This is a genomic window from Mesorhizobium montanum (assembly GCF_033977145.1).
GTDB classification, from domain to species: domain Bacteria; phylum Pseudomonadota; class Alphaproteobacteria; order Rhizobiales; family Rhizobiaceae; genus Mesorhizobium; species Mesorhizobium montanum.
The window spans coordinates 167,997-222,996 of the sequence record NZ_JAVIJF010000008.1 but is presented as its reverse complement, the minus strand read 5'-3'; the positions used below and the strand labels follow the sequence as shown (position 1 = coordinate 222,996).

55 protein-coding genes (1 of these 55 running past the window's edge) are annotated in these 55,000 nt (G+C 63.9%); 25 read left to right on the top strand and 30 right to left on the bottom strand.

Annotated elements, in window-relative coordinates; translation table 11 throughout:
* Positions 1-109: 109 nt before the first annotated feature.
* Positions 110-1,087, top strand: a complete 978-nt coding sequence (locus tag RFM68_RS13485; protein WP_320233466.1) for a threonine/serine dehydratase family protein — start codon at positions 110-112, stop codon at positions 1,085-1,087.
* Between the two features lie 248 nt (positions 1,088-1,335).
* A complete protein-coding gene (locus tag RFM68_RS13480; RefSeq protein WP_320233465.1) occupies positions 1,336-1,626 on the top strand; it encodes a hypothetical protein in 291 nt (96 codons plus the stop codon).
* Here RFM68_RS13480 and RFM68_RS13475 read toward each other — a convergent pair.
* From RFM68_RS13475 to RFM68_RS13460, 4 genes are read right to left on the bottom strand one after another with little or no spacing between them, the layout of a single operon-like run.
* Positions 1,623-2,759 (bottom strand): ABC transporter permease, encoded by a 1,137-nt coding sequence (locus RFM68_RS13475; RefSeq protein WP_320233464.1) that lies wholly within the window; start codon positions 2,757-2,759, stop codon positions 1,623-1,625. The genes RFM68_RS13480 and RFM68_RS13475 overlap by 4 nt on opposite strands.
* Positions 2,756-3,676, bottom strand: a complete 921-nt coding sequence (locus RFM68_RS13470; protein ID WP_320233463.1) for an ABC transporter ATP-binding protein — start codon at positions 3,674-3,676, stop codon at positions 2,756-2,758. The genes RFM68_RS13475 and RFM68_RS13470 overlap by 4 nt, the downstream gene beginning before the upstream one ends.
* Positions 3,673-4,626: an HlyD family secretion protein gene (locus RFM68_RS13465; RefSeq protein ID WP_320233462.1), complete on the bottom strand. Its 954-nt coding sequence runs from the start codon at positions 4,624-4,626 to the stop codon at positions 3,673-3,675. The genes RFM68_RS13470 and RFM68_RS13465 overlap by 4 nt, the downstream gene beginning before the upstream one ends.
* Positions 4,623-5,318 (bottom strand): CerR family C-terminal domain-containing protein, encoded by a 696-nt coding sequence (locus RFM68_RS13460; RefSeq protein ID WP_320233461.1) that lies wholly within the window; start codon positions 5,316-5,318, stop codon positions 4,623-4,625. Before RFM68_RS13460 ends, RFM68_RS13465 begins: the two co-directional genes overlap by 4 nt.
* 91 nt (positions 5,319-5,409) lie before the next feature.
* On the opposite strand from RFM68_RS13460, the gene RFM68_RS13455 reads away from it, so the two are divergent.
* Positions 5,410-5,883, top strand: a complete 474-nt coding sequence (locus tag RFM68_RS13455; RefSeq protein WP_320233460.1) for a CYTH domain-containing protein — start codon at positions 5,410-5,412, stop codon at positions 5,881-5,883.
* Positions 5,880-6,818, top strand: a complete 939-nt coding sequence (locus RFM68_RS13450; protein ID WP_320233459.1) for a CHAD domain-containing protein — start codon at positions 5,880-5,882, stop codon at positions 6,816-6,818. Before RFM68_RS13455 ends, RFM68_RS13450 begins: the two co-directional genes overlap by 4 nt.
* A gap of 129 nt (positions 6,819-6,947) precedes the next feature.
* On the opposite strand, the gene RFM68_RS13445 is transcribed toward RFM68_RS13450, so the two are convergent.
* A complete protein-coding gene (locus tag RFM68_RS13445) occupies positions 6,948-7,766 on the bottom strand; it encodes an alpha/beta fold hydrolase (protein ID WP_320233458.1) in 819 nt (272 codons plus the stop codon).
* 208 nt (positions 7,767-7,974) lie between these two features.
* Positions 7,975-8,769: a helix-turn-helix domain-containing protein gene (locus RFM68_RS13440; protein WP_320233457.1), complete on the bottom strand. Its 795-nt coding sequence runs from the start codon at positions 8,767-8,769 to the stop codon at positions 7,975-7,977.
* Positions 8,770-8,882: 113 nt separating this feature from the next.
* Here RFM68_RS13440 and RFM68_RS13435 point away from each other — a divergent pair, with 113 nt between their 5' ends.
* Positions 8,883-9,740: an SMP-30/gluconolactonase/LRE family protein gene (locus RFM68_RS13435; RefSeq protein ID WP_320233456.1), complete on the top strand. Its 858-nt coding sequence runs from the start codon at positions 8,883-8,885 to the stop codon at positions 9,738-9,740.
* Positions 9,741-10,225: 485 nt separating this feature from the next.
* Positions 10,226-11,152, top strand: a complete 927-nt coding sequence (locus RFM68_RS13430; protein ID WP_320233455.1) for a DMT family transporter — start codon at positions 10,226-10,228, stop codon at positions 11,150-11,152.
* A 163-nt stretch (positions 11,153-11,315) separates the two neighbouring features.
* Here the strand turns inward: RFM68_RS13430 and RFM68_RS13425 are convergent, their stop codons facing one another.
* The 3 genes from RFM68_RS13425 to RFM68_RS13415 all read right to left on the bottom strand — a co-directional run bounded on the left by RFM68_RS13425 (position 11,316) and on the right by RFM68_RS13415 (position 12,786).
* Positions 11,316-11,585: a helix-turn-helix domain-containing protein gene (locus RFM68_RS13425; RefSeq protein ID WP_320233454.1), complete on the bottom strand. Its 270-nt coding sequence runs from the start codon at positions 11,583-11,585 to the stop codon at positions 11,316-11,318.
* Between the two features lie 89 nt (positions 11,586-11,674).
* Positions 11,675-12,376: a phosphatase PAP2 family protein gene (locus RFM68_RS13420; RefSeq protein WP_320233453.1), complete on the bottom strand. Its 702-nt coding sequence runs from the start codon at positions 12,374-12,376 to the stop codon at positions 11,675-11,677.
* A 71-nt stretch (positions 12,377-12,447) separates the two neighbouring features.
* Positions 12,448-12,786 carry a hypothetical protein gene (locus RFM68_RS13415; protein ID WP_320233452.1) on the bottom strand — a complete coding sequence of 113 codons (339 nt, stop codon included), beginning with the start codon at positions 12,784-12,786 and terminating at the stop codon, positions 12,448-12,450.
* A gap of 395 nt (positions 12,787-13,181) precedes the next feature.
* Here RFM68_RS13415 and RFM68_RS13410 point away from each other — a divergent pair, with 395 nt between their 5' ends.
* Positions 13,182-15,179, top strand: coding sequence for a PhoX family protein (locus RFM68_RS13410; RefSeq protein WP_320233451.1), 1,998 nt, complete (start codon positions 13,182-13,184; stop codon positions 15,177-15,179).
* 248 nt (positions 15,180-15,427) lie between these two features.
* On the opposite strand, the gene RFM68_RS13405 is transcribed toward RFM68_RS13410, so the two are convergent.
* Together RFM68_RS13405 and RFM68_RS13400 are read right to left on the bottom strand one after the other, a co-directional pair.
* Entirely contained in the window at positions 15,428-16,108 is a 681-nt protein-coding gene (locus RFM68_RS13405) for a GNAT family N-acetyltransferase (RefSeq protein WP_320233450.1), read from the bottom strand.
* Positions 16,105-16,596 carry a MarR family winged helix-turn-helix transcriptional regulator gene (locus RFM68_RS13400; protein ID WP_320233449.1) on the bottom strand — a complete coding sequence of 164 codons (492 nt, stop codon included), beginning with the start codon at positions 16,594-16,596 and terminating at the stop codon, positions 16,105-16,107. The genes RFM68_RS13405 and RFM68_RS13400 overlap by 4 nt, the downstream gene beginning before the upstream one ends.
* Positions 16,597-16,828: 232 nt before the next feature.
* Here RFM68_RS13400 and RFM68_RS13395 point away from each other — a divergent pair, with 232 nt between their 5' ends.
* On the top strand, positions 16,829-17,866 hold the full coding sequence (locus RFM68_RS13395; RefSeq protein ID WP_320233447.1) for a phosphatidylglycerol lysyltransferase domain-containing protein: 1,038 nt from the start codon (positions 16,829-16,831) through the stop codon (positions 17,864-17,866).
* A 262-nt stretch (positions 17,867-18,128) separates the two neighbouring features.
* Here the strand turns inward: RFM68_RS13395 and RFM68_RS13390 are convergent, their stop codons facing one another.
* The 7 genes from RFM68_RS13390 to RFM68_RS13360 all read right to left on the bottom strand — a co-directional run bounded on the left by RFM68_RS13390 (position 18,129) and on the right by RFM68_RS13360 (position 24,891).
* Positions 18,129-18,890 (bottom strand): ABC transporter permease, encoded by a 762-nt coding sequence (locus tag RFM68_RS13390; RefSeq protein ID WP_320233446.1) that lies wholly within the window; start codon positions 18,888-18,890, stop codon positions 18,129-18,131.
* Complete coding sequence (locus RFM68_RS13385; RefSeq protein WP_320233445.1) at positions 18,887-19,813, bottom strand: ABC transporter ATP-binding protein; 927 nt, start codon at positions 19,811-19,813, stop codon at positions 18,887-18,889. The genes RFM68_RS13390 and RFM68_RS13385 overlap by 4 nt, the downstream gene beginning before the upstream one ends.
* 417 nt (positions 19,814-20,230) lie before the next feature.
* Positions 20,231-21,934: a phospholipase D-like domain-containing protein gene (locus RFM68_RS13380; RefSeq protein WP_320233444.1), complete on the bottom strand. Its 1,704-nt coding sequence runs from the start codon at positions 21,932-21,934 to the stop codon at positions 20,231-20,233.
* A 289-nt stretch (positions 21,935-22,223) separates the two neighbouring features.
* Positions 22,224-22,967 carry a peptide-methionine (S)-S-oxide reductase MsrA gene (gene msrA, locus RFM68_RS13375; RefSeq protein WP_320233443.1) on the bottom strand — a complete coding sequence of 248 codons (744 nt, stop codon included), beginning with the start codon at positions 22,965-22,967 and terminating at the stop codon, positions 22,224-22,226.
* 292 nt (positions 22,968-23,259) lie between these two features.
* Entirely contained in the window at positions 23,260-23,550 is a 291-nt protein-coding gene (locus RFM68_RS13370; RefSeq protein ID WP_320233442.1) for a hypothetical protein, read from the bottom strand.
* A gap of 98 nt (positions 23,551-23,648) precedes the next feature.
* Positions 23,649-24,341 (bottom strand): DUF1223 domain-containing protein, encoded by a 693-nt coding sequence (locus tag RFM68_RS13365; RefSeq protein WP_320233441.1) that lies wholly within the window; start codon positions 24,339-24,341, stop codon positions 23,649-23,651.
* A 181-nt stretch (positions 24,342-24,522) separates the two neighbouring features.
* Positions 24,523-24,891, bottom strand: coding sequence for an endonuclease domain-containing protein (locus RFM68_RS13360; protein WP_320233440.1), 369 nt, complete (start codon positions 24,889-24,891; stop codon positions 24,523-24,525).
* A 140-nt stretch (positions 24,892-25,031) separates the two neighbouring features.
* Between RFM68_RS13360 and lepA the strand changes: the two genes are divergently transcribed.
* Positions 25,032-26,837: a translation elongation factor 4 gene (lepA, locus tag RFM68_RS13355; RefSeq protein WP_320233439.1), complete on the top strand. Its 1,806-nt coding sequence runs from the start codon at positions 25,032-25,034 to the stop codon at positions 26,835-26,837.
* A gap of 3 nt (positions 26,838-26,840) precedes the next feature.
* Here lepA and RFM68_RS13350 read toward each other — a convergent pair whose 3' ends face one another.
* Genes RFM68_RS13350 through RFM68_RS13340 form a run of 3 tightly spaced genes read right to left on the bottom strand, consistent with a single transcriptional unit; the run spans position 26,841 to position 30,363 of the window.
* The gene (locus RFM68_RS13350; RefSeq protein WP_320233438.1) at positions 26,841-28,031 is read right to left on the bottom strand and encodes a TRM11 family methyltransferase; all 1,191 of its coding nucleotides are present in this window, start codon (positions 28,029-28,031) and stop codon (positions 26,841-26,843) included.
* A complete protein-coding gene (locus tag RFM68_RS13345; protein WP_320233437.1) occupies positions 28,028-28,504 on the bottom strand; it encodes a hypothetical protein in 477 nt (158 codons plus the stop codon). Before RFM68_RS13345 ends, RFM68_RS13350 begins: the two co-directional genes overlap by 4 nt.
* The gene (locus tag RFM68_RS13340; RefSeq protein WP_320233436.1) at positions 28,501-30,363 is read right to left on the bottom strand and encodes a Z1 domain-containing protein; all 1,863 of its coding nucleotides are present in this window, start codon (positions 30,361-30,363) and stop codon (positions 28,501-28,503) included. The genes RFM68_RS13345 and RFM68_RS13340 overlap by 4 nt, the downstream gene beginning before the upstream one ends.
* Before the next feature lie 205 nt (positions 30,364-30,568).
* Between RFM68_RS13340 and RFM68_RS13335 the strand changes: the two genes are divergently transcribed.
* The 9 genes from RFM68_RS13335 to RFM68_RS13295 all read left to right on the top strand — a co-directional run bounded on the left by RFM68_RS13335 (position 30,569) and on the right by RFM68_RS13295 (position 39,642).
* Positions 30,569-31,081 carry a hypothetical protein gene (locus tag RFM68_RS13335; RefSeq protein ID WP_320233435.1) on the top strand — a complete coding sequence of 171 codons (513 nt, stop codon included), beginning with the start codon at positions 30,569-30,571 and terminating at the stop codon, positions 31,079-31,081.
* Positions 31,082-31,165: 84 nt separating this feature from the next.
* Positions 31,166-31,822: a hypothetical protein gene (locus RFM68_RS13330; RefSeq protein WP_320233434.1), complete on the top strand. Its 657-nt coding sequence runs from the start codon at positions 31,166-31,168 to the stop codon at positions 31,820-31,822.
* Between the two features lie 40 nt (positions 31,823-31,862).
* Complete coding sequence (locus RFM68_RS13325) at positions 31,863-32,372, top strand: hypothetical protein (RefSeq protein ID WP_320233433.1); 510 nt, start codon at positions 31,863-31,865, stop codon at positions 32,370-32,372.
* A 240-nt stretch (positions 32,373-32,612) separates the two neighbouring features.
* On the top strand, positions 32,613-32,960 hold the full coding sequence (locus tag RFM68_RS13320; protein ID WP_320233432.1) for a hypothetical protein: 348 nt from the start codon (positions 32,613-32,615) through the stop codon (positions 32,958-32,960).
* A 178-nt stretch (positions 32,961-33,138) separates the two neighbouring features.
* Positions 33,139-33,510, top strand: a complete 372-nt coding sequence (locus RFM68_RS13315; RefSeq protein ID WP_320233431.1) for a hypothetical protein — start codon at positions 33,139-33,141, stop codon at positions 33,508-33,510.
* Between the two features lie 346 nt (positions 33,511-33,856).
* A complete protein-coding gene (locus tag RFM68_RS13310; protein ID WP_320233430.1) occupies positions 33,857-34,483 on the top strand; it encodes a CDGSH iron-sulfur domain-containing protein in 627 nt (208 codons plus the stop codon).
* A gap of 58 nt (positions 34,484-34,541) precedes the next feature.
* The gene (locus tag RFM68_RS13305) at positions 34,542-34,844 is read left to right on the top strand and encodes a cupredoxin domain-containing protein (RefSeq protein ID WP_320233429.1); all 303 of its coding nucleotides are present in this window, start codon (positions 34,542-34,544) and stop codon (positions 34,842-34,844) included.
* Between the two features lie 352 nt (positions 34,845-35,196).
* Positions 35,197-37,218, top strand: coding sequence for a hydantoinase/oxoprolinase N-terminal domain-containing protein (locus RFM68_RS13300; protein WP_320233428.1), 2,022 nt, complete (start codon positions 35,197-35,199; stop codon positions 37,216-37,218).
* 243 nt (positions 37,219-37,461) lie between these two features.
* Positions 37,462-39,642: a malate synthase G gene (locus RFM68_RS13295; RefSeq protein ID WP_320233427.1), complete on the top strand. Its 2,181-nt coding sequence runs from the start codon at positions 37,462-37,464 to the stop codon at positions 39,640-39,642.
* A gap of 6 nt (positions 39,643-39,648) precedes the next feature.
* On the opposite strand, the gene RFM68_RS13290 is transcribed toward RFM68_RS13295, so the two are convergent.
* The 5 genes from RFM68_RS13290 to RFM68_RS13270 form a co-directional block, all read right to left on the bottom strand.
* Positions 39,649-40,164 (bottom strand): GNAT family N-acetyltransferase, encoded by a 516-nt coding sequence (locus RFM68_RS13290; protein ID WP_320233426.1) that lies wholly within the window; start codon positions 40,162-40,164, stop codon positions 39,649-39,651.
* A 90-nt stretch (positions 40,165-40,254) separates the two neighbouring features.
* Positions 40,255-41,784: a YifB family Mg chelatase-like AAA ATPase gene (locus RFM68_RS13285; protein ID WP_320233425.1), complete on the bottom strand. Its 1,530-nt coding sequence runs from the start codon at positions 41,782-41,784 to the stop codon at positions 40,255-40,257.
* Between the two features lie 154 nt (positions 41,785-41,938).
* Positions 41,939-42,880 carry a glutathione synthase gene (gene gshB / locus RFM68_RS13280; protein ID WP_320233424.1) on the bottom strand — a complete coding sequence of 314 codons (942 nt, stop codon included), beginning with the start codon at positions 42,878-42,880 and terminating at the stop codon, positions 41,939-41,941.
* Positions 42,881-42,961: 81 nt separating this feature from the next.
* Complete coding sequence (locus tag RFM68_RS13275) at positions 42,962-43,336, bottom strand: GtrA family protein (protein WP_320233423.1); 375 nt, start codon at positions 43,334-43,336, stop codon at positions 42,962-42,964.
* The gene (locus tag RFM68_RS13270; RefSeq protein ID WP_320233422.1) at positions 43,336-44,325 is read right to left on the bottom strand and encodes a glycosyltransferase; all 990 of its coding nucleotides are present in this window, start codon (positions 44,323-44,325) and stop codon (positions 43,336-43,338) included. The genes RFM68_RS13275 and RFM68_RS13270 overlap by 1 nt, the downstream gene beginning before the upstream one ends.
* Before the next feature lie 125 nt (positions 44,326-44,450).
* On the opposite strand from RFM68_RS13270, the gene RFM68_RS13265 reads away from it, so the two are divergent.
* The 7 genes from RFM68_RS13265 to RFM68_RS13235 all read left to right on the top strand — a co-directional run bounded on the left by RFM68_RS13265 (position 44,451) and on the right by RFM68_RS13235 (position 52,455).
* Positions 44,451-46,247, top strand: a complete 1,797-nt coding sequence (locus RFM68_RS13265; RefSeq protein ID WP_320233421.1) for a GtrA family protein — start codon at positions 44,451-44,453, stop codon at positions 46,245-46,247.
* Between the two features lie 262 nt (positions 46,248-46,509).
* Positions 46,510-47,859: a putative bifunctional diguanylate cyclase/phosphodiesterase gene (locus RFM68_RS13260; RefSeq protein WP_320233512.1), complete on the top strand. Its 1,350-nt coding sequence runs from the start codon at positions 46,510-46,512 to the stop codon at positions 47,857-47,859.
* Positions 47,860-47,989: 130 nt separating this feature from the next.
* Complete coding sequence (locus RFM68_RS13255) at positions 47,990-48,757, top strand: SDR family NAD(P)-dependent oxidoreductase (RefSeq protein ID WP_320233420.1); 768 nt, start codon at positions 47,990-47,992, stop codon at positions 48,755-48,757.
* Entirely contained in the window at positions 48,754-49,689 is a 936-nt protein-coding gene (locus RFM68_RS13250) for a 2-dehydro-3-deoxygalactonokinase (RefSeq protein WP_320233419.1), read from the top strand. Before RFM68_RS13255 ends, RFM68_RS13250 begins: the two co-directional genes overlap by 4 nt.
* Positions 49,686-50,354 (top strand): 2-dehydro-3-deoxy-6-phosphogalactonate aldolase, encoded by a 669-nt coding sequence (locus tag RFM68_RS13245; protein ID WP_320233418.1) that lies wholly within the window; start codon positions 49,686-49,688, stop codon positions 50,352-50,354. Before RFM68_RS13250 ends, RFM68_RS13245 begins: the two co-directional genes overlap by 4 nt.
* Positions 50,354-51,226 (top strand): SMP-30/gluconolactonase/LRE family protein, encoded by an 873-nt coding sequence (locus RFM68_RS13240; protein ID WP_320233511.1) that lies wholly within the window; start codon positions 50,354-50,356, stop codon positions 51,224-51,226. The genes RFM68_RS13245 and RFM68_RS13240 overlap by 1 nt, the downstream gene beginning before the upstream one ends.
* Positions 51,227-51,402: 176 nt before the next feature.
* The gene (locus tag RFM68_RS13235) at positions 51,403-52,455 is read left to right on the top strand and encodes a D-alanine--D-alanine ligase family protein (protein WP_320233417.1); all 1,053 of its coding nucleotides are present in this window, start codon (positions 51,403-51,405) and stop codon (positions 52,453-52,455) included.
* A gap of 288 nt (positions 52,456-52,743) precedes the next feature.
* On the opposite strand, the gene RFM68_RS13230 is transcribed toward RFM68_RS13235, so the two are convergent.
* The 4 genes from RFM68_RS13230 to pmtA all read right to left on the bottom strand — a co-directional run.
* Positions 52,744-53,031, bottom strand: coding sequence for a DUF1330 domain-containing protein (locus RFM68_RS13230; protein WP_320233416.1), 288 nt, complete (start codon positions 53,029-53,031; stop codon positions 52,744-52,746).
* A gap of 63 nt (positions 53,032-53,094) precedes the next feature.
* Positions 53,095-53,802: an orotidine-5'-phosphate decarboxylase gene (gene pyrF / locus RFM68_RS13225; RefSeq protein WP_320233510.1), complete on the bottom strand. Its 708-nt coding sequence runs from the start codon at positions 53,800-53,802 to the stop codon at positions 53,095-53,097.
* Positions 53,802-54,398: an NADPH-dependent FMN reductase gene (locus tag RFM68_RS13220; protein WP_320233415.1), complete on the bottom strand. Its 597-nt coding sequence runs from the start codon at positions 54,396-54,398 to the stop codon at positions 53,802-53,804. Before RFM68_RS13220 ends, pyrF begins: the two co-directional genes overlap by 1 nt.
* A 174-nt stretch (positions 54,399-54,572) precedes the next feature.
* A protein-coding gene (pmtA, locus tag RFM68_RS13215; protein WP_320233414.1) for a phospholipid N-methyltransferase PmtA crosses the window boundary here: on the bottom strand, positions 54,573-55,000 show its 3' portion. It continues 178 nt past the right edge of the window; 428 of the gene's 606 nt are visible here — the last part of the coding sequence; its start codon lies beyond the right edge, outside the window — the gene reads right to left on this strand; the stop codon is at positions 54,573-54,575.

Genomic DNA, 55,000 nt, shown 5'->3' with positions numbered 1-55,000 from the left:
CAGCCGCCGGCCATCACGCGCCCAACATTGTCTCCATCACATTTTTTCGTTGGCGCGCCGCGTCGGTTTCCGTGCAGCATGGTGGCCCCTATCCTCCACGAGGCCCGCCATGCTCACCTTGCCCGGCATCTCCGACATCCGCGCCGCCGCCGCCCGGCTTTCCGGCCTGGTCGTCGAAACCCCGCTGATCGAATCGCCCGAGCTCAACAAGCGCTATGGCGGCCGCATCCTGTTCAAGCCGGAGACTTTGCAGCGTACCGGTTCCTTCAAGATCCGCGGCGCCTACAACAAGCTGTCGTGCTTGAGCGAGGAAGAGCGCAGCCGGGGCGTCGTTGCCTTCTCATCCGGCAACCATGCGCAAGGCGTGGCGGCCTCGGCTGCGATGTTCGGCGTCAAGGCGGTCATCGCCATGCCGGCCGACGCGCCGGCGCTTAAAGTGGGCAACGTCCGCAAGATGGGCGCCGAAATCGTGCCGTTCGACCGCTTTAAGGACGACCGCATGACGATCGTCCGCCCCTATATCGAAAAGGGCATGGCGCTGGTGCCGCCGTTCGACGATCCGGCCATCATTGCCGGCCAGGGCACGATCGGCCTGGAGTTGATGCGGCAGGCGAAAGCCCTTGGCGTCGCGCTCGACGCCGTCGTCATCCCTTGTGGCGGCGGCGGTCTCTCGAGCGGCATATCCGTTGCCGTGAAGGACGCCTCGCCGCAAACCGCCGTCTGGGCCGTCGAGCCGGAACATTTCGACGACACGCGCCGCTCGCTGGCCAAGGGCGAAAGGGTCGCCAACGAACCCGGCCACAGCTCGATCTGCGATGCGATCCTCACTGCCGAGCCGGGCTTGATCACCTTCGAGATCAACCGCAAGAATCTTGCCGGCGCCATCGCCGTCTCCGACAAGGCGGTCGCCCAAGCGATGCGCGACGCCATGGCCCATCTCAAGCTGGTGGTCGAACCGGGCGGCTGCGTCGCGCTTGCCGCGCTCGCCTCGGGCGAGATCGACCTCGCCGGCAAATGCTTGGCAGTGGTCCTGTCCGGCGGCAATGTCGATTTCAGCACCTATGCGGAGATTATGGCGGCTGCCTAAGGCACCGAGGCGCTCGCACGCTTTTGGGACAATCGGACGCTTCGGCCCATGTTTCATCTATTGCAAAGTTTGTGAGCGCCCGTACCTTAGTTTGGGTGAAACTTGGGTACATTATGGGCTCTTCGATTTACCAAGATACTAGGCAAAAACTGTCCGGTCGTGGAGTCAGAGACACCAACGACGGCCGCCTCACCCTTAGCGACAAGAGACTATTTCTTTTATTTGTCAAACTTGAGCGGGCGCAACGGATGAAATACTTTGATGCCGTAGAGTCCGCGGTTCATGCTATTGAGGCCTATGTAAAATCCATTGGAAAACCGCAGTTGGCACTTTTTGCTTACAGGTATGTGTATTTTTCTGACGGCACTCCGAAAATGACCAAACTCGACGAAGTCGTTGAGGACGGGGGCGTGAGGAAAATAAAGGAGTACCGACGACCGGTTACGGATGAGGAGATCGCCATCGCTGCATGGGCTGGTGTCAGATTACACAGGTACGAAACTAGTTTCTGTCGCGCGTTGTATTCCCATCAAGCCTAATCCAGCGTCCGCCTGAACCGCACCAGCGCCACGCCGGCAAACAGCGCCACGAAGACGAAGAGCCAGCCGATTTCCGTCGCCACCGCCGGCAGTTGGGCGCCCTTCAGCATGACCGCGCGCGTGATGCGCAGGAAATGCGTCAGCGGAAAGATCTCGCCGAAAATCTGCGCCCAGCCCGGCATGCCGCGATAGGGGAACATGAAGCCCGACAGCATGATCGAGGGCAGGAAGAAGAAGAAGGTGAGCTGCAGCGCCTGCATTTGCGTTCGGGCGATGGTCGAGATCGTGTAGCCGAGCAGCACCAGCGACAGCACGAACACCAGCACGGTCGACAGCAGCAGCGACAGCGACCCCATGAAGGGAATGGCAAACAGAAGCTTCGCCGCGGCCAGCACCACCAGCACCTGCACCGCGCCCACCACAAGGTAGGGCAGCACCTTGCCGAGCATGATCTCCAGCGGGCTCGACGGCATGGCCAGAAGGTTTTCCATCGTGCCGCGCTCGGTCTCGCGCGTCAGCGCGATCGAGGTCATCATCACCATCGTCATCTGCAGAATGACGCCAAGCAGGCCGGGCACGATGTTGTATTGCGAGACGCCTTCGGGATTGTAGCGCCGGTGCACGACGACATCGAGCTGGCCGCGCGCCGCTTCCTTGGCTGTCTCCTGCGTGCCTTGCGCCCTCAGCAGCGCCTGGCTGGCCACGGTGCTCAATGTCGAGATGGCGCCGCTGGCCACCGCCGGGTCGGTGGCGTCGGCCTCGATCAGGATCTGCGGGTTGTCGCCGCGCTCGACCCGCCGCGCGAAATCGGCGGGGATGGTGACGACGAAGGCGACATCGCCGCGCGCCATCAGGAACTCTGCTTCCTCGGCACTTTGCGCCACATGGTCGAAGCGGTAGTAGCCGGTGGTCTGCAGCGCCGAGACCATGGCCCGCGTATAGGGATCGCTGCTGGTCGCCACCAGCGCTGCCGGCAGGCTCTTCGGGTCGTTGTTGATCGCATAGCCGAACAGCACCAGCTGGATCAACGGCACGCCGAGCATCATGGCGAAGGTGATGCGGTCGCGCCGCATCTGGATGAATTCCTTGATCAGCAGCGCGCCCAGCCTGGCGAAGGAGAAGACCGCGTTCATGCCATATTGTCCTTCGAGCCGGCCATGAACTGAATGAACACATCCTCGAGGCTGGTCTCGCCGGGCTTCACCGTAACGCCCTTGTGCTCCTTCTCGACATCGGCGAGCGCCTTTTCCAGCGCCGCCTTGTCGGAGCCGACAACATGCAGCGTCGCGCCGAACGGCGCCACCTGGTCGACGCCGGGCCGGCCCTGCAGCGCCTCGGCCACCTGGTCGAGCCGCGGCCCCTGCAAGACGAAAGTGGTCAGCCCGGCATTCTTCACCACCTCGTCCACCGTGCCGGTGGCGAGCATCTTGCCGTAGGAGATGTAGCTGATCCGGTGGCAGCGCTCAGCCTCGTCCATGTAATGGGTGGAGACCAGCACCGTCAGCCCGCCTCCGGCCAGCCGGTGGATCTCGTCCCAGAATTCGCGCCGCGCCTTGGGATCGACGCCGGCAGTCGGCTCGTCGAGCAGAAGCAGCTTCGGCTTGTGCATGATGCAGGCGGCCAGCGCCAGCCGCTGCTTCCAGCCGCCGGAAAGCGTGCCGGCCAGCTGGCTGCGGCGGCTCGCCAGGCCGAGGTCATCCAGCGTCCTCGCCACATACTGTTCGACCGGCCTCAGCCGGTAAAGCCGCGCCACGAATTCGAGATTCTCGCCGATCGTCAAATCCTCGTAGAACGAGAATTTCTGCGTCATGTAACCGACTTCGCGCTTGATCCTGAGCGCGTCGCTGCGGATGTCGAAGCCCAGCACCGTGCCGTCGCCCTCGTCCGGCGTCAAAAGCCCGCACATGATGCGGATGGTCGTCGTCTTGCCCGAGCCGTTCGGCCCGAGGAAGCCGACGATCTCGCCTTCGGCGACCGTCATCGTCACATGGTCGACGACGGTTTTGTCGCCGAAGCGCTTGACCAGGCCGCGGACGTCGATGACGTTCATTGCCCCAGATCCGCGAGATCGACATCGACGATCTGTCCGGGCTGCAGCGGTCCCGCATCGCCCTCCGGCCGCGCCTCGACGAGATAGACCAGCTTCTGCCGGTTCTCGAGCGAGTAGATCACCGGCGGCGTGAATTCAGGATCGGGCGAGACATAGCTGACGCGTGCCTTCAGCCCCGTCCCGCAGCCGTCGCAGTGGACGTTGAGCTCGGTGCCGACCTTGACGGCCGAAAACGCGCTTTCGGGCACATAGACGCTGAGCTTCACGGCGCCGTCGGGCAGCATCGAGATCACCGGCGCGGTCGGCCCGGCAGTGTCGCCGGGATTGCGGATCACGTCGTTGACGCGGCCGGGCGAGGGCGCGGTCAGCACCCGCTTCGACAGCCGCCACTCGGCCTGCCCCAGGCTCGATTGCGCCTGCTTGACCTGGTTGTCCGCGGCCTTGATCGTCTCGGACCGCGCCGGCAGATTGCCGACGGCGAGATTGGCTTCCGCCTGGCCGACCTGGGCCGTGGCGGTCTCAAACGAGGCCGAGGCTGTGTCGTAGTCGGCCTGCGTGCCGGTGCCGCGTTTATAGAGATCGCTCGCGCGGTCATATTTGCGCTTGGCGTCGGCCGCCTGGGCTTTTGCCATGTCGACCTCGGCCTTGAGCACGGCGATTTCTTCGGGGCGCTTGCCGACCTGCAGATCGGCAAGCTGCGCCTGTGCCTGCGCAAGGGCCGCCTGCGCCTGCGCCACCTCGATCTTGGCGTCGGCGTCCTCGAGCGTCGCCACCGCCGTTCCGGTTTCGACGCGGTCGCCGCGCTTGACCGTCACCGTCGCCACCTGGGCCACTTCGATCGGCGCCATCAGCACATATTCGCCTTCGACATAGCCGACGGCTAAAGGCGCCGCCGGCGCGCAGGCGCCGAACAGCTGGGCCGCGAGCGGCAACGAACAGAGAAAGCTCATGATTTGCCCTTCTTGCCAGCGCGTGCATCGCGCGCCGCCAGCATTGCCCTGAGATTGTCGGTGGTGACCGCCACCACCTTGGCGGCCTCTTCATTGCCGATCTCGCGCCAGCCCATCCGGCGCATGACTGCCTCGCGGCCAATGCGGAAATAGATGACCTGACCGATCAACGTGAAGACCGTGAGCCGGGTTGCCTCGCTCTCGGCCGGCTCGCCGGTTGCCTGTTCCCATATCTGGCACAGCCGCCGGTGCGCCGGCTCGAACACGCCGGCATAGATGCGGTCGAGCGCGGCGGTCGGATGCGAGAACTCCCGAAGTACGAATTGTACGATCTCGCCGGCCTGCGGACTGGCCACGACGAAGCCGACCATCCGCTCCAAGGCTGCGAAGAGCTGTGCTCTCGCGGCTTCCGGGTTTGCCGCCTGGGTTGCGCCCAGCGCCTGGCCGGCGATACCCTGAATGGTCTCGACGATAAAGTCGGCGGCAGCGGCGCGCAGCCCTTCCTTGCCGCCGAAATGATAGGCGATGGAACCGATATTGGCCTTGGCTTCCGTCGCGATTTCGCGCGTCGACGTGCCGTCGAAACCCTGCCGTCCGAACAGCTTGAGCGCCGCATGCACCAGCGCCGCTCGTGTTTGATCGGCGGTGCCGGTCTCGCGCTGCTGCCGTTTCACACTTGGTTGCTTGCCCATACCCGCACTTTAATCAATCGATTGATTAAAGTCAAATTTGATACCCGGCGCGGCTTGCCTTCTCGACCCCCACAGGCTTTAGTGCCCGGCCATGGGCAAGGAAGTCGAGCGTAAGTTCCTGGTCTCCAGTCCCGACTGGCGCGACATGGCCGAGGCGGAAATCCGCATTCGCCAGTTTTATGTCGCTGCCCAGCCCGGCCGCACGGTGCGTGTGCGCATCAGCGATGGGCGCTCCGCCAAGCTGACGCTGAAGTTCGGCGACAGGGCGCGCGAGCGCGACGAGTTCGAATATTCCATCCCGCTGGCCGAGGCCGAGGAATTGATGGCGTTTGCCCTCGGACGTGTCATCGAGAAGACACGCCACCATGTTAGACACCGCGGCTATCTCTATGAAGTCGATGTGTTCGGCGGCAAGCTCGCGGGATTGGTGGTCGCGGAGCTGGAGACGCCGGAGGACGTATCTGACGAAGTGCTGCCCGACTGGCTCGGTCGCGAGGTCACCGGCGAGTCGAGGTTCTACAACGCGTCGCTGGCCCTCGGGGGGATTCCGGAGATCGCCGCATGAGCTTCCGCATCGATCCGCGCTTGCCGTTGACCGGCGAGGTCAGGCGCATATTGGCCGACGAGATCAGCAGGGCTGTCGGCCATCTCGAGACGGCGCGCGAGAAGCCGGAACAGGGGCTGCACAAATGCCGCAAGCGGCTGAAAAGCGTACGCGCCTTGCTGCGCCTGGTTCGTTCCGGGGACGAACCGTTCTGCCAAACCGAGAACGAATGCTATAAGCAGGTGTCGGCGCTGCTCGCCGGCCCGCGCGAGGCGACCGCGCTCATCGAAACCGTCGACCGTCTGGCCGATGCCTTTCCGGAACAATCGGCCGGCGGCAGGCTCGACCCGGTGCGTGAGCGGCTGGTGCTGCGCCAGCATGAGCTCCATGCCGGTCCTGGCCTCGACGCCGCCATCAATGCGGCAATAGCCGCTTGCCACGAAGGGCTGGAGCGCATCGACAGGCTGGCTCTGCCCGATCAGCCAGAGCAGGCGGCCGACATCCTGGCTGACGGCGCCCGCGCCACCTTGCGGCGGGCGAAGAAGGCGCTGGACAAGGCGGAGTCGCGCGGCGAGGACGACGATTTTCACGACCTGCGCAAGGCGACCAAGACGCACTCCATGCATCTGTCCTTGCTCGGCCGCTTGTGGCCGACGCCGATCAAGGCGCGCCGCAAGGCGGTCGACAGCCTCGGCGAACTGCTCGGCGAACTGCACGACGTCTTCGTCATGCGCGCGCTGCTCGGTGCCGAAGGCGAGCCGCTAGGCCCCTCCGACGAAACCAAGCTTCTGCGTAAGCTCCTAAAGCGCTCCGAAAAGAGCCTGACCAAGGCCTGCCTTGCCGATGCCGCCGATTTGTTCGGCGACAGCCCCAAGCGCTCGGCCAAAAAGCTCGCGCGCAAGGCGCGTGACGATCTCGCCGGCCAGCGGGAGGACGCAGGCGCGGCCGCCGGCTGACTTGGAGCGAAGGCAATAAACTCCACAGTCGCATCCCGCCCCTAACCCCTCTCACAGGGTGGAGGAGAAATCTTTTCGGCCGACAGGCCTCGCGAAACCATCGACGAGTGGCGTTTCGCGGAGATGTCGTTATGTCCCTAAAAATGCGCTCAGCCGCCTCAGCACCAGATCCGGAGCTTCAAGTTGAGGCAGGTGGCCGACACCGGGCAGTGTTTCGAACGACGCCTGCGGGATCAGCGCATGAAGCGCTTTGCCTCGCGTCAGCGGAATCCATGGATCGTCTTCGCCCCAGATTATCTTTACCGGACAGCGTATGTCCCTGAACATCGGCTCGACTTCAGCGGTATATTTTTCATCGGCTTGCGCGAATTGGCGATAGAAGCTCGCGCGCCCGTCCTCGGAAAGCCAAGGCTCGACCAGCTTATCGAAATCTCCGGAATCGATGTCGTTTACGATGGCTCCCTTGATGTAGGCCTCTACGACCGCTCTGTGGATATGCGGCGGCAGGCCTAGAAAGGCATCCACATGGCGACCGACATGGCCGAAGAACTCCGATCCCCAAGGGCGCATGGCGACAACGTTCATCAGCAGATACCGGTCGAAGTCGCAGTCATGCAGCAAATGGGCTCGTAGCGTTGTCGCTCCACCCATGTCATGGGCAATGACGATCGGACATTCGATATCCCAATATGCAAGCATTTCGGCGAATATCTTTCCTTGCACATCAAGCGACGTGCGCTGCCCCGCGCCTTTTTCGGATTGCCCGTATCCAGGCATATCATACCAATGGACGCGATACCGCCCTGCAAGGTCCGGAATGATCCGATGCCATGAGAACGAGGACCACGGCCAGCCATGAGCCAGCACGAGTGCAGGCCCGCTACCAAGTCGACCCGCTGCCACTGTGCCCGCAGATGTTTGCACGGTCTCGTCGAGCTTCCACGACATCCAATACTCTCCCCGGGTTTTCCGGACTGCGCCGTCCACACGAGCTTGGTTCGCAGCCTATAGTTGTGCCGGTCTCAAAATCGGCGCTACTCGGATCAGACGCCTGGGTCGCCGAAAGACCTTTTATCGAGCTCTCTGCCCGTTCCGATCGCAGAGTTCCACCCGTCGCGGTGTTAGGCGGCGGATGCCAAGCGCTAGATTTCATCCATTACGCCGGCAGCGGCCGCCGCCCCTTCGCCCCGGTCTCCGTTCGCGCGCCAGCATCGCGCGGGTGCGGTCCGATCGGCATGATCGCCGGAAACGGCGTCGCCCCGAAGGCAAAGGTCCATTTGTAGCCGGCGAGCTGATCCTCCGGCGTGGTGTGCTGGTCGTGATGGGCAAGCAGCCTGGCGCGTTCGGCGAGCTCCTCGGCCTCGCGCCGCAGCATTTCCGCCGTTTCCGGCCGCATCCGCCTGGAAAAGCTGATGAAGGTCGCGGCCCGTTCCATATGGCCGATCGCCCAGCCGATGAAGTTCTTGTTGGTCATCTCGAAATGCGGCTTCAGCGGACCCTCGAAATCCCACTGGATCGGCGTGTCGACGAGCAACCTCGCCGACAATCCACGTCCTAGCGCCACCAGCCCGAGTTCCTCGAGGTCGCGCAGATAGAGGAACATCGAGGCCTCGCTCAGGCCTTGCGAGCGCATGATGCCTTCGGGCGTGAATTTCTCCGACAGCATAATGAAGACGAAGAGCAGCGCCGGCCGCGCCGCCAGCCTGCGCTCGATCTCCGGCGCGACGCGGTTGGCCGGGCCCGGGCCACGGTTCATCGCGCCGAGCACGTTCTCCAGCTCGACATCCGCCGCCGCGCAGATCTCCATCAGCCGGTCGAGCTTGCAGTTGCGCTCATGGAAGATGCGCTTCACCGTCGGCTCGGAGATGCCCATGCGCTCGGCCAGCGTGCGATAGGTCAGGCCCTTGGCCTTCAGCGTCCGTTTCAGCGCCTCGAAGAGTGGACCGTTCATGGACTGCGCCCCATTCGTGCGATTTGGTATCGAATGGCGATACTAGCCCTGTTCCGGCTTCCAGGAAAGTATCGAAAACCCTAGCTCTCCGTCGTCATCACAGGAGAGCATCCATGAAACGTCTCATCGCCTCAACCGTCTTCGCCGCCATCGCCTCTGCCGCTGTGTCCGTCGCGCAGGCCGGCGAACTTTGGCGCGCATCCGGTTTCGAGCAACCGGAATCGGCACTTGTCGATACCGCCCACAATCGCATCGTCGTCTCCAACATCGTCGGCAATCCCGGCGATGCGGACGGCAATGGCTACCTGTCGCTTTTGTCGATGGACGGCAAGGTCATCACCCGTCACTGGGTGGACGGCATGGATGCGCCCAAGGGCATAGCGATTTCCGGCGGCAAGCTCTACGCCGCCGACATCACCAAGGTGCGCGTCGTCGATCTCGCCAGCGGCAGACTGGTTTCGACCATCGAGGTACCCGGCGCCGTCTTCCTCAACGACATGACCGCCGACAGCGCCGGAAGGGTCTATGTCAGCGACATGCTGGCCGACACGATTTACTGCATCGACGGCGACAAGCCGGAGCTGTTCGTCAAGGATCCGCTGCTGGCCTCGCCCAATGGCGTCTTCGCCGCCGGCGACAGGCTGATCGTCGCCTCCTGGGGCAAGGGCATCAAGCCTGACTTCAGCACGGCGGAGCCCGGCGGGCTGCTGTCGGTCGACCTCGCCACGAAGACGGTCGCACCGCTGCCGGGCGCGCAGAACTTCGCCAATCTCGATGGCGTCATCTCTATCGGCGATACCATCTACGCCACCGCCTACATGACCGGCACGCTTTACAGCTACAGGCCCGACGGCGCGCCGACGGTGATAGCGCAATTCAAGCCGGGCAGCGCCGACATCGGCACCGACGGCAAGCGGATCTTCGTGCCGCTGATGGGCGAAGGCGAGATCGTCGCGCTGAAGATCGACTAGTTCCCCGACACAGGGATTTTGAAAGGTTGCCGTTTGTCTTGGTGTAAGGTTTTTCCGTTCATTTCCGTGAAATCAGCGCAAACGCCCAGGATTGGTCGAAGCCGCCCCAACCTCGTCATTCTATGGCGGAGCAAGGAGCGAAGCGACGCGGCGCAGACCATAGAATCCATGCCGTGACTTGGAAGCGCCGCCACGGTGCGGAATTCTGCTTCGTTGCACTCCTTGGCGAAGGTAACGGCATGGATTCTAGGGTCTACGCGGTACGCTTCGCTCCTTGCTCCGCCCTAGAATGACGATCGCGATGGGCGTTTCGGCCAATCTCCAACGCATACAACCTGCCAACGCAAACAGAGCCGACCGGTCAAAATCCCTATGCAGTGCCACTAGCTGCCGCCGCGAAGCAACGACGCCAACTTGGATTGGACCGCCATATCGACCGGCGCTGCCATCTGGTTCTGCCATTCGCTCCGGGATATCCGGCAGCAATGAGCCAAGCCGTGAAGACATCCAGCCTGAACGGTGCAGTTTCGCCGATGATCCCGGTGCTCGTCTGCGCGCTGGCGATCTTCCTTCTGTCGGGGATGGACGCGGCGATGAAGTCCCTGGCCATGGCGGTGGGCGTTTACAACACGCTGCTGTGGCGCAGCGCGGTGGCGACTTTGGTTGCGGGCGCGGCCTGGTCGGCGGGACCGCGCTCAAGGCCAGCTAGGCCGGTGCTGAGGTTGCATGCGCTGCGCGCCGCGGTCGTCGGCATTGTCCTGGTCTCATTCTTCTGGGGTCTCGCCAGGCTGCCGCTCGCCGAGGCGATCGGGCTCAGCTTCGTCGCGCCGCTGTTTGCGCTTTTCCTGGCCGCGCTGTTGCTGGGCGAAAGGATCCGGCGCCAGGCGGTGTGGGCGTCGCTTGCCGGCATCGCGGGCGTCGCGATCATCTTGGCCGGCCAGTTCGGGCGGGAGAGCTATTCGCACGGTGCCCTGCTCGGCACGGCGGCGGTGCTCGTATCGACCGTGTTCTATGGCTACAATCTGGTCCTCGCCCGGCAACAGGCGCTGTTGGCCAAGCCGCTCGAGATCATGCTGTTTCAGAACCTTTGCGTGGCGATCATCCTTGCTCTCGCCGCGCCGTGGCTTGCCGTCGCGCTTCCGCCGAATTTCTGGCTCCCGCTGGCCGGAGTGGCAATGCTGTCGCTCGCCGGGCAATTCCTGATGAGCTGGTCCTACGCCCGCGCCGAAGCGCAATATCTGATCCCGACCGAATACTCGGCCTTCATCTGGGCGATCGCGCTTGGCTGGTTCTTCTTCGGTGAGGATGTGGCGTGGACGACGCTGACCGGAGCATGTCTCATCGTCGCCGGCTGCCTGATCGCCGCGCGCGCCAACCCGAAACTTGCCGAGCCGATCGAAGCGGCAGTTTGAGAAAGCGTCACGCCAGAGCAGTTCCAGGAAAAGTGCGTAACGGGTTTCGTCCGGAATTGCGCAAGGCAAAAAGATGGACGGTTCGGCGTTTCAGTGAAACGGCGAACCGCCGGCAAATCCGGCCGCTGCGATGCCAGCCTTTGCGGGCCGACGCGGCAGCGGCTCAGCCTTGCGGGTTCTGCGCCGCGGTTGTCTTGAGGCGCACGCCCCTGCCGCCGCGCTCGCTGGCCTGGTTCTCGCCGATCAGCTCCACGCCGACCGCGTCGAGCGCTTGGATGACCTTCATCAGCGTGTCGACCACGCCCCTGACGACACCGTCGCTCGCTTCCATGCGCTGGATTGTCGGAAGCGAGACTCCGGCCCGCTCGGCGAGCGTCTTCTGGTCGATACCGGTCAACGCCCGCGCGGCGCGCATCTGTGCGGCAGTGATCATCGGCGAGAACCCGTCTCTGAAGCCAAAAAAGATGCATATTGTAAATATTACAATGTCTCAAGCATCATTTAATATGCATCAGATATCGATCAGTCGCTGTCGGCCACCATTTTGCGCCGCTGCAGCAGGCGCGCCGCGAGCCAGCATAACATGGCCCAGGCAAAGCCAGCGCACCAGCCGGCAAGCACATCGGACGGCCAATGCACGCCGAGATAGACGCGGCTGATGCCGACCAGCACTGCGATCAGCACGGCAAGGCAAAGCACGAAGATCTTCGTCCTGCGGTCCGGAAGGAAGCGCGCGGCTAAAGAGCCGAGCGTCAGATAGGTCACCGCCGACAGCATGGCGTGCCCGCTTGGAAAGGACAGCGACGTCTCGCTGACCAGATGCGAGACGAGATCGGGCCGGGGCCGGTCGACCTCGAGCTTGAGCAGGCTAGAAAGCACCTGCCCGCCGGCTATGGCGGCGAATACGAACAGCGCCGTCCCCGCCCTGCGGATCAGCAGCAGGTAGATGATGGTCGCCGTCGTGATCAGCACCAGCACACTGGTGCTGCCGAGGGCGGTGATGTCGCGAACCGCACCTTGCAGCCAAGCCGGGCCGATCGGGCTGTTCGGCTGCCCGGCATGGCGGAAGGCGAGCAGGATCTGGGTGTCGAACGCATGCGGCGTCGTCGCCTGAGCCAGCTCCATCAATTCCACAAAACCCCACAGCCCGCCAGCGATCACCAGCCCGGCCAGAAGCAGGGGGAACTCGATTCTGGTAAGCAATGCGCCGACGGATGGGTTCATCAGGGGCCTTGTTCAAGTATCTAACGCAATTCCGGACGGAAAACCGCTTCACACTTTTCCTGGAATTGCTTTTAGAGCTTCTGCATATAGGGCCCGAGCGTGATCAGTGCGACAGCGGCGATCGCCAGCGCCATGCCTGTCGCCTGGAGCGCATTGAGCCGCTCGCCGAAGAAGGCGAGCGCCACGACATTGACCGCGACGAGCTGGATCACCGCCGACAGGCTGAACGACACCGACATGCCGAACTCGCGCACCAGCCTGAGCATGATCAGATTGCCGGCGGAATAGAGCGCGAGCGTCAAAAGGATATTGCCGAGGCTCGGCGACAGCCCCCATTGCTTGGCCGCCGCTGCCGCCAGCAGGAACATCACCGTTGAGGCGCCAAGCTGCGCCAGCCCCCAGAAGCTCACCTTGCCGTCCCCTTTTTTGAAGCGCCGTCGCCACGCCGGCCGCAGCCCTTGTTTCGCAAGCGGGTGAAGCCGTCAAGCTGATCGCCGCGGAGGATAGGTGAAGGCCGCAGCAAGCTCCCTTCTCCCCGTCACTATACGGGGAGAAGGTGCCGGCAGGCGGATGAGGGGCGGCGGCAGCGTTGGCCATCAGCATTACACGCTGGGCGTTGTCCTTGCTTGAAGCGATCGTCACGGCGCCTCTGTTTGCTAGGTCGGCTCCGCCCCTCATTGCCCTGCCGACGGCTTCGCCAATCACCAGATGGTACGTCGAGGCGATGTCACGAAAATGTGATCGACGCGCTTTAGGGGTCGAAAGGTCAAAACTCAAGCCACCTCAAGAAGCCGGAGGAAACCATATGACCGTGAACCCCGAGACCCGCTTCCGCACCAGCCAGCTCGAGCAAAATGACGGGCCGCCCATCAACCCGACCGACAACCGCACTATGGGCGAGATCATCGCCGCGCGTTTCTCGCGCCGCGGTTTTCTGATGGGCTCGCTGGCCGTCTCGGCCATCGCAGCCACCGTCAGTCCGCTGGCGCTGGTCGCCGCCGACGAGGCGCGCGCCGCCGAAGGCTCCGCTTTCAAATTCGACGAGATCGAGGCCGGTATCGACGACAGGCATCATGTCGCGCCGGGCTATGACGCCGATGTGCTGTTGCGCTGGGGCGATCCGCTGTTCGCCGATTCGCCGGAGTTCGATCCGGCGAAACAGTCGGCCCAAGCCCAGGCGAAGCAGTTCGGCTACAACAACGATTATGTCGGCTATATCCCGATCGACGGCTCCGCCGAACATGGCCTGCTGGTCGTCAACCACGAATACACCAACCCGCACCTGATGTTCCCCGGCATCGTCAATGTTGTCGAGAAGGACGGCAAGAAGGCCGCCGAGGTCGCACCGCTGAGCAAGGAGCAGGTCGACGTCGAGATGGCAGCGCATGGCGGCACCATCGTCGAGATCCGCAAGCAAGGCGGCAAATGGCAGGTCGTGCGGAACGGCAAGCTCAACCGCCGCATCATGTCCACCACCGAAATGGCGCTCTCCGGCCCGGTCGCCGGTCACGACCGCGTCAAGACCAATGCCGATCCGTCCGGCGCCAGGGTCATCGGCACCGTCAACAATTGCGCCGGCGGCGTCACGCCCTGGGGCACTTACGTGATGGCCGAGGAAAACATCCACGGCTATTTCTCTGGCGAATTGCCGGAAGGCCACAAGGAAGCCGCCAATTACAAGCGTCTCGGCATCCCGGAAGGCGCCTATGAATGGGGCGCGCATTACGACCGCTTCAACCTCGCCAAGGAACCGAACGAGCCGAACCGTTTTGGCTGGATCGTCGAGGTCGACGTCAACGATCCGAACTCGGTGCCGAGGAAGCGCACCGCCATGGGCCGCTTCAAGCATGAGGGCGCCGAATCGATCGTCGCCAAGGACGGCCGCGTCGTCTTCTATCTCGGCGACGACGAGCGCTTCGACTATGTCTACAAATTCGTCACCAAAGGCACGTTCAATCCGAACGATCGGGCCGCCAACATGAACCTGCTCGACGACGGCACGTTGCATGTCGCGAAGTTCGCCGAGGACGGTTCGGTCGAGTGGATGCCGATCGTCTTCGGCCAAGGTCCGCTGACGGCCGAGAACGGTTTTGCTTCCCAGGCCGACGTGCTGATCGAGACGCGGCGCGCCGCCGACCTGCTCGGCGCCACCAAGATGGACCGTCCGGAGGACGTCCAGCCCAATGCCGGCAACGGCAAGGTCTATGTCATGCTGACCAACAATTCGAAACGCAAGACAGAGCAGGTCGACGCCGCCAACCCGCGTGCCGGCAATGCCTTCGGCCATATCATCGAGATCGTCGAGGATGGCGGCGACTTCACCGCCAGCAAGGGCAAATGGGAAGTGCTGTTGAAATGCGGCGATCCTTCCGTTGCCGATGTCGGCGCCACCTTCTCGACCTCGACCACTGCCCATGGCTGGTTCGGCATGCCCGACAACTGCGCCGTCGATTCCGCCGGACGCCTGTGGGTCGCCACCGACGGCCAGGGTCCGAAGGCCACCGGCCGCACCGACGGCCTTTGGGCTGTCGACACCGAAGGCCTGGCGCGGGCGACGTCAAAACTGTTCTTCCGCGTGCCGATCGGCGCCGAAATGTGCGGCCCGCTGTTCGCGCCTGACGACCAGACCGCCTTTGTCGCCGTCCAGCATCCGGGCGATGGCGGCGAGGACTGGGAAGGTTTCGGCCGCCCGTCCTATTACGAGGATCCGTCGACCCGCTGGCCGGACTTCAAGCCCGACATGCCGGTGCGGCCGTCCGTCATCGCCATTACGAAGCAGGGCGGCGGCAAGATCGCGGTGTGATAGGCCGGAATCCTGCGGCAAGGACGTTGGGGATTGGCCGAAGCCTCCCCAACGTCGTTATCCTAGGGCGAAGCAGCCGCGCAGCGGCGTCGCGAAGACCCCTGGGATCTATTCCGCGACCGAGATCGTGGGGCACAGCGGAGCAGAATTCTGCACCGTTGCAACGCCTTAGCGTAACGGAATGGATCCTCGGGTCTGCGCGCGTCGCTTCGCTCCTTGCTCCGCCCGTGGATGACGAAGCCGCGCACTCATCCCGCGCGTTGAACCATGGCCATGTTCATCGTGCTCCTCAAGCGGAAGCCGATGGACGCGTAGAGTCTGATCGCCGCCGTATTGCTGTCATAGGCATGGAGGTACGGAACCTCGCCGCGCGCCGCGATCCTGCCCGCCACGAACAGCGACAGCAGCCGCGCAAGGCCCGCGCCGCGAAAATCCGGATGCGTGCACACGCCGCTGAGTTCGCTGCAGCCGGGTTGCTTCATGCGCTCGCCGGCCATCGCCGCCAGCCTGCCGTTGATCTTGATGCCCCAGAAATCGCCGAGGCTCAGCGCCTCCAGCGTGAAGGGGCCGGGCTTGGTGAGCGACGCAAGCGCCAGCATTTCCGTCGCATCGTCCTTTGTCAGCTGCCGGATACGCGCATCGGATGCAGCCGGGATCGGCTGTTCGGCAATCATCTGCACCAGCGTCGCGGTCGAGGTCGCGGAAATTTCCGCCGGCAGAACGATCTCATCCGCCTGAACAAGGACGGCGGTTTCGCGCGGCGGCAGAAGCCTGGCCAGCGCCCTCAGGCTGTCCGCGTCGTCGGCAGCGGTGGCGGCGAAAGGAACAATCGACGGCCGGTACCGCCTGGCAAGGTCATCCCCTTCGGCAAAAGCCCGGTGCCGCGTCGCAAGCGCGCTCCAGATGGGGCGGTCGAGAAAATGTTTCATGACGCGGCAACCTTGGCGTTTTCGGCGCGGCGATCGAGCGGCGTCGCGGCCAGACGATCCTCGATGGCGGCAAGCTGGCCGAGCAGCGGTCCGGAAAGATCGGCGCACAGATCGGCGACGGCGTTTTCGATGCTCGGCCAGACGTCCCGCTTCGCCTGGTCGACCAGCCGCCGGCCGTTGCGGCTCAGCGAAACGATCCGGCGCCGCTGGTCGTCATCGGAAGGACGGACCTCGACCAGCCCCAGCTCGGCAAGCAGTGCCACGCTGCGCGTCACGCCCGGCTGCGCGACGTCGAGCGATTGCGCCAGCTCGCCGACCGGCAGCGGGCCTAGCCTGTCGAGCGCGGCGAGCAGCGGGTATTGGCTCGACTGGATGCGCACGTCCAGGCGGTCGAGCACACGCTGCGTATCGGCCTGCAATTGCTCGCCTATGCGCTTCATACGGCTGCCAAGGCAGAGAAAGCCGAGGGATCGAAGAACGTCTTCCATGGTTCATCCACCGCATAACGATAACTTGATATATAACATTGCATGGAAAACTCAAACCGATACTGCGAGACAGTTCCGGTCGCCGACGAGCGATAGCGGACGCTTTCGGACATTTGCCCTTCATTCGCCGCCAATTGCATCCTATATCGCGCTGACGCGACGTGGCCGCAGCGGTCGCCAGCGATTCGCGACCTGAGGGCGGCAGGTCATCCATTCTTGGCACGCGGAGCTCATGGCGCCCCTGCGCATCTACCTCGACAGGCTTCTCGATGCCGTGGCGCCCAAGGTTCCGCTACGCGAACTGACGGATGCCGAACGCCTGGCGCTGGTGCGCCGCCACGGCGATTTCTCGCTCGCCTATTCGACGGCCGTGCAGCAGAAACTGTCCTATTTCAGCGATGGCGCGGGCTACATCGCCTTCGGCACCAAGATGAGCCGTCATTTCGCGCTGGGCGATCCGGTGGCCGATCCGGCCGACCGCCCGGCCTATATCAAGCGCTTCGTCGAGGCCGCCGGCAGCCCCTGGTTCGTCCAGATCGGCGCCGACACGGCCAAGATGCTGGCCGGCCTAGGCTATCAGGTCAATCGCCTCGGCATCGACACCAGGCTGCATCTCCCGGCGCATGATTTTTCGGGCAGGCGCAACGAGACCGTGCGCTATTCCGAGCGCTGGCTGACGAAGAAGGGCTTTGTCCTCGCCGAGGACAGCGGCGACGGGCTGCACGAGGAGATCATCCAGCTTTCCGCCGACTGGCGCAAAGAGCGTATCATCAAGCGCTGGGAGATGGGTTTCCTCAACCGCCGCTTTTCCGAAGAGCTCGGCGCCGACATGCGCCGCTTCCTCCTGCACAGTCCTGAAGGCCGGCTTCTCGCCATCCTCGATTTCGACCCGCTGTTCCGCGACGGCAAGGTCATCGGCTACACCACCGCCTTCAAGCGCAAGCAGGTCGACGCCACGCCGCATGCCGAGATCGGGCTGACCAAATTCGCCGTCGACCGCTTTCGCGAGGAAGGTATCTCGCAGGTAACGCTCGGCCTCTCGCCGCTGCTCGATATCGAGCCCAGCGGCTTCGCCGAGTCGGGCTTCTGGCGCGGCGCCTTCAAGCGCGCCTACCAGTCGCCCTGGGTCAACCGCTCGCGCTTCAACCTGCAAGGCCAGGCGGCCTTCAAGCGCCGCTTCCACGGTGTCGAGGAGCCGACCTATATCGCGTTCCGCAAAGGAACTTTCGTGGAAATGCTCGGGCTGCTACGCCTGCTGAAGGCGATCTAGGAGACACAGCGAATCTCCGCGATTGGCCGATGCATCCCGGCTTCGTCATCCACGGGCGGAGCAAGGAGCGTAGCGACGCGCGCAGACCCGAGGATCCATGCCGTTACCTCAGCCGTAGGATACGACGGAGCAGGATTCTGCACCGGGGCGGCGCGTCGAAGTCACGACACAGGATCCTCGGGTCAAGCGGAGGATGACGAGGTGGCAGGCGCTTCGGCTAATCACGCAGGCTTGCACCCGGCAGAGCTTGGAACGAAACGGATCAGTTCCTCAACCGATATCCCGTCCGGAAAATCCAGGCGACGATCGCGATGCAGACGGCGAGGAACACCAGCGTCATGCCGAGGCTGACGCCGACCGAGACGTCGGCCTTGCCGTAGAAACTCCAGCGGAACCCGCTGATCAGATAGACGACCGGGTTGAACAGCGTGATCGTCTTCCAGATGCCGGGCAGCATGTGGATCGAATAGAAGCTGCCGCCGAGGAAGGTGAGCGGCGTGACGATCAAGAGCGGCACCAGCTGCAGCTGCTCGAAGGTTTTTGCCCAGATGCCGATGATGAAGCCGAACAGGCTGAACGTCACCGCCGTCAGCACCAGGAAGGCGATCATCCAGAACGGATGCTCGATCCTCAGCGGCACGAACAGCGCCGCCGTCGCCAGAATGATCAGGCCGAGAATCATCGACTTGGTCGCCGCACCGCCGACATAGGCGATGATGATCTCGAGATAGGAGACCGGCGCCGACAAAAGCTCATAGATCGAGCCGACGAATTTTGGGAAATAGATGGCGAAGGAGGCGTTCGAGATCGATTGCGTCAACAGCGACAGCATCATCAGGCCCGGCACGATGAAGGCGCCGTAGCTGATGCCGTCGATCTCGGTGATGCGCGAGCCGATCGCCGAGCCGAAGACGACGAAATAGAGCGATGTCGAGATCACCGGCGAGATGATGCTCTGCAGCACCGTGCGGAAGGCGCGCGCCATCTCCACCCGGTAGATTGCCCACACAGCGCGCAGGTTCATGGCTCTTGCCTCAGAAGATTGACGAAGATCTCTTCGAGCGAGCTATTCTTGGTGTCGAGATCGCGGAACTGGATGCCGGCCGCCTCGAGGTCGCGGATCAGCGAGGCGACGCCCGGCCGGTCGCTCTGGTTGTCGTAGGTGTAGGTGAGCTGGCTGCCGTCCGCGGACAGCTCCAGCGCGTAGCTCGACAGGGTGTCCGGAACGGCCGACAGCGGCGCGCGCAGCTCCATCTTCATCTGCTTGCGGCCAAGCTTGCGCATCAGCTCGGCCTTGTCTTCGACCAGGATGATCTCGCCTTTGTTGATGACGCCGACGCGGTCGGCCATCGCCTCGGCCTCCTCGATGTAATGCGTGGTCAGGATGATGGTGACGCCGTCTTCGCGCAGCCGCCGCACCATCGCCCACATGTCCTGGCGCAGTTCGACGTCGACGCCGGCCGTCGGCTCGTCGAGGAACAGCACGCGCGGCTCGTGCGACAGCGCCTTGGCGATCATCAGCCGGCGTTTCATGCCGCCGGACAGCGTGATCGCCTTGGAATCCTTCTTTTCCCACAGCGAAAGGTCGCGCAGCACCTTCTCGACGAAGGCCGTGTTGGGCGCCTTGCCGAACAGGCCGCGGCTGTAGTTCACCGTCGCCCAGACCGTCTCGAAGGCATCGATGGTCAGTTCCTGCGGCACCAGCCCGATCAGGCTGCGCGCCGCGCGGTAATCCCTGCCGATGTCGTGGCCGTCGACGCTGACGGTCCCGGAAGAGCGGTTGACGATGCCGCAGACGATCGAGATCAGCGTCGTCTTGCCGGCGCCGTTCGGCCCGAGCAGGGCGAAGATCTCGCCACGCTCGATGTCGAGATTGATTTCCTTCAATGCCTTGAAGCCGGTGGCATAGGTTTTCGTGACACCGGAGATCGAGATGATGGATGACATGCTGAAAAACGGCCGGCTGGAAAAGGTGACCTGATATAGGTCGGATGCCGCCCGGAGCAACGGTAAATCGACACCGCTCCTGACAATTCTGAACAGTGCATGTCTCGGAGATTGGCCGGAACGCCTATCGCGATCGTCATCCTTGGGCAGCGAAGCGTACCGCGTAGACCAAGGGTCCATTCCGTGACGCATGAGCGCTGCTGCGGTGCAGAATTCCGTTCCGCTGCACTCTTCGATCAGGTTCACGGAATGGATCCCAGGGTCTCCGCGACGCCGCTTCGCGGCTGCTCCGCCCAGGGATGACGAGGCTGGGGAGCTTCTGCCAATCTCCGGCGTTTGCGCTGATTTCACGGAGGTGAACGGTCAAGTCTTGCCCGCCTGGAAACCTGCACCTTTCAAAATATCCGTGTCGAACAACTAGCCCTGCCCGGTCCAGAAGGCGATCTCCTGTGCCTTGGTCCTGAGTTCCGTCTTCAGCCACTGGTCGTCGTCTTCGAGATAGCTCCACGGCGTCTTGCCCTGCGCCTGCATCTCGCGGATGTAGGAGCGGTAGCGGTAGTGGCTGTAGACCGACATCGCGTAGGTGGCATAGGCGGCGGCAAGCTTCCTGTGGCCGCGGATGATCACCAGGTTCTCGTCATTTTGCTTGCTCGCCGGCGCCGAGAAATTGTGGCTGCCGGTGACCACCACGCAGTCGTTTGAATGCGGGTCGGTCACCAGGATCTTCGAGTGCACGATGGCGTGGCCGATCTGCGACAGGAAGGTGCGCCGGTTGACCTCGGCGATCCATGGCCCGAGCGGCGCGTCGAGTCCTTGCGGCTGCGCCACCGCGTAGCGGTCCGGCGTGAACGTCCGGTCGCTGCTCACCAGGTCGATGTCGAGGAAATTCTGCTCGGTGCCGCCCTCGTCGGCGCCTAGCGTGCTGACCACGCCGCGCACATACATGTCCTTCTCCTTGGCGCGCTGGCCGGCCAGCGTATGCAACCCCTGCTTGCCCGGCGTGAACATCAAGAACAGCACCGCCTGCCTGGCCGAGCTGATGACGTCCCGCAGCGCCTCCATGTCGGCTCCGTCGGAGGTGCGGGTGAACCACACGGTTGCCTTGGCGCTCCCGACCGTGAAGGTCTTGGGCGCGTTGTTGTCCGCCATCAGGGCCGGCGTGAAATCGGCGGGGTCGGTCTTCGGTGGCGAAGCATCCTTCAACAGGTCCCAATGCTTGCGGAAATGCTCCGCGACCGCCGCGTCCTCGATCAGAAGGCCGTTATTGACCTGCGTGCACAGGCCCGTCGTGCTCCAGTTGGTGCTGCCCGTCCACACCATTTTCGGCTTGCCGCCCTCCGACACGACGACGAACTTGTTATGGCCGAGACCCTTCGATTTCAGCATCCGGTCGATGGTCGCGATGCCGTGGTCGTTGAGGTTCTTGCGCGCGTCCTTGTTGCCGTCACCGCTTTTGTCGGAGCCGTTGGCGAGGATGAGATGCAGCCGCGGCCCAAGCCCGATCAGCGCCGTCTCCAGCGTCGCGTCGCCAAGCTCGTAGAGCGCGGCATGCAATTCGTCGCCGGCAACCTGCGTCAGCCCGACCATGCGCAGGCCGAGGTCGCCTTCGAGGAAGGCGCGGAACTTGGTGTCGCCATTGGTCTGCAGGCTTTTCTTGAACGCCGCCGGCGAAAGCTTGTTCTTGGCCATGTAGCGGGCGACGAATTGCGACAGCACCAGCCCGCGATTGAAGAAGCAGGAGAAGCCGCCGCCGGCGTCGGTGGCGAGCGTCCTCCAGTCGGTCCAGTCGCTTGTCGCCCCTTTGGTCAGCGGCTTGGCGGGGCCGGCGCTCATCATCGCGGTCACCCGGTAACGCACGATGTTGCCGACATCAGCGGCATGATCCGTCCAGTTGAAGCGCTGGAACGGCCAGACGTCCGACGGCCGGTGGTCGCCCGATTTCGGCTTGTCCTTGGTGAAGCCGACGCGGTTCTCCACCGGCTCGATCTTCTCGGTCGCACCGACCTTGCGGCCGCGCTCCAGAAGGAAGCCCCGGCAGCCCGCAATGAATTCGCTCGGCGCCCAGGCGACGAAGGCGTCGTCGCCGTTGGTGTAGACGCTAACCTTTATACTGACGGCCATCTGCCGTTCCTCCTCGATGCGGCGCCGGCGGATCCGGCTCCGGAATGCAGCCAACAGTTCTCCGCGCCGGAAACAGGGTTCCGGATCAGTCGAAACAATCTCGAAAGGATGACGGCGATGATTATGCGGCGGCAGAAGATCGTATGTCAATGTTTTGCAGCGCCAAGTATAATTCTATGAACTGCTTCACGTCCCGCTTTATTTGCCAGCAAAACAAAGGGCGGAGGGCCTGTCGGCCCGTCCGCCCAAACATGCTCTCCAGCCCTAAGGCCGGTATGACCGCCTGCGGTCAGCTCTTGCTGGAGGCCAGCACCAGCACCGGCTTCTCGCTGTAAAGCTGCGGGAACAGCGACTTCAGATTCTCGATCTTGGGCAGGTCGTTGTAGACGATATAGGGATAGGTCGGGTTCAGCGTCAGGAAGTCCTGATGATAATCCTCGGCCGGGTAGAAGGTCTTGCCGGTTTCCAGCGTGGTGACGATCGGCTTGCCGAATACCTTGGCCTTGTCGAGCTGGGCGATATAGCTCTCGGCCACCTTCTTCTGCTCGCCATTCTCGGCGAAGATCGTCGAGCGGTACTGCGTGCCGGAATCCGGACCCTGGTAGTTGAGCTGCGTCGGGTTGTGCGCGACCGAGAAATACACCTGCAGCAGCTGGCCGTAGGTGACCTTCGATGGGTCGTAGGTGATCTCGACGGATTCGGCATGTCCCGTGCGGCCGCTGCCCACCACCTCGTAGACGGCGTTCTCGGCGCTGCCGCCGGTATAGCCGGAAACGGCCTTGCTGACGCCCTTGACATGCTGGAACACGCCCTGCACGCCCCAGAAGCAGCCGCCGGCGAAGATCGCCTTTTCAGTGCCGCTGGCAGCCTTCTCGTCCACCGCCGGCGGCGGGATCACCACCGCGTCCTCGGCCGAGCGAGCCGGGCTCTGCCAGAAGACGGCCGCGGCGACTGCCGCAAGACCAAGCGCCGTAACCACGCCGCGGGTAAGGAATGGCGATCTCCGCGCGGCCTTTTTGTCTGTGCCGTTCATGTTCAATCTCCCTTTGCGTTGTAGGATTATACGACGGAAGCCGTCGCAAGTTTCTCACTTTGCCGTGCGGCGGCTCAAAGCCGCCGACGGCGCTCCCCCTCTCCCCCACCGTTGGCGGGGCGAGGAACCCGGGCTTGCGAAGGCCGCGCCCCTTGGCGATTAGCATTTCCTCTCCCCCACAAAGTGGGGGAGAGGTGGCTCGGCGCGCAGCGCCGAGACGGAGCGGGGGCCAGCGCTGACATATGCGATTGTCCGATCCCCAGCCGAGCGAGGCAGAGGTCAGCTCAGCGCCTCACTGAGCAGGAGCCATCGCATCCGCGGGCTTCATCGCATCCGTCGCGGGTTTCATCGCGTCGGCAGGTTTCATCGCATCGGTTACCGGCTTCATCGCCTGGGTGCTCATCGCATCGGGCTTCATCGCATCCGCCGGCTTCATCGCGTCCGTCGCCGGCTTCATGGCGTCGGTCGCCATAGCATTGGCCGGCTTCATGGCATTGGTCGCGTCGTCGGCGCGGGCGCCGGCAACGAAGACGGCAGCGGAAAGCGCGAAGGCAAGCGCCGGCAGCGTGAGGTACTTGGTCATGGGTAGTCTCCTTTGGTTGACTTCTCGGGGGTTGCGGCGCGCGACTGCGAGCCCGTTGATGCGTTGCCGCGTCCTGCGGCGCCGCGAAAAGAGGATGATCAGTTGGCGGCCGCGGCCAGGATCGGCCCGCCGCCTGGCGCCTGCACCAGCACCGCGGTGCTCAAGCCGCCGCTGGCCGCCGGCAGCGGCAGCGTCGTCGCTTGCCCGTTCCATCTGCCGAGCTTTTGCAGCGCATGCACGACATTGGCATGCGGCAGCGTGCGTCCGGTGTTTTCGCCGCGCGCCACCGGCACCTCGACGACGCCTCGTGTGTAGCGCACAAGCCAGATGTCGGCGCCGCCGCCCGGCGCCTTGCCGGCGCCGATGCTCACCTTGCCGTTGCCGAGCGAAAGGTCCGGACCCTGCGTGCGGCCACCTTTGGCGATCAGGCTCTGGATCTCGCCGGGCGCCGCGCCCACGGCGTCGTGGCGGCCATTCACCACCACCTGCGGGGTGAACGGCCCGTCATGGCCAAGCTGCGGCTCGTAGGTCACCTGGCGGTCGGTGAACTCCTTGCGCCCGAAAGTGTCCTTCCAGCCGAGATAATCCCAGTAGGTGACGTTGAACGACAGCGCCAGCACGCCCGGCTGGTCCTTGACCTTGATCAGATTGGCATTGGCCGGCGGGCAGGATGAGCAGCCCTGGCTGGTGAACAGCTCGACCACGGTGAGCGGCTGCGCGGCAGCCGCGCCCATCGTGGCGGCGAGCATCGCCCCGGCAAGCAGGCCGATCCTTGTCTTCAATCCGGTCATGGGAAGCAGTCTCCGTAAGGGGTCATGCTCCCATTTCGCCGCCGTTGAGGGGTTCGTTACAGCTTCACCGGTTTGTGATTGAGGGCACTTTCCCTTCTCCCTTTGTGGGAGAAGGTGGATCGGCGCGCAGCGCCGAGACGGATGAGGGGTATTCCAGCTTGGCGGCGACATCGGTTCCTGTTCATCGCCAGGGCTGCAGGCCAGTATCCTTTACGTATGCAATGATCGTATCGCAGACCCCATCCATATCCTTCAGGACATCGTCGTTCCAGAAGCGCAGCACGCGAAAGCCTCTCGCCTTCAGCTCTGCGGCGCGAACCTCGTCGGACTCCGAATCTGCATGCTGGTTGCCGTCGATCTCGATGATCAGACGTGCTTCGGCACAAACGAAGTCGGCGATGTATTTTCCGAGAGCCTGGCGTCGAAACTTGATCCGATCGAGTCTACGGTCGCGCAGTTCCTGCCACAGCTTATTCTCCGCCTCGGTCATCTCGCGGCGGAGTGTACGGGCGAACCTGCGTTTGGCTTGGGTGATCGGCTGATGCGGCATGGCGTGAGATTAGCCAGCCGCCGCGATCCGTCCAGCACCCCTCATCCGTCTCGGCGCTATCGCGCCGATCCACCTTCTCCCACAAGGGGAAAGAGGCGCCCCGCTTGCCCCTCAACCCCGCCCCTGCTAAAGCGCGCCGCATGACGACGCCCCTCGACCACATCCGCAATTTCTCCATCGTCGCCCATATCGACCATGGCAAATCCACGCTTGCCGACCGGCTGATCCAGCTCACCGGCGGGCTGGAGGCGCGCGACATGAAGGAACAAGTTCTCGATAGCATGGATATCGAGCGCGAGCGCGGCATCACCATCAAGGCGCAGACGGTGCGGCTGAAATACCGCGCCAACAATGGCGAGGACTATATCCTCAACCTCATCGACACCCCCGGCCATGTCGACTTCGCTTATGAAGTGTCGCGTTCGCTCGCCGCCTGCGAGGGCTCGCTGCTGGTGGTCGACGCCTCGCAAGGGGTCGAGGCGCAGACTTTGGCCAATGTCTACCAGGCCATCGACAACAACCACGAGATCGTCGTGGTGCTGAACAAGGTCGACCTGCCGGCCGCCGAGCCCGAGCGCATCCGCGAGCAGGTCGAGGAGGTGATCGGCATCGACGCCTCCAACGCGGTGATGATCTCGGCCAAGACCGGCCTTGGCGTGCCGGACGTGCTGGAGGCGATCGTCCACCAGCTGCCGCCGCCGCGCGAGGGCGACATCGCCGCGCCCCTGAAGGCGATGCTGGTCGATAGCTGGTACGACGCCTATCTCGGCGTCATCGTCCTGGTGCGCATCATCGACGGCGTGCTCAAGAAGGGCCAGACCATCCGCATGATGGGCACCGGCGCGAAATACCTCGTCGAGCGCACCGGCGTGTTCACGCCTGCCCGCGTCAATGTCGACGAGCTCGGCCCCGGCGAGTTCGGCTTCTTCACCGGCTCGATCAAGGAAGTGGCCGACACCCGCGTCGGCGACACCATCACCGAGGACCGCCGCCAGACCGCCAAGGCCCTGCCCGGCTTCAAGCCGGCGCAGCCGGTGGTGTTCTGCGGCCTGTTCCCGGTCGACGCCGCCGATTTCGAGGATTTGCGCGCCGCCGTCGGCAAGCTGCGCCTCAACGACGCGTCCTTCTCCTATGAAATGGAAACCTCGGCAGCGCTTGGCTTCGGCTATCGCTGCGGCTTCCTCGGCCTGTTGCATCTCGAGATCATCCAGGAGCGGCTGGAGCGCGAATTCAACCTCGACCTGATCGCCACCGCGCCTTCCGTCGTCTACCGGCTGCTCCTGAATGACGGCACGGTCAAGGAACTGCACAATCCGGCCGACATGCCCGACGTGGTGAAGATCTCGGCAATCGAGGAGCCGTGGATCCGCGCCACCATCCTCACCCCCGACGACTATCTCGGCGGCATCCTGAAGCTTTGCCAGGACAGGCGCGGCATCCAGGCCGATCTCTCCTATGTGGGAAAACGCGCCATGCTCACCTACGACCTGCCGCTCAACGAGGTCGTGTTCGATTTCTACGACCGGCTGAAGTCGATCTCCAAGGGCTACGCCTCCTTCGATTATCACCTGACCGACTATCGCGAGGGCGACCTGGTCAAGATGTCGATCCTGGTCAACGAGGAGCCGGTCGACGCTTTATCCATGCTGGTGCACCGCACGGCGGCCGAAAAGCGCGGCCGCGCCATGTGCGAGAAGCTGAAGGAGCTGATCCCGCACCATCTGTTCAAGATCCCGATCCAGGCCGCGATCGGCGGCAAGGTCATCGCCCGCGAGACCATCTCGGCGCTGCGCAAGGACGTCACCGCCAAATGCTACGGCGGCGACGTGACCCGCAAGCGCAAGCTGCTCGACAAGCAGAAAGAGGGCAAGAAGCGGATGCGCCAGTTCGGCAAGGTGGATATCCCGCAGGAGGCGTTTATCCAGGCGCTGAAGATGGGAGATTGAGGGTTATTCCTTGATGAAACTCAGGATAGTTTCAGTTCTCATACGTTTGGAAAGCGCGCCATTAGATAGCGGAAGATAGCGGCTTCGAGTGGGAAGCTCGCGATCGAAGCGCCTTACCTCCCTTAGGCCTGAATAAGTCGCTGCGGTCGCAACGCTATTCGCGTTGCTTATAAACACACCTTTAAGGCATGAATTGCCGACTACGAAAGTCGCCACCGAACCTGGTCGAAGAACCCTCGCGGTCTCGGCCGTCATACCGATTAAATCGACAACATAGCGGTCAATCATACGGTCATAGCTCCGCGGAAGCGCCCCCACGTCTCCAGCTGCCTTTTTGATTTCCATGAACGCGTCATCTTCCATGGGTATCTGAAGGCCACGCTCCGTCCCAATACTCTCCGCTCGAATGGTTCGAATCTCCGAGCATGTTAGTCCAAGCCAGACTAGAGCGAGGCGATGACCCCGCAGATAGTCAATAGCGTTCAAATATGGAGGAGAAGTTAGCACGGCATCGACAGACGAATTGCTGACGCTCGTAAGGCTACGAGCGTCTCCCATGTGTACAGATGCATTTCCCTTAGGTGGAAAATCCAGCAAACGTTTCCTGAGTATACGGTACGATCGCTCAAATCCGAAAAAAACGTCGTATTCGGAACTCGTTGATACCTTATGTGGTCGACTATGAGACGTATCTCTGGCGAGAGACGCACACATTTCCTTTGTTATTATTATTCTGCTTAGATTTACACGAAGAACGTTCAGTTCGGCGCGCTTGTCCTCGCTTCCCTGCTCTACGTTAAACGCGTGAAAAATATAAGCGATTGCCCTAAGGGCATTTCGCTGCTTGGTGCCAAACCAGTATTCCGTGAACCGCAGGGTCTCTGGGTCGTTGTCAATCCAGGGTAACGAAATCTCTTCATTCACAAGTGCCTTCGCCTCGTGCAGAGTTCGCTCGAAAAGGCTGTCCAGCTCCGCAAGGTCGACCGGGGTTGTCCAAACGCCTGCTATCAGAACCGACAGTGGGTCAACATCGAATCCTATCGCCTGCAACCCAAGATCAGTAGCTTGCCGAAGGACGGTCCCCGACCCGACCATCGGGTCCAATACGACACTGTTCAGCTCTAACGTCTGAAGACTCGCTAGGGCTAGGTCCGGAGCCATTCTGGCGGGGAACGGATGGATTGTTTTATTCACGGCGCCGCATTCTCATAATCGAACGTTGCAGACAATTCGGATAGCAACGCGCTTACGCCATTGGGTTTGGCAAACTGAAGCGGCGATTCATTTCCGAAAACGCGATACATGGTCCTTGGGGCGCGATCAACTCGCAACGAGGCGACGCCACCTGGTCGTGACGCTGTGATGCTAGCGAATTCAGCCAGGCTGATGCCAACTACGCCGTCTAAGCCACAGATCAAAATGATCCAAACTGAAGCGTAGCGAGCTCTCAACTCAACGAGCTCCTTCAGGTGATCGACAGTGAAGCTAAAAGCCCAAGGCGCGAGACGTTTAGTGGAATGTTTCAAGTATATCGCGATTCGCTTATCCAAGGAATAGCTATTGAGACGGCCATACGTATCGCACTTCCCAATCACGATTGGCTTTTCAGAGCCTGCTATTATGAGCCGCAAAGCGACTCCGTGGTAGCGATCCACCTCGGTTATCATTTTGTGTTCTTGATAAATTGGATCGAGCCGGAAAACTTATAGAAGAGCCGCCCCTTACCGGCGCTGTTGGTGAAAACCTTGAGATGGTGAAGCGCATTGGGAAATTGGGCGGTCTGAGATTGGCCAATAAGTCCGCGCCGACGCTCGATCGCCACCTTGTCGAGCCCCTCAGCATCCTTGTATCCCTCAATGCTCGACGTCGGATGCACGGCGACGGTTCGCTCTACGCTAGGGCTAGCTGTCCGAAGTATGTAACGCTTCAGATATTCGGGGAATGCCGACTCCCCCAATTCCTTCTGGAGCGCTTCTAGTTTAGCGCTGACCGAATTCAAAGATTGTATTCTTTGGTCAACCCCGGGGTCGAACTCGAAGAGCCCGAAACCCATCTCTCCCTTGTTCATATCAACCGTTGATCGGTCGATGCTGGATGGCGAAACAGCTGATATTCGGCCATCTCCCAACCAGACAGGAGAACCTTTCCCTTCCCGGATTGCCTCAAGCGCCAGCTTGTGGAACACAAAACATCTGTGCCAATCTGCATATAGCGCACGTGGTATGGTTAGCTCGAAGAACCTGAGATACTTTCCCCTTGCTCCAAACATCCTAGCGCGCTGGATGTAGGTATCTTGCTGAATCTTATGTTTCACGTCTCGCGTAAAGAACATAGATAATAGATTTTCAAACGTGACACCGCGAGAGACAATGTTACCACCGATAACAATCGTGAATAACGATGCCGGACGCGTAGCGGACCGCCCCTTTCGCGTAAGATCGCGATCACTATTTAATATGATCACCGCATTTCTACTTATATTTTTGACAACATATGAGGTAAGCCGGTCCGGATCGGCGTCTGGGTAGCGTTCGTTCGCGAGGATCCAGATGTCCCTTACATAGCCGTCGAACTTCTTGCTCTGGCTGTTGGTTAAGGACGCCAACGTATCCTGCATGATCGACCAATCACTCTTATGGTCAATCCTCTTCCCGCTTGTATGAACCAGAAGTGAGTAATTCGCCTCTGTCTGGTTTACGTACTGATTGAGGTAAGAAACGTTCACCAAAAATCCGAAGAGGGCTCGTCTGGCGTATTTCGGGTCGTCACCGCGATCGGAAAGCAACTCAAGCTGGAATGGCAGCGCCAAATTCTTGCTGGGCCACTCCAACGGGAAGAAAATGTCCTGACCTGTGTACATGGGGTGTGGAGGAAAATTCACCCAGAGGCGGCTATCATTGTCAAAGGTGTTGTTCAGATCCAGCCGAGCTGGAGTAGCTGTCACGCCAATGTAATCCCCTGTTGGTCCGAGGATATCATGTATCAACTGATTTATCCGAGTTCTCGCTGCGCTGTTTACCTTCGAATTCGGCGACGCGAAATCAGCTTCGTCGTCAATCACAACGATGTCTTTGAGCGAGTTGATTTTCTCGAGAAGCTTCTCTAGATCACCCGCGTTCTTCTTTGCAAAAATGACATACCGTCGAGATTTTACGTCGATCGACGGGTCAAGAATCTCGGTGTAGTTCTGCGCTGACGGCGCCAAGCCCGAGTCTTGAAATCGACCTAGGTTCTGACCTAATAAATCTACGCTATCATTTAGCAAATGCACAATAAAACGTCTGCCTTCATCCAACAATTTTGCTGTGAGGCATATCATCATCTCCGTTTTGCCGCTTTGGGGCTCGCCGTAGATCACAAACGCACGACGACCATCGCCAGAGAGGTTCTTTAAGGCTCCCTGCACTGCTTTCTCGATACATGTAACGTCCGCGCCGTCGTCGATCAGCCGTCGAAGCTGTCGCTCGTACTGGTCAGCAGCAGGGTCTATTGCCTTAAAGCGGCCAAGGTTAAAGGACTTTTCCATTGCTCCCCCCGAAGCACTTTGTTGAGTCAACTTATATCCGTTATTTTGGATTGCAACCCCATGTTGAGCTGATGGCAGGGGCAATCCGCCGGCCGGCGATCGCAGGCAACTCCCCAGACGAGATCAGCTCGTCAACCTCAACAAACTCGCTGCCTTGAGTTGTCTCCACCTTGGCGTATCCTCTTGCCGGCTTGGGAGACACCACATGCGCTCTACTCTGGACACCGTCGCCGCGATCGGCCTCGCCATCGGCGGGGCGTTTGGCTTGGCGGGCACTTTCGTCTCGAGCGACGCTCTGCGCGAGACGGTCTGGACCATCGACGGCGTGGCGATCGTCGTCGCCACCGCGCTGCTCACCCTGAAATACCAGCGGCTGGGCAATGATCTCGTCGCGGCCGGCTTCCTCACCTTCCTTGCCGGCGAAAGCCTGCTGCTGGCCGGCAATGCGGCGGGCCTGCAGGCGAGCGTGCCTTCCTATGTCGGCGGCATCGCGCTCTGGGCGGCGGGGCTGGTGATGGTCAGCGCACCAGCCACCTTCGCGCTCTGGATGCGGCTCACCGCTTTCGTCTCGGCGCTGCTGTTCACCGTCTCGGCGGCGATGATCCTGTGGGGCGCGCAGCTTGTGCCCACCTCCGCGCCGCTGCCCGCTGCCGGCTATCCGTTCCTGGTCCTCACCTTCATCGGCTGGATCTGGACGTTGATGAAGCCGGAGCGGTAAGGATAGACAGACGTCATCGTTCGCGGCTTGGGGGGCAGCTTGCGCAAATTGTTGTTTGTCAGTCTTTGCATCGATTTCGTTTGGGTGAATGCAGCCGTCGTGCTCGTCGACCGGCTGTTCCCGGGAATTGCCGAGACCGTACTCGGCCAGCCGACATCCTGGGTGGCGCGCCAGACCCTTTCGCTGGTGCTGCTGGGCGCCATGCGAGGGGCAAACGCCTCGATCGGCGAATGGCTGCTCGCTTATGCGCAGACCGAGCAGCCCGGCCGGCGCCAGTGGGCCAACCTGTTGCTTGGCATGCTCGGTTTCGCATCGGGCATCTGGTATCTGCTGCACCTCACCGAACCTGGCGACCGCACGCCGTTCCTGTTCATGGTCGAGGACACGCCGCTGAAGATTGCGGCGGTGGCGATCTACAGCGCCTTCTACAGCTGGTGTGGGGTGATGCTCTTGCGCTTCGAGCTGAGGGCCAAGTTTTACAACGCCCTGCTGTTCGTCTCGGTACTCCCCTTGACCGCGATCAACGTCACCTTTTCCCGTGATGCGCTGGTCGCCTCGATGGTGGCGCGCGCCGCCAGCCAGGGCCGATCCTTCCCGGTGGAAAAAGCCGAGGTCTATGCGCGGGCGTCGCTCTACTACGCCGTCGTGCTGATCGCGATCATGCTGACGCTGCTCTATTTCTGTCGGGAACGGCCTGCAGTCGAAAGGCCGCTCGAAGGCGCGCCGGGCGGCCACGCATAGGCCTCTCGACTCGAACCATTTCCGGGCTCAATCTCGTCCGATGGCCGCGCCGCTCGAAATCCGCAACAGCGCCTCGGGAAAGATACTCCCGGCGCTCGGGCCGTTCATCATCGGCGGCATTTTCGGTTTCGGCGCGCTGCAGGGGATGGCTTCGGGCGCGGATGGCGGGCATGTGCTGTGGATCGCGCTGCTCGGCCTCGCCTGCCTGGGCCTCGGCGCATCGATCGCGCGTGGCGCCTTCGACACGTCGGTCAAGGTGACGCTCGATGGCAGAGGTTTCCGCGATACTCGCGCCGGCGACGTGCTGGTGCCGTGGAACAAGGTGAGAAGCGTGCGCCTCGCCGCCGGCGGCAAGGGCGCGGCGATGCTCAATTTCGAGCTCACCGAGGAGCCGCCCGACGCGATCAGATACTCGTCCGCCAACGCCTTCGGCCTGATGCCCTTCGGCAAAACCACCGTGCACATGGAGATCTCCTCGCTCGACGTGCATGGCCAGGACATGGTGGACGCGGTGAAGACATTCGCGCCGCATGTGGTGGTGAGAAGGTAGGGCTCCTCCTTCTCCCCTTGTGGGAGAAGGTGGCCGCGAAGCGGCCGGATGAGGGGTGTTCCAGCGGAATGAGGGGTTCGCGATTTGCCGCGAGCTGTGCTGGTGCCGACCGCCGCCGCCAAGCTGGAACACCCCTCATCCGTCTCGGCGCTACGCGCCGATCCACCTTCTCCCACAAGGGGAGAAGGAGAGGTCGCGCCGCTTCCGCGCCCGTGCTCTACTCCCTCCGGGGACCTCACCATGATTCGCGCTCTGCTCGCCGCCATCCTCTTTACCTCGCCGGCCTTCGCCGCCGACATGTCCGTCTTCGTCCGCAACCAGCGCTCGGACGGCGTCGCGGTGGAGCTGTTCAGCCGCGACAGCGCAAAAGTCTGGCCGGGCGGCGACAAGGTCTACCTCATCCGGCCGAAGGCCAGGAAATCCGTGCCGATCTCCTGCGAGCCCGGCGAGCACATCTGCTGGGGCGCCTGGGTCGACGGCAACGACAAGGTCTCCGCCGGCGTCGGCCCCGACAACGACCAGCCCTGCGACAGCTGCTGCTTCATCTGCACCGAGCATTCGACCGAGACGGTGGATCTGGCGGAGTGAGCGAGGCGCCGAAGCTGCCAATCTCCCCCTCCAGGGGGGAGATCAGCCAATCGCCACGGCCTCACCAATTCCCCCAAAATTCAGTCAGCCCGCCCTTCGCCACCCCTTCTGCGACTTCCCCCTTCATGCCATCATCCAACTCTCGGCCGTGGGGGCCGATTCGACCTCGGGGGTTTTCATGTCCATCCTTTTCGCGCGCCGCCTCGCCGCCGCGTTTTCGCTTGCCGTCCTCATCGCGCCCGCCGCCCATGCCGGCGACGTCACGTTCGAGATCAAGAACAGCCATCCCAACGCCATGCGCGTCGAGCTCTACAGCCAGGACCGCGACTATGTCTGGCCGGGCAATGGCAAGGATTTCTACCTCGACGACGGCGAGACCAAGGAATTGCCGATCTCGTGCAACGAGGGAGAATCGATCTGCTACGGCGCCTGGGTCGACGGCGACGAGAGCACCTATTGGGGCGTCGGACCCAACAACAAGGAAAAATGCGAAGACTGCTGCTACACCTGCAGCGGCGGCCAGACCGAGGACATCGACCTTGCGGAGTGAGAGCCACTTCCCTTCTCCCCCTGTGGGCAGGGCAATCGCATATGGAAGGCCGAGGCTTTCGCCCTACGAATACCCCCACCCCTAACCCCTCCCCACAAGGGGGAGGGGACCTCGCGGACGCTGATCTCGGCAAATTACCAACGCTGATATGGTCAATAAAGGCGCGCGGCAGCGTTCCCTCCCCCTTGTGGGGAGGGTTAGGGTGGGGGTCCTTCTTCGCAAGAATCATCTGCCATTGCCCTTCCCTATGAGGGGAGAAGGAAGAGCCGTCCCTCCGGCCAGCTTGACGCCCTTCCCGCCCGCGCCCTAGCCTTGTCTCCACCCAGCAACAGGAGACCCCACCCAAATGGCAGGCACGGTCGAAGGCGAGAAGATCGACGTCGGTTTCAACGGCAAGCGCTGCATCCATTCGCGCAATTGCGTGCTCGGCAACCCGCATGTCTTCGTGCCCAACGCGCCGGGCGAGTGGATCCACCCGGACGCAACCAGCGTCGAGCAGGTGGTGGCGCTGGCGCAGAACTGCCCGTCGGGCGCCATCACCTACACCAGAAAGGATGGCGGGCCGCAGGAGAAGCCGCCGGTGGTCAACACCGTGCGTCTCAGGGAAAACGGCCCGCTCGCCGTGCATGCCGAGATCGTGCTGGGCGAGGAGACCTTCTTGCGCGCCACGCTCTGCCGCTGCGGCCTGTCGCGGAACAAGCCGTTCTGCGACAACAGCCACATCAAGGCCGGTTTTTCCGCCACCGGCGAGCCGCCGCTGAAGGAAGCGCAGGTGCTGGACGCGCGGGATGGCCGGCTGACCGTGACGCCCACCGTCAACGGCCCGCTGAAGGTCGAAGGCAATGCCGAGATCGTCACCGGCACCGGCCACACCATCGCCCGCACCACAAAAGTCTTCCTCTGCCGCTGCGGGCATTCGGCCAACAAGCCGTTCTGCGATGGGAGCCATAAAAAGATCGGCTTCGTGGCATGAAAAGCGTCGCGCCGACGTTAGTTAAAGATGAGGTTTCGCGCTCAGGAGGAAATCCATCATGCGCACCATGCTCACCCTTGCCTTGCTTGCGTTCGCCATGCCCGCCTTGGCCGCAAACCACGCGGTCCAGATCAAGGACATGAAATTCCACCCGGCGAAGATCAGTGCCTCCGTTGGCGACACGGTGACGTTCACAAACGCCGATTCCAAGACGCACACCGCCACGGCCGATGACGGCAGCTTCGATACCGGCCAACTCGCCACGGGCAAGAGCGCCAAGGTCAAGATCACGGCCGCCGGCGCGCACCCCTTCCACTGCGCCATCCACCCCTCGATGAAGGGCACCGTCACGGCGAAGTAGGAGAAGCCTGCGGCGGAGCCGGTCTCCTGCTTTGATGATCTGAGAGGCTGGCGCGAGGCACCCCTCTGCCCTGCCGGGCATCTCCCCCTCAAGGGGGGAGATCAGATGTCACCTCGGCTTTCGCTAATTCGCCAACGTTGCAAAGAAGCGCCGGCACTCAAGCTGCCAATCCCCCCCCTTGAGGGGGAGATGTCCGGCAGGACAGAGGGGGGTGCTGTCCCGCCAGCGTGTCCGCAGACCCTCAACCACCCCGACGTCGCATTCCTTGGCCCATCCCTCCCTTCTTTATCCGCAACGCCGTATCGGCTAAGGGCAGGCACCAAAACCTCTCGCTCCGGACTGCCATCCCCTCATGACCGCCAAGCCTCACCCTCTCTTCCTCGGCATCGACACCGGCGGCACCTACACCGACGCCGTGCTCTGGTCGGAGGAGGGCGGGCCGAAAGGCAAGGTGCTGGCCAAGGCCAAGTCGCTGACCACGCGCCATGATCTCGCCGTCGGCATTTCCGGCGCGGTGGATGCGGTGCTGGAACAATCCGCCACCAATCCGGCCGCCATCAAGCTGGTCTCGATGTCGACCACTTTGGCCACCAACGCGCTGGTCGAGGGCCAGGGCGGGCGCGTGGCGCTGGTCATGATCGGTTTTTCCGAGGCCGACCTTGCCCGCGACGGGCTGAAGACGGCTTTAGGCACCGATCCTGTGGTGTTTTGTCCGGGCGGCCATGACGTTCACGGCAATGCCGCCAAACTCGATCTCTCCGGCCTCGAGGCGGCGCTGCCGGAGCTTGGGCGTTCGGTGTCGGGCTTCGCCGTCTGCGCCTATTTCGCCACCCGCAATCCGGCGCATGAGCTCGCGGCCCGCGACCTGATTCGCGACATCACGGGCCTGCCGGTCACCGCCAGCCACGAGCTTTCGGCCAAGCTCGGTGGGCCGCGCCGCGCGCTCACCACGCTGCTCAACGCCCGGCTGATCTCGATGATCGACCGGCTGGTGGCGGCGACCGAAGGTTTCCTTGGCCATCGCGGCATTGCCGCGCCCCTGATGGTGGTGCGCGGCGACGGCGCTTTGGTGTCGGCGGCCTTTGCCCGCCAGCGGCCGATCGAGACCATCCTCTCAGGCCCGGCCGCCAGCCTCGTCGGCGCCCGCCATATGACCGGTCTCGACGACGCCATGGTCTCGGATATCGGCGGCACCACGACGGACGTCGCCGTGCTGGAAGGGGGACGGCCGCGGCTCGATCCCGAAGGCGCCACCGTCGGTGGCTTCCGCACCATGGTCGAGGCCGTCGCCATGCGCACCTTCGGCCTCGGCGGCGACTCCGAGGTCACGCTGGAAGACGGCGCGCTCGACCCGAAGATCCTGCTCGGCCCGCGCCGCCTGGTGCCGCTGGCGCTGGCCGGCATGGCGCATGGCGAAGCCGTCACCGCCGAGCTGGAACGCCAGCTGCGCGCGCCGAACCCCGGCCGCATGGACGGCCGCTTCGCGGTGCGCACCGGCGTGCCGGACCGGCTAGCCGCCGGCCTCACCGGCCCGGAAGCCAAACTCTACGAGGCGATCGGCGCCATCCCGCTGGCGCTCGACAGGCTGCTGTCGTCGAATGCCCAGAACGCCACGCTGAACCGGCTGGTCGCGCGCGGCCTGGTGCATATTTGCGGCTTCACGCCGTCCGATGCCGCCCATGTGCTCGGCAAGCAGTCGAACTGGGACGCCGCCACCGCGCGCCTCGGCGCCGAGCTGTTCTGCCGCCGCCGCGACGGCCGTGGCCAGCCGATCGCGGCGACGCCAGAAGCGCTCGCCGAGCGTGTGCTCGTCACGCTGACCCGCTGGTCGGCCGAATACATCCTCGAAACCGCCTTTGCCGAGGACGGGCTCGATGGCGCCGCGACCGTCGCGCACGCGCTGGTGCAGCGCGCCGTCGATGCCCATCCCGGCATCGCCCGCTTCACCGTCGCGCTCGACCGCCCGGTCATCGGCCTCGGCGCGTCGGCGCCGCTGCACTATGCCGGCTTGGCCGTGCTGATCGGCAATGGCTGCATCGTGCCGGAGGACACCGACGTCGCCAACGCGCTCGGCGCCGTGGTCGGCCAGGTGCGCGTCTCGGCCGAAGCCCGCGTCAGCCAGCCGCAGGAAGGCCTCTTCCGCCTCGCCTCGGGCCAGACGGTGCGCGACTTCACCGAGGAGGAAAAGGCGATCGAAGCGGCCGAGGCCGATGTGCGGGCGATCGCGGCCGAGCGCGCGAAAGATGCCGGCACCGACAGCGCCGAGATCGACGTTTCCACCGAGTTCAAGGTCTCGACCATCGAGGGACAGCGCATGTTCATCGAGGCGCATGTGGTTGCGGTGGCGTCCGGACGGCCGCGGATTGCCGTGTGAGGCACCCTTTCCTTCGCCCCGTTCACGGGGAGAAGGTGCCCGAAGGGCGGATGAGGGGCAGCGCTGATCGATGAGATTGCGCGGGACCGCTACTTTGCGCAACGCCGCGCCGCCCCTCATCCGGCTGCCGCCACCTTCTCCCCGTAAACGGGGAGAAGGCATCCTTCACCCTAAGCCGAATTGACCCCTGCCCCCCAAACATGCCAAAGGCCCCGGCAAAGCCTGATATCTGGAGAAGCCCTGATGACCGACCGCATCGAGATCGCCGGGTTGCGGATTGCCCGGGAGCTCCATGACTTCGTGGCCGGGGAGGCAGCAGTCGGCACCGGCATCGACCCGGAGACATTCTGGACCGGCTTTTCAGAGATCGTCCACGACCTCGCGCCAAAGAACCGCGCGCTGCTCGCCAAACGCGACGCCATGCAGGAAAAGCTCGACGGCTGGTATCGCCAAAACGGCGCGCCGATCGACATGGGGCCCTACAAGACCTTCCTGAAGGAGATCGGCTACCTGGTGCCGGAAGGTCCGGGCTTCAGCGTCTCGACCGACCATGTCGATCCCGAGATCGCAATCGTCGCCGGGCCGCAGCTCGTCGTGCCGGTGATGAACGCGCGCTATGCGCTCAACGCCGCCAATGCGCGCTGGGGTTCGCTCTATGACGCGCTCTACGGCACCGACGCCATTGCCGAGACCGGCGGCGCCGGGAAGGGCAAGGGTTTCAATCCCGCGCGCGGCGCCAAGGTGATTGCCTGGGCCAGGGATTTCCTCGACCAGTCCGTGCCGCTGACCACGGGCAAATGGGCCGGCGTCAACGGGCTCTCGGTGGCGAACGGCGCCTTGAAGGCGGGCGAGGGCGCCGGCGCCACGACGCTTGCCGATCCAAAGCAGTTCGCCGGCTATCGCGGCGATGCCGAGAGTCCCGAAGCGGTGCTCCTGGTCAGGAACGGCCTGCATATCGAGATCGTCATCGACCGCGCCAACCAGATCGGCAGGACCGATCCGGCCGGTATCGCCGATGTCATCCTGGAATCGGCCTTGACCACCATCCAGGACTGCGAGGATTCGGTCGCCGCCGTGGATGCGCAGGACAAGGTCGTCGTCTACCGCAACTGGCTCGGCCTGATGAAGGGCGATCTCGCCGAAGAGATCACCAAGGGCGGCAAGACTTTTACCCGCACGCTCAATCCGGACCGCCGCTACACGGCGCCGAATGGCGGCCAGCTGCTGCTGCCCGGACGCTCGCTGATGCTGGTCAGGAATGTCGGCCACCTGATGACCAATCCGGCGATCACCGACCGAGAGGGCCACGAGGTGCCGGAGGGCATCATGGACGCGGCCATCACCGCGCTGATCGCGCTGCATGATGTCGGCGCCAGCGGCCGCCGCGCCAATTCCCGCGCCGGCTCGATGTATGTGGTGAAGCCGAAGATGCATGGGCCGGAAGAGGTTGCCTTCGCCGTCGAGATCTTCGACCGCGTCGAAGCCCTGCTCGGCATGGCGAAAAACACCATCAAGATGGGCATCATGGACGAGGAGCGGCGCACCACCGTCAACCTCAAGGAAGCGATCCGCGCTGCCAAGGAGCGCGTCGTGTTTATCAACACCGGCTTCCTCGACCGCACCGGCGACGAGATCCACACCTCGATGGAAGCCGGCCCGATGATCCGCAAGGGCGACATGAAGCAGGCCGCCTGGATTTCCGCCTATGAGGCCTGGAATGTCGATACGGGGCTCGAATGCGGACTGGCCGGCCACGCCCAGATCGGCAAGGGGATGTGGGCGATGCCGGATCTGATGGCGGCGATGCTGGTTGAGAAGATCGCGCACCCCAAGGCCGGCGCCAACACCGCCTGGGTGCCGTCGCCGACGGCCGCGACGCTGCACGCCACGCATTATCACAAGGTCGACGTGCATGCCGTCCAAGTGGCGCTGAAGAGCCGGCCGAAGGCCAGGCTCGACGACATCCTGTCTGTGCCGGCCGCCGTGCGGCCGAACTGGACGCCGGACGAGATCCAGCGCGAGCTCGACAACAATGCGCAGGGCATCCTGGGCTATGTCGTGCGCTGGATCGACCAGGGCGTCGGCTGCTCGAAAGTGCCCGACATCAACGATGTCGGCCTGATGGAGGACCGTGCGACGTTGCGCATCTCCTCGCAGCACATCGCCAACTGGCTGCGCCACAAGGTCTGCTCGGAAATCCAGGTCAGGGATTCCCTGCAGCGCATGGCGGCGATCGTCGACCGCCAGAATGTCGGCGATCCGCTCTACCGGCCGATGGCGCCGGACTTCGACAGTTCCATCGCCTTTCAGGCCGCCTGCGACCTGGTGTTCAAGGGAACGAGCCAGCCCAACGGCTACACCGAGCCGGTCCTCCACGCGCGGCGGCTGGAGCTGAAGGCGCGCGATAGGCAGGGATCAGCCTGAAAGTCCTCACACGCCTTTGATCGCGCGTGCCAGGAAGACGTCCGTATGCCTGACATGGGCCGGGGTTTCGCGGAAAGGCGCGCAGCGGCTGAAGCCGGACGCCTCATACACGGCAACGGCACCTTTCATGTAAAAAGTCGTGTGGATTAGCACCGTGCGGGCTGGACCCTTCTCGATTTCCGCCAGCGCGGCACCCATTAGGGCGCGGCCTATGCCCTGCCCCCGGAAGGATGCATCGACAAAGAATTTGTGAAGCTCCACCGCGTCGTCGCCGAACTGATCGAAGGCGAGGCAGCCCGCCGGCAGGCTCCCCGACCGCGCAACGAACGCCATGGCATCCGGCGCGCCGAATTGCGATGCCAGTTGAAGGCCGCTGGTTTCAGGCTGGAAGAGCGCCCTTATATCCTCCTCCGAGACGCCATGAGGTGCGGACGCCTCGACATCCCATTGCGCAAGCCTGCCGCAGAGCATGGCCATAGTCACGAAATCTTCGGCGCTGCGCGCCGGTGAAACTGAAATCATCCCACGCCCCCGGTTAGACCCCGCACCATCATAGCATGCGCGACCCTTCGGCGCGAAACGCACATCGTCGAGGCGTTTGAAGGGTGGCGTCTACGCCGCCTGCGCCATCCGCTCCGCGCTCATCCGATAGGAAATCGCTTCGGCGAGATGGATGCGGCCGACCGTCTCGCTGGCGTCGAGGTCTGCAAGGGTGCGCGCGACTTTCAGCACGCGGTGATAGGCCCGCGCGGAAAAGCCGAGCTTTTCGCTGGCGTCCTTGAGCAGCGTCAGGCCTGCCGCATCGGGCTTGGCGATCTCCTCGATGATCGAAGGCGGGCAATGCGCGTTGGTGGTGGCGCCGGCGCCGAGCTTTTCCAGCCGTTCGCGCTGCATGGCGCGCGCCCGCGCCACGCGCTGCGCCACCGCGGCGCTCGTCTCGGCCTTGTCCGGCCTGATCAGGTCGCTCGCCGAGACCGCCGGCACCTCGATCCTGAGGTCGATGCGGTCGAGCAGCGGGCCGGAAATGCGTGCCTGGTAGTCGGTGCGGCAGCGGTCGCCGCGCAGGCAGCGATAGCCGGGCTCTCCCGACATGCCGCAGCGACACGGATTCATCGCCGCCACAAGCTGGATGCGCGCCGGGTAGGTGACGCGGTGATTGGCGCGCGCGATCATGCAGTCGCCCGTCTCCAGCGGCTGGCGCAGCGCATCCAGCGTCTGCGGCGTGAACTCCGGCAACTCGTCGAGGAACAGCACCCCGTGATGGGCGAGCGAAACCTCGCCCGGCCGCGCGCGCAAGCCGCCGCCCACCATTGCCGCCATCGAGGCCGAATGATGCGGGGCGCGGAACGGCCGCCGGTCGGTCAGCTTACCTTCGCCAAGCTCGCCCGCCACCGAAGCGATCATCGAGACTTCGAGCAGCTCCTTCGGCGCCAGCGGCGGCAGGATCGAGGCAAGGCGCTGCGCCAGCATCGACTTGCCCGAACCCGGCGGTCCCACCATCAGCAGGTTGTGCCCGCCGGCGGCCGCCACTTCCAGCGCCCGCTTGGCGCTTTCCTGGCCCTTGATGTCGGCGAGATCCGGCAGGTCGCGCGCGGCAAGCTGGATGCCGGCTTCGGGCCGCGACAGCACCTGCGTGCCGCGAAAATGGTTGGCGATCGCAATCAGGCTGCGCGGCGCCAATATGTCGAAGTCCTTTCCCGCCCAGGCCGCCTCCGGTCCGCAGGCGAAGGGGCAGATCAGGCCCTTGCCCTCGGCATTGGCGCCGATCGCCGCCGGCAGCGCGCCGGCGACCGCGGCGGTCATGCCGTCGAGCGACAACTCGCCGAGCACCACATAGCCGGTGAGCATGTCGCCCGGAATGGCGCCGAGCGCCGCCATCAGGCCGAGCGCGATCGGCAGGTCGTAATGGCTGCCTTCCTTGGGAAGATCGGCCGGCGCGAGGTTCACCGTCACCTTCTTCGACGGCATCGACAGGCCGGACGCATGGAGCGCGGCCTGCACGCGCTCGCGGCTTTCGGCCACCGCCTTGTCCGGCAGGCCGACGATCTGCATGCCGACCTTGCCCGGCCCGACCATCACCTGGACATCGACCGGCACGGCCTCGATGCCCTGGAAAGCGACCGTGCGAACCCGCGCCACCATCTTGTCTCAAGCCCCCGAATACCGGCTCGCGGGCGGCCCTGCGATCAGGCCGCGAGCGAAGTCAGGCCAGACAACCACAGATTTGCGTTCTGATCAAGAACATTACGGGAACATTGGCGCGGGCGCACGCCCCCGACTGGCATCGTGGAGAAAATTACCCCCGCTTCCCCTCCACGCAATCCCAGAACAGGCTGGCGATATCGGAGCCACCAAAACGCCGCACTTCGCGCACGCCGGTCGGCGAGGTGACGTTGATCTCGGTCATGTAGTCGCCGATCACGTCGATGCCGACGAGGATGAAGCCGCGTTCCCGCAGCGCCGGTCCGATGCGGGCGCAGATCTCGCGCTCGCGCTCCGTCAGCTCGGTTTTTTCGGCGCGGCCGCCGACATGCATGTTGGAGCGGGAATCGTGGTCGGCCGGCACGCGGTTGATGGCGCCCACCGGCTCGCCGTCGATCAGGATGATGCGCTTGTCGCCCTTGCGCACGTCCTTGAGGTAACGCTGCACGATATAGGGTTCGCGGAACAGCTGGCCGAACATTTCGAGCAGCGAGGCGAGGTTGCGGTCGGCCTCCAGCAGATGGAAGATGCCGGCGCCGCCATTGCCGTAGAGCGGCTTGACGATGATGTCGCCGAATTCCCTGCGGAAGGCCGCAACTTCCAGCGGATCCTTGGTGATCAGTGTTTCCGGCATCAGGTCCGGGAATTCGGTGACGAAGATCTTTTCCGGGCTGTTGCGCACCCAGGCCGGATCGTTGACCACCAGCGTCTTCGGATGGACGCGCTCCAATATGTGCGTTGTGGTGATGTAGTTCATGTCGAAGGGCGGGTCTTGCCGCAGCAGCACCACGTCCATCTCAGAGAGGTCGGTGCGCACCTTCTCGCCCAGCGAATAGTGGTTGCCCTTCTCGTCGCGGACCTGCATTTCCTCGACGCGCGCGAACACCTTGCCGCCCAGCATCGACAGCTGGCCCGGCGTGTAGTGGAAAAGCTTGTGGCCGCGCCGCTGCGCCTCCAGCGACAGCGCGAAGGAGGTGTCGCCGGCGATCGACACGGTGGAGACATGGTCCATCTGGACGGCGATCTTCAGCGGCATTGGCGGTCTCCAGCGATCCTGCGTGCCGTCGATATAAGGAAATCGGCGGCGTCTGCCAATCGTGCTCGCTTGGTGCAGACGCTAGCGGTCGAAGACCAGGCGAGAATAGCCGAGGAAGGACAGCGTCATGGCGATGATCGAGGCGACGGCAAGGGCAACGAGCGGCGGCAGGGCCGGCAGCGCGAAGAGCAGCGCGCAATAGACCAGATAATTGACGATGCTGGTAGCGATGCCGACGCCGCCATAGCGCGCGCCTTCCCGCGCCATGCCCCGGCTCGACGGCGCGAAAGTCAGATGGCGGTTGATCTGCCAGGTGACGCAGAGCGCGAAGCCGATCGACAGCACGCGCGCCGAGAGCGCGCCGAGCGGCGTGGTGGAAAGCAGCAGCCACAGCGCTGCCGCATCGGCGACGAAGCCGATGCCGCCGGTGAGAGCGAAGCGGGCGAGGCGGCTCACTACGCGGCCCGCGAGGCCTTGCCCGGCTCGCTCTTCGGCTGGGCCTGCTCGGCGCGGCCGGAGGAAATCGACAGGTAGAAGATGCGCTTCTGCTCGGCCCGGCCGCGTGACACCGAATCGAGGATGAGCCCGGTCATCATGGCGAGCATGGACAGGAGCAGCATGCCGATCGACAGCACCCAGGTCGGCATGCGCGGCACCAGCCCCGTCTGGGCGAACTCGATCAGCACCGGGATCATCAGGCCGATGCTGGCCGCCAGGAAGAACAGCGCGAACGTGCCGAAGAAGCGCAGCGGCTGCGTCTCCTTCATCAGCATGGCGAACATCCACAGGATCCTGGCGCCGTCGCGAAAGGTCGACAATTTCGAAGACGAGCCCTCCGGGCGGCGGCCATAGTCGAGCGCCATCTCGCTCACCGGCAGTTTGAGCTGTGAGGCGTGCACCGACATTTCGGTCTCGACCTCGAAGCCGCCGGAAACCGCCGGGAAGCTCTTGACGAAGCGTCGCGAAAAGACCCGGTAACCGGAAAAGATATCGGTGAAATCGGTCCCGAACAGGCCCTTGTAGAGCCGGTTGAAGACGCGGTTGCCGAAGGCGTGGCCGTTGCGGCCGGCATCGTCCGTCACGCCGCGCCTGGTGCCGACCACCATGTCGGAGCGTTCGGTCTGCAGGACGTTGATCAGCAGTGGTGCATCTTCGGGCGCATAGGTGCCGTCGCCGTCGGCCATCACATAGATGTCGGCATCGATGTCGGCGAACATGCGCCGCACCACATTGCCCTTGCCCTGGCGCGGCTCGCGCACGACGCTGGCGCCGGCGGCGCGGGCTTTCAGCGCCGTGAGGTCCTTGGAATTGTTGTCATAGACATAGATCGCGGCCGAAGGCAGGGTCTCGCGGAAACGCCGCACGACCTCGCCGATCGTCAGCTCCTCGTTGTAGCAAGGCAGGAGCACGGCGATAACCGGCTCGTGGCGGACTGCGTGCGGCATGTCTGTCTCCGGGCGCCCGACCAGCCTCCGGCCGTCCTCAAGCCGGCCCGTCGAGCCGCTTTACTATTTATTGAAGCCGTTAAGGCTAGGTTTAAACCTATCCTCTCCCTTCAAAGGTTACGGCAATGGGCACAGCTGAGAACGGCGCCGCCACCTGGAAGTCCGATCTCGTGCTGGCGCTGCTTGCCGCCTTGCTCGCGCTCGCTATCGATGCATGGAGCGGTTTTGGCCCGCTGACCGATGCCGGCGGCGACAACGACAACCTGCTGCGCCTCGTCGAGGTCCGCGACCTGCTTGCCGGCCAGGGCTGGTTCGACCTGCACCAGTACCGGATGGGGCTGGAAGGCGGCTTCGTCATGCACTGGTCGAGACTGGTCGACGCGCCGATCGCCGCGATTGTCCTTGCCGCCTCGGCGCTGACCGGCAGCAGGCCGCTGGCCGAGGATGTGGCGCAGGTGCTGTGGCCGGCGCTGCTTTTCTTCGGCACGCTGTTCTTCACCGCCCGTGCCGCGCGCAGCTTCGGCGGCGGCGGCGCGGTGCTGCCCGCCATACTGATCGGTGGCGCTGGCTATTATTTCATCGGCATCTACGCGACCGGCGCGCTCGATCACCATAACGTCCAGCTGATGCTCACCATGGCGAGCCTGGCTTTGCTGCTCGAGGCGCCCGCGCGGCGCTGGGCGGCGCTGTTTTCCGGTCTGAGCGCCGCGCTGACGCTCGCCGTCGGCATGGAAACAGTGCCTTACGTCGCCACCATCGGTGTTTGCGTGTCGCTGCTGTTCGTCGCCGATGCCGGCGAGCGGACGATCGCCCGGGATTTCGGCCTCGGCTTCGCCGGCGTCGCGGCGCTTGTCCTCGTCGTCACGGTCTCGCCTTCCGCATGGGGCGTGGCGCAGTGCGATGCCTTTTCGGTCGCGCAGTTCGTCGTCGCGGCCATTGCCGGCATCGGGCTGGCGGCGCTCGCCTCGACCAAACCCGCCGCCCGCAGCTGGCATCGCAGGCTGGCGTCGCTGGCTGCGCTGGGCGTCGTTCTCGTCGTGGTCGTGGCGGCGCTGTTCCCGCAATGCCTCGCCGCGCCCTACGCCTCCCTCGACCCGCGCCTCAAGGACCTGTGGCTCGACCACATCGACGAGGCCCAGTCGCTGTTCACGCTGCTTGTGCGCGATCCGGCGCGCGTGGCGGCGCGTTACGCGACGCCGCTGGTCGCGATCATCCTGATGGCGCAGCACTTGCGCCGCGGCGGCTGGCGCCGGCAGGACAGCCTCGTCGCAGCGCTGCTCTTCGTCGCTTTCGCGGTCGGCGCCTGGCAGGTGCGCGGCACGACCTTCTCGATCGCTTTTGCGGTCATTCCGCTCTCGGCGTGGATCGCGAAATGGCGCGCCCGCGCCGAAACCAGCTCTTCGCTCGGCGCGGCGCTGCGCCTGGCGGCCGTGTGGCTGGTCTCGATCAACCCGGTCTGGACAGGCGTTGCCGCGGCCGCCTCGATGGCGTTCGACAAAGGCACGGCTGTCGCCGACGGCGGCACCATGGACAGGACTTGCGAGAGAAAGGCCACCTTTGCGCCGCTCGCCGGCATGACCGGCACCACCGTGCTGACCATCTCCAATCTCGGAGCGTCGGTGCTCGCTTATAGCGGCCATCGCGCTTTCGCCGGCCCCTATCACCGCAACGTCGCCGGCAATCTCCTGGCGCTGGATGCCTTTCTCGGCTCGGCCGATGATGCACGGCGGATCGTCGAGGCGCATAGCGTCGGTCTCGTCGCCATCTGTCCGGGCAACATCGAGACCCAAATCCTGACCCGGAAAGCGCCGCAGGGCTTCCTTGCCGGCCTGCTGCATGGCAGCGTGCCGGATTGGCTCGAGCCGGTCGGTGAAACCAAAGGCGGCCCGATCGAGCTCTACCGCGTCAGGCAAGTCGGCTAAAGGTATCCGAGCGAAGAGCGCGAGCCGTTCTCCGCTCGGAATTGCTTAACCAGAAGCCAAACCAAAGGGAAAGTCTTCGACATTTCCATTAGAAATTACGCATAAGCGAATATTCGAGGCAGATCAGCCTCCTTGTCGAAGCTGAACCGCTGCCGGCGAGGCAAGCAACCTTTTGGCCGGTGGAAAATCGATTTTCCGATACTTTTCCTAAACGCTTTGCTGCCAGTCTGGCCGAAAATACAGACATCAGAACAGAGGCATGATGCAAACGACGTTTGGCACCGGTCAGCCAGGTAAGGAAAACACCGATCTGGCGTTCACCGATGCGCTGACCGGGCTTGGCAACCATCGCCGTTTCTTCGACAAGGTCGATCGCCTGATCAGCGACCGCGCCGACGATCCCGCGCCCTTCACCGTCGGCATCCTCGACCTCGACGGCTTCAAGCCGATCAACGACCTGTTCGGCCACAAGGCCGGCGACGACATCCTGATCCAGGTGGCAATGCGGCTGCGCGCCTCGATGGACAATTATTCCACGGTATGCCGTATCGGCGCCGACGAGTTCGCCTTCCTCTATCCGATGGTGTTCTCGGAGGAGCAGGCGGCCGAGACGTCGCGCATGCTGATCGAGATATTGTCGGCGCCCTATGATGTCGGCGAGCGCACCGCCAGGCTTTCGGCCTCGGTCGGTTGCTCGTTGTTCTACTCCGGCGACGAGACCACCGAGATCCTGATCAACAAGGCCGAGACCGCGCTCTATCACGCCAAGCGCTCGGGCCGCGGCCGCGTCGTCGTCTACACCCGCGAGATGGAGGAGGCGGCCAAGCGCGTCACCCGCATCGAGCAGGCGCTGCGGCGCGCCGTCTCGGCCGGCGAGGTCGAGCCGCATTTCCAGCCCATCGTCGACCTCAACAGCCGCCGCACCATCGGCTTCGAGACCCTGGCGCGCTGGACCGACCGCGACCTCGGCGTCGTACCGCCATCCGTCTTCATCCCGATCGCCGAGGAACGCGGCATCATCGGTCCGCTGTCGCAGCTGGTGCTGCGCAAGGCGACCGAAGCGGCGCGCAGCTGGCCGAAGGAATTGTTCCTGTCCTTCAACCTGTCGCCGTCTCAGCTCGTCGACCAGAACACCGGCCTGCACATCCTGGCCATCCTCGACCGCACCGGCTTCGATCCGCGCCGGCTGGAGATCGAGATCACCGAGACCGGCCTGATGAACGATCCGGCCTCGGCCCAGAAGATCGTCGAGGACCTGCGCCGCGTCGGCATCCGCGTCTCGCTCGACGATTTCGGCACCGGCCAGTCGTCGCTCGGCCGCCTGCGCGAATTCCATTTCGACAAGCTCAAGATCGACCGCGCCTTCGTCTCCTCCATCCTCGACGACCGGCCATCGGAACATATCATCCGCGCCATCCTCGCCATGTGCGAGGGGCTCGGCATGGATGTCGTCGCCGAAGGCATCGAGGACGAGGCGCAGGCCGACCGTCTCGTCCAGTTCGGCTGCGCCGGCGGGCAGGGCTATCTGTTCGGCAAGCCGGCCGATGCCGACGCCACGCTCGGCTATCTGCGCGATTCCTATCGCGGCGCGCTGCACGCCAAGGCGATCTGACCGGGGCGGCTGCGCCGTTTAAGCGGCGCGCCGATCATTTGTCTGACATTTGGCGGCAGATCCGACGTTTCTCCTTGCTCCCGCGCTTTGTCTGGCTAGGATGCGCGCCGGCCAAAGGGAGATGGAAATCATGATGCCATCGGCGCGTTTCGCCGACCTCGACGGCGCCTCGGTGCTAATCACCGGCGGCGGTTCCGGCATCGGCGCGGCGCTGACCGAAGGTTTTATGCGGCAGGGCGCCAAGGTCGCTTTCATCGACATAGCCGACAAGTCCAGCACGGCCCTGGCCGACCGGCTGGAAAAGGAGCTTGACCGCCGCCCGCTCTATCTTAGGGCCGACCTGCGCGACGTCGAGGCGCTGCGCGCCGCCGCGGCAAAAGCGGCTGAAGCGCATGGCGATGTCACGACGCTGGTCAACAACGCCGCGCTCGACGACGGCCACGCGGTGGAAGACGTCACGGTCGAGTTCTGGGACAACAGCCTCGCCATCAACCTGCGGCCGCATTTCTTCACCGCGCAGGCGGTGGCGCCCGGCATGAAGCGCGCCGGCGGCGGCTCGATCATCAACTTCACCTCCACCTCCTATCTGATCAACCACCCTGACATGCCGGCTTACACCGCGGCCAAGGCAGGCATACTCGGCCTGACCAAGGGCCTTGCCGGCAAGCTCGGCGCCGACCGCATCCGCGTCAACGCGGTGGCGCCAGGCTGGGTCATCACCGAACGACAACGCGAGCTCTGGGTCACCGATGAGGGGCTCGCCGCCCATGTCGCCAAGCAGTGCATCAAGGACGTCATGCAGCCCGACGACATGGTGGGCACGGTGCTGTTCCTGGCATCGGATGCCTCGCGCATGCTGACGGCCCAGATGCTGATCGTCGACGGAGGCTTCCTGTGAGCTCGGCACCCGCGATTGCCGCGCTCGACTGGGGCACGACGCGGCTCCGGGCCTGGCTGATCGACAGCTCGGGCAAGGTGCTTGCCGAGCGGCGCGGCGACGACGGGCTGATCACCGCCCGTGAAAAAGGCTTTGCCAAGGTGCTGGAAGGCCACCTTGCCGCCATGGGCGCGCCTGAAACGCTGCCGGTCATCATTTGCGGCATGGCTGGTTCCCGGCAAGGCTGGATCGAGGCGCCTTACGTCACCGTGCCGGCGCCGATCGGCGCCATTTTGCGCGGTGCCGCCCGCATCGAGGGCCAGAGCCGCGACATCCGCATCGTGCCCGGCCTTGCCCAGCGCCTGACCGACGCGCCCGATGTCATGCGCGGCGAGGAAACCCAGCTTGCCGGCGCCGGTTTGCCGGCAAAGGGGCGCCACCTCGTCTGCATGCCGGGCACGCATTCGAAATGGGTCGCGGCCGAGGACGGCGCGGTCGTAGGCTTCGGCACCTGGCCGACCGGCGAGCTCTACTCGGTGCTCGCCGCGCATTCGATCTTGAAACATTCGCTGGGCGAGCATCCTGCGCCGGTTGCCGCGGACAGCCCGTTCTTCCGCCAATGGTGCGAGCGGGCATTGGGCGAGGGCGGCGACGTCACCTCGAAGCTGTTCGCCATCCGCGCCGCCGGGCTCTTGCAGGGTCTGCAGCCCAACGATGCGGCGGCATGCCTGTCAGGACTTTTGATCGGCGGCGAGATAGCCTCGGCAAGGCGCCGCTATGGCGCCAGCGATGCGCCGGTGGCGCTGATCGCGTCCGGCGCGCTGGCCACGCTTTACGGGGCGGCGCTCGACCTTGCCGGCCTTGCCTTTCGCACCGTGGACGCCGATGAAGCGGTGCGCGCCGGCCTTGTCGAGGCGGCGCGCGAGAACGGCATGATAGGAGACGCCCCATGACCCAGACCGCGGCGACCCAGACGGCAGCGATCCAGACCGCGGCGTTTCCGAAGCTCAAGCGCGGCCTTGTCGCCATCCTGCGCGGCTTGAAGCCTTCCGAGGCGGTGGCGATCGGCCGGGCGATCCATGATGCCGGCATCGAGGCGATCGAGGTGCCGCTCAATTCGCCGGAGCCGTTCCTCTCCATCGCCGATCTGGTCAAGGCGCTTCCGCAAACGGCGCTGATTGGCGCCGGCACGGTGCTGACGGGGGCGGATGTCGACGCCTTGCACAAGGCCGGCGGGCGCCTGCTGGTCAGCCCCAACATCGATGCCGAGGTCATGGGCCGCGCCAAGCACCACCGCATGGTGACCATGCCCGGCGTGTTCACGCCCACCGAGGCCTTCCAGGCGATCCGGCTCGGCGCCTCCGCCCTCAAGTTTTTCCCGGCAAGCGTGCTTGGATCGAGCGGCATCGCGGCCATTCGCGCCGTGCTGCCGGCGACGACGCTGATCGGCGCCGTCGGCGGCGTTTCCGACAAGGACTTTGCCGGCTACAAGGCGGTCGGCGTCAGCGTCTTCGGGCTTGGGTCGAGCCTCTATAAGCCAGGCGCCAGTGTGGAGGATGTGGCGCAGCGCGCCCGCGCCGCGGTCGCGGCCTGGGACCAAGCCTTCGGAGTAGCATGATGGACGGCGTTTCGATCTTCAGCGACCATATCTGCGAGCTCGGCGAAGGTCCGAGCTACGATCCCGCCACAGACACGCTGTTCTGGTTCGACATTGTCAACGGCAAGCTTCTGGAAAAGCCGCTCGCCGGTGCCCTGAAAATTCATGATCTCGGCCTGATGGCCAGCGCCATCGCCGTCATCGACGCCGATCGCCAACTCATCGCCACCGAGATCGGCTTGCAGGTCAGGGACGTGAAGACCGGCAAGCTGACGCTGCACACGCCGATCGAGGCCGACAATCCGCTCACGCGCTCCAACGATTCCCGCGTCCATCCCTGCGGCGCCTTCTGGACTGGAACGATGGGCAAGGCCGAGGGCAAGGGCGCCGGCTCGATCTACTGGTTCTTCAAGGGCGAGCTGCGCCGGCTGTTTTCCGACATCACCGTTTCCAATTCGATCTGCTTTTCCGAGGATGGGACGATCGCCTACTACACCGATACCTCGACCGGGCTTCTGATGCGCGTCGCCTGCGATCCGGCGACCGGCCTGCCGGAAGGCGAGCCAAAGGTGTTCGTCGACCATCGCTCCTCGAAAGGCTATGTCGACGGCTCGGTCGTCGACCGCGACGGCGTGCTGTGGAATGCCGTCTGGGGCGGCAGGGCGGTGAAGGCCTATGCGCCGGACGGCACGCTGCTGCGCGAGATCGCGATGCCGGTCACGCAGGCTTCTTGCCCGGCCTTCGTCGGCCAGAAGGCCGACCGCATCGCGGTGACATCGGCCTGGAAGGGCAAGGATGAGAAGCAGCGCGCTCTCGATCCGCAGGCCGGCATGACCTTCCTGCTCGATATCCCGGTCAAAGGCCGCTTCGAGCCGCGTGTGCTGATCGCCTGATCGCTGGGGTTCAGGCAATTCCGGACGGAAGCTTACGGCGAAGCCACCGGGCCCAACCGCGGCGCACTCTGGAGTTGCTCCGACTGTCGCGCAACCGCCCCGGCCCGGTCGGTTTCCCGCAAGCCCATCGCTCCGGCCATGCGATGGTAAGCGCCTGATTTCGCCCGGAGCATTCGATGCCGCAGCCGACGCTGATCCTTGTCTATGAGCCGGAAAAGGCCTGCTTTGATCGGCTTGTCGCCGACGGGTTCCCGGCGGAGCGCGCCGCCGAGATTTCGTCCTATCTGGCGCAGTCGACCGATCTGGCGCCTGAGTTTGGTATGCTGGCGGTCGCCAGCGAGAAGCGCGGCGTCGCCTTCATGGCTGTCGAGCTCGACAATGCGGCGCCGGTGCTGGCGAAAGCCGATCCGGACACGACGCTGGTTTGGACGCTGACCGACGGCATCGCCTATTTCCGCGGCGGCGCAGCACCCGCGATGGCGCGGCTGAACGGGTTGCGCACGGTCGGCGCCGATGATGCGCTGTTCGCGCTCTGCCAGGACAAGTTCCGCTCCGGCGCGGTCCTCGGTGCGCTCGGCCTGCCGGTGCCGCCGGCCGGTTTTGCGCGCGATGGCGAATGGCTGGTCGAGCCGCCGGCCTCGTCCGCCGGCTGGTTCGTCAAGCCGAACCGGCTTGGCGCCAAGATCGGCATCTGGCCGGATTCGCGTATCACCGAACTCGGCCACGCGCTGGAACTTAGCCGGCGTGTCTTTTCCCACTATCGCGACGATGTCGTCGTCCAGCCCTATGTCGCCGGCCGCAATGTGCGGGCGAGCTTCCTCGGCCTGAAGAAGGAAACCGGCGTCGAGGCGCTCGGTATTTTCTTCGTCGATTCCGGCGGCGATTTCCAGACCATGGCCGACTCGATGGCGCTCTATGGCGAAACCGGCCAGGCCGCGAAGGACGCCGGAACCTACGCCGAGCCGGAACTCGAGCCTGTCGGCTCGAGCCAGCCGGCCGCGGACCGGAAAATCCGCGCCATTGCGCAAAGGCTGATCGGCGGCCTTGGCTTGCGGGACGTCTTTTCCATCGATTTCCGGGTCGAGGCCGACGATACCGTCCACCTCATCGAGTTCGAAGTCTGTCCGGGCCTGCCTTGCTTCGATTTTCGCGACTATTGCCGCAGGCAATGGGGCATGAGCCTTGCCGACGCGATGGCCGAGACGGCGGCCAATAGGTTGACGTCGTGACCTTCATGATTGGCTGAGACCTGACGACTTCGTCATTCCAGGGCGGAGCAAGGAGCGAAGCGACGCGCGCAGACCCTGGAATCCATGCCGTTACCTCTATCTTAGGATCCAGCGGAGCAGAATTCTGCATCGCGGCAGCGCTCATGCGTCACGGCATGGATCCCTGGGTCTGCGCGGTACGCTTCGCTTCCCGCTCCGCCCAAGAATGACGAAGCGATGGGCGTTTCGGCTAATCTCCAACGTGCCAACGCAGCAACAGCCGATCTGCCAATTCCTGCCCGCGACGAACTAAACGCCCTCGACCAGCACGATCTCGCCGTCGGCCACTTTCTGGCGGATGGCGACGGCACGCTGGTATTCCGGCGAGTGGTAGCAGTCATGCGCCGCCGCAAACGACTCGAACTCGATGATGACGTTGCGGGCGCGTCCAGGCCCTTCGGCCTTTTCATGCTCGCCGCCACGCGCCAGGAACTTCACGCCGAAGCGGTCGAAGGCGAGCTTCGCGGCGGCGACATAGTCCTTGTAGCCCTCCGGATCGCGCACATCGACACGAGCGATCCAATATCCCTTTGGCATTCGTCTTCTCCTGTTTGTGCCCAGCGAGGACCGGTTCTGAAAGTAGAGTTTCAGAACTGGTCCTCAGGCCGATTGCATTTCGGCGAGTATCGCCGCTGCCGCGGCGCGGCGGTCCGGCGCCGCGACGATCGGCCGGCCGACGACGAGGTGGCTCGAGCCGTTGCGAATTGCCTGCGCCGGCGTCACCACGCGTTTCTGGTCGCCATGGTCGCTGCCTGATGGCCGGATGCCCGGCGCCACCACCGCCATGTCGGGGCCGACGATCCGGCGCACCGCTTCAGCCTCCTCCGCCGAGCAGACGATGCCGCCCATGCCGGCATGCAGTGCCTGCTCGGAGCGCCTGAGCACCAGCGTGTGCGGGTCGTATTCATAGCCGGCGTCGATCATGTCCTGCTCGTCCATCGACGTCAGCACCGTCACCCCGAGCAGGCACAGATCGCTGCCCTTGGCCGCCTCGACCGCTGCTTTCATGGCCTTGGGATAGGCATGCAGCGTCAGCATCGTCATGCCCATCCTGACGATGTTCTCGACGCCCTTGGCCACCGTGTTGTCGATGTCGAGCAGCTTCATGTCGAGGAACACCTTGGTGCCGCCGCCGGCAAGTTCGCGCGCGAAATCCAGCCCGCCGGCGAAGGCGAGCTGATAGCCGATCTTGTAGAAGGAAACGCTGCCTTCGAGCTCGCGCACCGCCTTCTCGGCTTCCCTCAGCGTCGGCAGGTCGAGCCCGACGATCAGCCGGTCGCGCATGGTGTCGGCCTCCGCGAAATGCATCACGCCTCGATCCGGGTGGACATCATGCGCGAGGTTTCGATCAGTGTGCGGCATAGGCGCTCCATCGATTGGTGTAGTCTGGCGTCCCTGAATTGTCCGTCCTCGGCGAAAGCTTCGTCGGCACCGGCAATCGAGCATTCCGGCGTGATCACCTCCATCTGGCAGCGCACCAGCACCGCGCGCAGATGGTTGATGCAGCGTATGCCGGCGAACTTGCCCTCGGAAGAGGAGCAGAGGCCCACGGGCTTGCCGTAAAGCGGCCTGAAGGAACGGCTGCCGTCACGCCGGTTTCGGCTCACCCAGTCGATCGAGTTTTTCAAGAGCGGCGGGATCGAGCCGTTATATTCCGGCGTCGCGATCAGCAAGCCATCATGCGCCGCGATCTGACGGCCGAGCTTGACGGCGTTCTCGGGGATGCCTTTTTCCTTTTCCAGGTCTTCGTCCATGATCGGCAGCGGATAGTCGCCGAGCGAGATGCGCGTCACCTCCGCGCCCTGCATGGCGAGTTCTTTCTGCGCGACGTCGGCGGTCCGGCCGCTGAAAGCGCCGGTCCGGACCGAGCCCGCGAAGACGAGGATTCTTGGGATCACTGCCATTGGCCACCCTTGCACCCGGACAGGTATAGCCAGAGGCCATCCAAATCAACGGCTGGATGAGGAAACAGGGAATAGGCAGTAGGGGGTAGGCAGTAGGCAGTAGGCAGTAGGGGAATGAGCGGCTCGATTTCCTACTGCCTACTGCCTACTGCCTACTGCCTACTCCCTACTCATCTAATGCGCCTTGCGCCGATAGATCCAAAGCTGCGTCGGCGGGATGTTGCGGATGATGAAATCGAAATGTTCGACCGTGTAGTCGCCGCGCCCGGCCGGGATCGGCGATAGCGGGCCGTAAGTCAGCTGCACGATCGGCCGTCCATGCGGAATGCGGTCGAGCAGGCTTTCGATATAGGCGATGCGCTGGGCGACCGGGAAATTGAGCAGCGGCACGCCGGAGACGACCGAATCGAACACCATGCCGCTTCGGTCGCCGAGCGTGGCGTTCAGATTGAAGGCGTCGCCCTCGATCACGTTGACGCCGGGATAGAGCCGGCGCAGATGGCGCACGAAGTCGGTGGAATATTCGACCGCATAGAGGTTTTCGGGCTTCACGCCCTGGGCAAGGATGGCGCGGGTGATGACGCCGGTGCCGGGCCCGACTT

What these genes read in the sequence shown, in the direction of transcription:
- RFM68_RS13485 (WP_320233466.1), top strand. Translation starts at nt 110, where the DNA reads ATGCTCACCTTGCCCGGCATCTCCGACATCCGCGCCGCCGCCGCCCGG.
- RFM68_RS13480 (WP_320233465.1), top strand. Translation starts at nt 1,336, where the DNA reads ATGAAATACTTTGATGCCGTAGAGTCCGCGGTTCATGCTATTGAGGCC.
- RFM68_RS13475 (WP_320233464.1), bottom strand. Translation starts at nt 2,759, where the DNA reads ATGAACGCGGTCTTCTCCTTCGCCAGGCTGGGCGCGCTGCTGATCAAG.
- RFM68_RS13470 (WP_320233463.1), bottom strand. Translation starts at nt 3,676, where the DNA reads ATGAACGTCATCGACGTCCGCGGCCTGGTCAAGCGCTTCGGCGACAAA.
- RFM68_RS13465 (WP_320233462.1), bottom strand. Translation starts at nt 4,626, where the DNA reads ATGAGCTTTCTCTGTTCGTTGCCGCTCGCGGCCCAGCTGTTCGGCGCC.
- RFM68_RS13460 (WP_320233461.1), bottom strand. Translation starts at nt 5,318, where the DNA reads ATGGGCAAGCAACCAAGTGTGAAACGGCAGCAGCGCGAGACCGGCACC.
- RFM68_RS13455 (WP_320233460.1), top strand. Translation starts at nt 5,410, where the DNA reads ATGGGCAAGGAAGTCGAGCGTAAGTTCCTGGTCTCCAGTCCCGACTGG.
- RFM68_RS13450 (WP_320233459.1), top strand. Translation starts at nt 5,880, where the DNA reads ATGAGCTTCCGCATCGATCCGCGCTTGCCGTTGACCGGCGAGGTCAGG.
- RFM68_RS13445 (WP_320233458.1), bottom strand. Translation starts at nt 7,766, where the DNA reads ATGTCGTGGAAGCTCGACGAGACCGTGCAAACATCTGCGGGCACAGTG.
- RFM68_RS13440 (WP_320233457.1), bottom strand. Translation starts at nt 8,769, where the DNA reads ATGAACGGTCCACTCTTCGAGGCGCTGAAACGGACGCTGAAGGCCAAG.
- RFM68_RS13435 (WP_320233456.1), top strand. Translation starts at nt 8,883, where the DNA reads ATGAAACGTCTCATCGCCTCAACCGTCTTCGCCGCCATCGCCTCTGCC.
- RFM68_RS13430 (WP_320233455.1), top strand. Translation starts at nt 10,226, where the DNA reads ATGAGCCAAGCCGTGAAGACATCCAGCCTGAACGGTGCAGTTTCGCCG.
- RFM68_RS13425 (WP_320233454.1), bottom strand. Translation starts at nt 11,585, where the DNA reads ATGATCACTGCCGCACAGATGCGCGCCGCGCGGGCGTTGACCGGTATC.
- RFM68_RS13420 (WP_320233453.1), bottom strand. Translation starts at nt 12,376, where the DNA reads ATGAACCCATCCGTCGGCGCATTGCTTACCAGAATCGAGTTCCCCCTG.
- RFM68_RS13410 (WP_320233451.1), top strand. Translation starts at nt 13,182, where the DNA reads ATGACCGTGAACCCCGAGACCCGCTTCCGCACCAGCCAGCTCGAGCAA.
- RFM68_RS13405 (WP_320233450.1), bottom strand. Translation starts at nt 16,108, where the DNA reads ATGAAACATTTTCTCGACCGCCCCATCTGGAGCGCGCTTGCGACGCGG.
- RFM68_RS13400 (WP_320233449.1), bottom strand. Translation starts at nt 16,596, where the DNA reads ATGGAAGACGTTCTTCGATCCCTCGGCTTTCTCTGCCTTGGCAGCCGT.
- RFM68_RS13395 (WP_320233447.1), top strand. Translation starts at nt 16,829, where the DNA reads ATGGCGCCCCTGCGCATCTACCTCGACAGGCTTCTCGATGCCGTGGCG.
- RFM68_RS13390 (WP_320233446.1), bottom strand. Translation starts at nt 18,890, where the DNA reads ATGAACCTGCGCGCTGTGTGGGCAATCTACCGGGTGGAGATGGCGCGC.
- RFM68_RS13385 (WP_320233445.1), bottom strand. Translation starts at nt 19,813, where the DNA reads ATGTCATCCATCATCTCGATCTCCGGTGTCACGAAAACCTATGCCACC.
- RFM68_RS13380 (WP_320233444.1), bottom strand. Translation starts at nt 21,934, where the DNA reads ATGGCCGTCAGTATAAAGGTTAGCGTCTACACCAACGGCGACGACGCC.
- msrA (WP_320233443.1), bottom strand. Translation starts at nt 22,967, where the DNA reads ATGAACGGCACAGACAAAAAGGCCGCGCGGAGATCGCCATTCCTTACC.
- RFM68_RS13370 (WP_320233442.1), bottom strand. Translation starts at nt 23,550, where the DNA reads ATGACCAAGTACCTCACGCTGCCGGCGCTTGCCTTCGCGCTTTCCGCT.
- RFM68_RS13365 (WP_320233441.1), bottom strand. Translation starts at nt 24,341, where the DNA reads ATGACCGGATTGAAGACAAGGATCGGCCTGCTTGCCGGGGCGATGCTC.
- RFM68_RS13360 (WP_320233440.1), bottom strand. Translation starts at nt 24,891, where the DNA reads ATGCCGCATCAGCCGATCACCCAAGCCAAACGCAGGTTCGCCCGTACA.
- lepA (WP_320233439.1), top strand. Translation starts at nt 25,032, where the DNA reads ATGACGACGCCCCTCGACCACATCCGCAATTTCTCCATCGTCGCCCAT.
- RFM68_RS13345 (WP_320233437.1), bottom strand. Translation starts at nt 28,504, where the DNA reads ATGATAACCGAGGTGGATCGCTACCACGGAGTCGCTTTGCGGCTCATA.
- RFM68_RS13340 (WP_320233436.1), bottom strand. Translation starts at nt 30,363, where the DNA reads ATGGAAAAGTCCTTTAACCTTGGCCGCTTTAAGGCAATAGACCCTGCT.
- RFM68_RS13335 (WP_320233435.1), top strand. Translation starts at nt 30,569, where the DNA reads ATGCGCTCTACTCTGGACACCGTCGCCGCGATCGGCCTCGCCATCGGC.
- RFM68_RS13325 (WP_320233433.1), top strand. Translation starts at nt 31,863, where the DNA reads ATGGCCGCGCCGCTCGAAATCCGCAACAGCGCCTCGGGAAAGATACTC.
- RFM68_RS13320 (WP_320233432.1), top strand. Translation starts at nt 32,613, where the DNA reads ATGATTCGCGCTCTGCTCGCCGCCATCCTCTTTACCTCGCCGGCCTTC.
- RFM68_RS13315 (WP_320233431.1), top strand. Translation starts at nt 33,139, where the DNA reads ATGTCCATCCTTTTCGCGCGCCGCCTCGCCGCCGCGTTTTCGCTTGCC.
- RFM68_RS13310 (WP_320233430.1), top strand. Translation starts at nt 33,857, where the DNA reads ATGGCAGGCACGGTCGAAGGCGAGAAGATCGACGTCGGTTTCAACGGC.
- RFM68_RS13305 (WP_320233429.1), top strand. Translation starts at nt 34,542, where the DNA reads ATGCGCACCATGCTCACCCTTGCCTTGCTTGCGTTCGCCATGCCCGCC.
- RFM68_RS13300 (WP_320233428.1), top strand. Translation starts at nt 35,197, where the DNA reads ATGACCGCCAAGCCTCACCCTCTCTTCCTCGGCATCGACACCGGCGGC.
- RFM68_RS13295 (WP_320233427.1), top strand. Translation starts at nt 37,462, where the DNA reads ATGACCGACCGCATCGAGATCGCCGGGTTGCGGATTGCCCGGGAGCTC.
- RFM68_RS13290 (WP_320233426.1), bottom strand. Translation starts at nt 40,164, where the DNA reads ATGATTTCAGTTTCACCGGCGCGCAGCGCCGAAGATTTCGTGACTATG.
- RFM68_RS13285 (WP_320233425.1), bottom strand. Translation starts at nt 41,784, where the DNA reads ATGGTGGCGCGGGTTCGCACGGTCGCTTTCCAGGGCATCGAGGCCGTG.
- gshB (WP_320233424.1), bottom strand. Translation starts at nt 42,880, where the DNA reads ATGCCGCTGAAGATCGCCGTCCAGATGGACCATGTCTCCACCGTGTCG.
- RFM68_RS13270 (WP_320233422.1), bottom strand. Translation starts at nt 44,325, where the DNA reads ATGCCGCACGCAGTCCGCCACGAGCCGGTTATCGCCGTGCTCCTGCCT.
- RFM68_RS13265 (WP_320233421.1), top strand. Translation starts at nt 44,451, where the DNA reads ATGGGCACAGCTGAGAACGGCGCCGCCACCTGGAAGTCCGATCTCGTG.
- RFM68_RS13260 (WP_320233512.1), top strand. Translation starts at nt 46,510, where the DNA reads ATGCAAACGACGTTTGGCACCGGTCAGCCAGGTAAGGAAAACACCGAT.
- RFM68_RS13255 (WP_320233420.1), top strand. Translation starts at nt 47,990, where the DNA reads ATGATGCCATCGGCGCGTTTCGCCGACCTCGACGGCGCCTCGGTGCTA.
- RFM68_RS13245 (WP_320233418.1), top strand. Translation starts at nt 49,686, where the DNA reads ATGACCCAGACCGCGGCGACCCAGACGGCAGCGATCCAGACCGCGGCG.
- RFM68_RS13240 (WP_320233511.1), top strand. Translation starts at nt 50,354, where the DNA reads ATGGACGGCGTTTCGATCTTCAGCGACCATATCTGCGAGCTCGGCGAA.
- RFM68_RS13235 (WP_320233417.1), top strand. Translation starts at nt 51,403, where the DNA reads ATGCCGCAGCCGACGCTGATCCTTGTCTATGAGCCGGAAAAGGCCTGC.
- RFM68_RS13230 (WP_320233416.1), bottom strand. Translation starts at nt 53,031, where the DNA reads ATGCCAAAGGGATATTGGATCGCTCGTGTCGATGTGCGCGATCCGGAG.
- pyrF (WP_320233510.1), bottom strand. Translation starts at nt 53,802, where the DNA reads ATGCATTTCGCGGAGGCCGACACCATGCGCGACCGGCTGATCGTCGGG.
- RFM68_RS13220 (WP_320233415.1), bottom strand. Translation starts at nt 54,398, where the DNA reads ATGGCAGTGATCCCAAGAATCCTCGTCTTCGCGGGCTCGGTCCGGACC.